Origin of the sequence: Streptococcus sinensis (genome assembly GCF_000767835.1) — a bacterium.
Classification (GTDB): domain Bacteria; phylum Bacillota; class Bacilli; order Lactobacillales; family Streptococcaceae; genus Streptococcus; species Streptococcus sinensis.
In genome coordinates this window covers 1-57,671 of record NZ_JPEN01000068.1, presented here as the reverse complement: position 1 = coordinate 57,671, position 57,671 = coordinate 1, and the positions used below count along the sequence as shown (strand labels likewise).

Below are 57,671 nucleotides of genomic sequence, written 5' to 3'. Positions count from 1 at the left end.
GTAGAGGTCCGATATTTTGGGGAAGATGGAAAGGAAATTCTTCCAGTAAAAGGAAAACCATTCCTTTATTCTGTTGCTTCCATGAACTCTTACGGGGAAGGAACATCACACGTTGAATATGCTCGTATTTATACTGGTGACAGGTTCATCCCAATTAACGGATCTAAGGTTGCTCGTTATGGTGATTTGGTTTATTCTAAGACTAATTTAGAAGATCTGGATGCTTTGGGCTTAGATAAGCCGTGGGACAGAGAGGATAGTCCCTACGCCTATAAAGGCGCAGGGATTGTTTCGACAGATAAACGAATCAAATTCAGCTTCGGTGTTGAAACAAACGGTCAGGAAAGTGGAATTGTTTCACAATGGTTTGCATTTAACACTGACTTTAAGTCTTCTGGCATTCCAGTTCCTGCTCGTTATAAAGAACCTAAATCTCGTAAAACATTTACTCCTGAAAAACTAAAAGAAGTTCCAACTCCTAAAATGGAAGAGTTGAAGAAGTTTACTCCTGAAAAGGAAAAGACTGTACCAACTCCAAAAACTAAATTGACTTTGGTAAAAGTAAATGGTGTTCCAACGCCAACTTATAAGCCAAAAGAAAAAGAACCAACTGCTCCAGTAGTGCCAACGGTACACGTTCATGATTATAAATTATCTACTCGTCCGCAAATTGCGAAAGCTGTAGAAAATGCGGATAAATTGAATATCAATGGCCGGTATGTTGCTAAGAATTCTTTGAATCGCTTTGTTTTGCAGACAGAGGCTTTGCCTGCAGGCCGTAAAGCAGTGACACAATTAGTCTTTAATGATCATTTGCCGCAAGGATTTAAGGCAGATTTGGAAAAGACAAAAGAAGCCAATAAGGGCTATGATGTGTCTTATAATGAAAAAACGAATCTGATGACATTTAAGGCTGTGGCATCAATCCTTTCTTCAGTAAATCAAAACTTGAACAAGGAATATCAATTAGGGGCATTGTCTGTTTGGGGGCGTCCGCAAAATGACGCTGCAGACTATGAAAATGTCTTTGAAATGGTCGTGAACGGTGGCGGATCAAACGGCTATGTTCGTAAATCGAACAAAGTCTTGATTCACACTCCAGGCAAACCACAACCAAACAAGCCAAATGATCCGAAGAATCCGAATCGTGATCCATTGAAACCAGAAAAGCATAATTACAATGCTGCTGGAAAACTGGTGGATGGCAAAGAAATGCTTCCAGAAGGTATCAATTACTATGTTTCTAAATGGACGAATCGTCCAAATAAGGGTGATAAATCTGGTAAAGAAGCGATTGCCAAAGGCTTTGCATACATTGAAGATTATCAGGATGATGCAGTCACACCGCTTGAAAGTCGTTTCAAAGTGAAGGATGCAGAAGGCAAGGAAGTCAATGGCCTGAAGATGTATCATGTTCTTTCTCGTGAAACTCTTTCAAAAGAGTTGAATGACATGATTGATCGTTCAGGTATTTCTCCAAAAGGCAAGTTCTACATGTGGATTGCTGAAAAACCATCGGAATTCTATAAAGCTTATGTTCAAACAGGTATGGACTTATTCTTCCATACTCCAATGCGAAATAAAACGAGCTTTAAAGGTAAATACACGAACCAAACCTTCCAAGTGCAATTTGGTAACGGCTACTACTCAAATGTAGTGGTAAATCATGTGCCAGAGCTGAAAGTTCAAAAACAAGTCTTTAGTAAACTTGGTGATGGACAAAACCTTGATGGCAAGCTTGTTAAATTGGGTGATAAGTTCTATTATTTCTTAGATGGAGCTAAGTTGCCTGCAAATCGCGGCGAAGCACTCAAAGAATATCGTTTCTATGATGACTTTGACGAAAAGGGTGATGAATTTACGGGTCAATATAAGGCAATGGCTGCTGTTGACATCAAATTGAAAGATGGTACAGTGATTAAGTCTGGTACAGACTTATCACAATATGCAGAACTGAAGTATGACAAAGCTAAAGGGGTTGTTGAAATTTCAATGAAGCGAGACTTTTTGGATAAAGTCGATAATGCTTCTGAATTTGATGTAGACGCTGCAATTCAAATGAAACGGATTGCGGCTGGAACATTTGAAAACACCTACAAGAATGTGGTAAATGGTCATGAAGTTGTTTCTAACACAGTTAAGACTAGCACTCCAGAGCCAGAAAAACCACAACCTAAGAAACCAACCCCTGCACCAAAAACACCAGCTCCAGCTTTGCCACAAACAGGTACAGCTTCATCGGTTGGACTTTCAGTTTTGGGAATGATTCTTGCAGGATTCAGCCTTGTTAGTTTCAAAAAACGGAAAGAAAATTAAAAAGAAAATCTGATAAACGCAATAGATAGCTTTGATCAGACAGATGGAGCAAGCTAGGCGTTTTGCCTAGCTTTTCTTTTTGGTATCGGTTGAATTCATTATTTTTGTATCGTATAATAAAGTTATCCATCACAATAGGAGTCATTTTATAAGCATGAAAAAAGAAATTGAAGAATTATTAAAAAGTGGGCGTACTGCCTATAGTATTGCAAAAGAATCTGGTATTGATGTGACTGCGATTCAAAAATTTATGAATGGTCAGCGAAAAATCGGGAATATGACTTTAGATACAGCAGAAAAGTTGATAAAAGTCATCAAAAATTCTGATCAAGACACTTGACATTATAAGACGTATGTCTTATAATGTCATTATAAATCATTTAAAAGGAGTCATAAGATATTATGAATAAAGTTAGTAAAACATTGATGACAACAGTTGCGACTATTGCTGTGGTAGGTGCAGGACGAGTAGTACAGGCAGAAGATGTGCAACCAAAAGAAGTTAAAAGCACGGAAGCTGCTCAAACGAAAGCAGTTGTAACCAAAGAAGAAGTAACTCAATCTCAAACAGCTGTAGATACTGCAACTGTAGCAGTCAAAGCACAAGAACAAGTAGCACAAGCAGCCCAAAAAGATGTGACGACTGCTGAAAATATGGTCAAAACAGAAACAACTAATGTCGCTCAATCTGAGAAAGTCAATCAAGAAGCGACTCCAGAAAATGTGGCTAAAGCAGAAACTTCTGTTACGGAAACGACTAATCAGGTAAGTCAAGCTGAAAATGCTGTATCTGCTAGTCAAACAACCCAAGAAATGGCTCAAAAAGCGGTAATTGAGCAAACAAAATCGGTTACTGAAGCGCAAAAGTCAGTTGAAATAAAAGAGGCAGAAGTAACTCAAGCAGAAAAGAAAGTAGCCGAAAAACAAGCCATCCTAGATGGTACGGGTACAGAAATTATTGCTAAAGCTGAACAAACGCAAGCAAAAGTAAACGCTGATAAAGAAGCAGTTACTAAAGCTCAAACAAATTTGGCTGAAGCGAAACAAGCTGATCAAAAGCGGGCAAGTGAGCTGGCAACTGCTGAAAAGGAAGTGACTCAATCTCAAGCAACTGTAGATGCTTCTAAAGCTGAGTTAGATAAAAAGGTTGCTGCGGCAAGCAAAACGGCAGAAGTTTTGGAAAAAGCAACTGCTGATTTGACAAAAGCTAACCAAGATGCTGAATCTATCAATCAAATTAAGATTTCTCAGGAATATATTGCAGCTTTAAGAGAGTATTCTCAAAAAATCGCGACAGCTTCTCCAGCTGAAGAGAAGACTATGACGGATAAATTGGTAGCTTTGGGTAAAGTCTTAGCTAAGCAGAATCGCTTTAAAGCGAATAAAAATGATGGTCAAGAAAAGCTTGATTTGAATAATCTTTCGGAGGCGACCAGAGAAGAAATCTCTTTGTTTGCAGCTGATTTGTTGAATCAAATTCATACAGCTTTTGGAACTTCTAAAATAGAGGTGGCGAAAGATGCAGCTAAAATTGTCCATAGCCATGTATCTACTTCTAAAACCAATGGTGTGAAAGGTCATGATTCAACCAATCTTAAGAAGGTATTGGATCAATATGGAATTTCTTCTGGCACTGAAGAAAATATTGGTTTGAATGGTGGTGCTGGAGCGGGGCAGTTTGTAACAAAATCTGAGTTAAAACATTTGGTTTATAATACGATTTTAAATTTAATGTTTAATGCTTTTGAAAATGTAGAAGATAACGAAAACAATGAATTTCTTCATGCTTCTAGTTTAGCTGGTCTATTCAGTACGGATGTTAAGACAAGTTATTTGGGGGTTGGTACGTCTTTTAAAGATGATTATTGGCAAGTGGTGAACTTCTTGTTTCTTCATGATAAAGGCTTGTCAGGTAGCACTTTTAACCAAACAGTATTGAGTAATCCGTTTGATAGTCAGAAGTTGTTGAAAGTTCAAAAAGAAGCTCAAAGCACTTATAATGTTGCAAAACAAGATGATGATGGTGCGCAAGAAGATAAGTTGAAAGCTGAAGCTGATCATAAGAAAGCAACTGATCATTTAACAGAAGTAATAGCACAACGTGATGCTATTAAAGCTACAGAAGTTAAAACTCCTGCAGCTCAAACTCAATTGGATCAAACACAGGCAACTTTAAAAGCGGATGAAGCTGAAAATAAAGCAGCCCAAGAAGCCGTTTCTCAATTGAATGCGGACGTGAAAGCTAAACAAGCAGCTTTAGCACAAGCAAAAGCTGAATTAGCTCAACAACAGTCAGAGCTTAACGCACTTAAAAATAGTCTTTCTGCTGAACAAAACAAATTAGCTACTAGGAAAGCTGATTTGACAAAAGCACAAGCATTAGTTAGCCAACGTAACAATGAGTTGGTACAAGCGAAAGAACGTTTGACAGTGGCTCAAGAAAAAGTGCGTCAATTGAAAGATGCACCTGCACGTTTAGCTCAAGCAAAACAAAACTTATTGACAGCTAAACAAACTTTAGTGGAGAAAAAAGATCTGCTTGAGAAAGAAGAAGCAAAATTGCAAGTGTTAAAAGCAACTCAAACAGAAGTAGTTGCTCAATATACTAAGCTTGTAAAAACATATAAGGCTCAATTGGAAGCAGAACGCTTAGCAAAATTAGCAGCGCAAAAAGCAGCGATTGAACAAGCAGGCGGACAAGCAATTCCAGTTGTGGATGAAACAGGTAAAATTACAAATTATGTGGACGGAAAGAAACAAACTGTTACACCAACACTCACTCCAACCAATCATAAGCAAGTGAAAGTTAATTATAATGTATCCGCTAATCGCTTACCGTCTACTGGAGAAACAACTTCTTTGTTGGGATTATTTGGAGGAGTGATACTCTTAGCTCTTAGTTTTGTAGGTCACAAAAGAAAAGAGGTAGAATAATATGCAAGAATTTATTGCGAATGGTCGTGTGTCAGACATTCCAGAAGATGCAGTTGGAAGAACTGCTAATGGAAACGTTAGTTTTAAGTTTGATTTCGCCTGTGATTCCAGTTTACAGGGGAATGATGGAAAACCATTGACTAGCTTCTTTCATGTACAAGTGTATGGCAAACAAGCTGAAATTATGGCACAAAGCCTATCAAAAGGCTCTCCTATCCTGGTAAAAGGAGAAATTATTCAGCGGACTTATACAAACAGTCAGGGACAACGTCGGAGTTATCAATATATTGCTCCAAGCCAACATGATGGCATTACTTTTTTAGAAAGTAAAGAGGCAGCAACGAGACGAAAACAAGGGAACTGGAATCCTTCTCAGCATGCATCTTCTCAAATTTCATCTTATCCAGAACCAGTAGATGCAGATGAGCCATTCTAACTAAAAAATAGCACATGATGTTTATATCACGTGCTATTTTTGTGTGAAGTGAGTAATTTATCTACGGTATGCCAGAAACAGGTGCTGAGAAGACGATTCTGAGACGTTTTCAGCTAATTTTATAATCTCTTATGCATGAAATTATCTTGAATAAGAGATAAAAAGTTATATAACTTTTTGGATACTTGACATAACTTGTCCCCTTAATGCAGAGATTTCCATTATCTCTTACACTAGTAATGTATTATAACAAAATTGGAAAGGAACATTATTTATGACAAGAAAACAAATAGATGATCAGTCTGATGATTTGATGGCTGACTCACTTCAGGTTGAAAATTATTTGAAACAAGGTAGAAGCTGTCATCGATGGACGGTTCACCTGGGAATAGAGCAGGGAGTTTACTCTTATTTGGAGCGCTATCAACTAGCTTCACCTCAACTACAGTTCAAGATCTTTCTTTTTTCCAGTTTCTACGGATCGAAGATCAACCACTTTTTAGAAGATATTCGAGGTGAACAATATGTTTAGTTGGCTAGAAGCTCTGTATTATACGCTGATCCAATTAGCTAAAGTGAATCGTTTCAATGCTTTTTTGTTGCTGAGTTTTGTAGGATACCTTTGTTACCAGGGGATCAAGATCATCAGAAAACCTCTACTGAACGTTTTTCAGCTGATAAAAGGAGTTATAAATGATCGGGATATGATTAAGAGCCATCTTAGAAACAAGAGGAAAGAGCTGGCTCGTTTATGGGAAAATAGACATAAGATTGACTGGAAGTCAACTGGGAAAGACAAAGGTAAGCGGTCGTGGTATCTTATTAAACGACTTGCAACGATTATTCCTTCATTTCTGTTTCTGCTATTAGGAAATATTCTCTTTCGTCTCATTTATAAAATTCCTTTTGTAAAACAAGATAGAAAACGTTTTGATAAGGAAATGAAACCCTTGCTCTACTTCAAAAATTATCGTAGCTTTGTGTTTATGGGAATGGGATTCAGTTTGATAGCGTTTATTCTCACAAACTATCTGGTGACTGTTTTGAGGGCAGCTATTCGATTCCTTTATTTCTCAATTATGACTTTGAGAGATAATAGTCAAACTATTACTTTTAACGTGGATAGCTTGTTAGTTCAGAATCTATTTAACGCTAGAGTGTTTGTAATAGCGCCCATTCTAGCAGTCCCCATTTTTCTGATTGGACTAGTGGTTGCCTGGCGCTCTGCTTGGGTCAATTTTGAGCAATACCGTGATTATAACCACAATGAAGAGGGGGATGACCGTTTTGCGACGGTTAAGGAAATCCACCAGCAGTATAAGAAAGTACCAAATAAGACAGAAACTTATCCAGGTGAAGGGGGCGTTCCTGTTCTTCATGAGACGAGAAAGAATCTAACAGGATTAACGCTTGGCTCTCAGATGCTGTGGCAAAACCGTACCTTTAGCCGTTATATGACGAATGCGGAGAGAATTTTAGGTATCTACTCTAAAGCTTCAGGTGACTATTATATTGATGACAGTACAACGAATATGCTGGGAGTTGGTATGACGCGTTCTGGTAAAGGAGAGGGGCATATCACGACAACGATTGATATTAATAGCCGTGCAGCTATTCAGCCTTCTATGGTTATTGCGGACCCCAAAGGGGAGCACTATCAGTCATCTTATAAGACCATGCGCCAACGTGGCTATGATGTTAACGTCCTCTCTTTCCAAAACATGGACTGGTCAATGTCTTATAACCCTCTAGCTCTTGCCATAGCAGCAGCTAGAAAAGGCTATTACGAAATAACTCAAACAAGGATTAATGCGGTTGCTGAAGCGATTTACCGTAAAACGAAGCCAGGTGTCGGCAATGGCAATGCCAAATATTGGGAAGATACCTCGATTTCTCTCTTTAATGCGATTGCCATGGCTCTCATTGACCGCGCCAATGAAACGGTCAAGAATGGTGAAAAGGATGCCTGGGACACTGTAACGGTTCGTAATATTGCTAAATTCTTAACTGACTTGGGTTCTGAGGAAGTATTTGTCAATGATTTTGGAGAAATCGTTGAGAATCCAGATCGTGATCAACAAGTGAAGAAGAAATCCAAAATCACGGTTTACTTTGACAACTTACGGAAAATTAACCAGGAACAATTTTCTAAATTTAGAGATATGGCTGATCTCAACTTCAGATCATCTGATTTTGCCTCTGAAGAAACAAAAGGGAATGTCTTCTCAAGCATGATGTCAGGCATTAACCTCTTCTTGCAAGATAATATTGCCAAGCTCACCTCTAAAAATTCCATTGACTTAGAGTCAGTTGGTTTTCCACGTCGCCTGTCCATTAAGTTCCGTTCCAGCTCAAACGTTGCCATGCGTAATGAATACGCTCATAAGACAGCTAAAGTGACGATTACTAGTCAATCAGCTTGGGGTAAAACCACTAGACAAGTGACTCACGTCAATGCTGCAACGGCTCTTATCGATGGGGAAGGCTACCTAACTTATGTCATTGAGCCAAAACTTCCTGAGCAGTTTCTGGTGACGATTGACTTTGATCACCAAAATAACGGTAATTCAGCAATTCGTGACCACATCTTCCAATTCTCAGCTGAGAAAGTTTATCAGAAACATGGCAAGGTTATTGCTTTGGATGAATACACGAAGAAACCAGTACTGGACCATATCAAGGTCACGGTTCTGAATAAACAAGAGGATGTCTTTCTTCAGGAAGAAGATATTGACTTGATTTATTCAGATAATCCTAAAGTGATTTACTTAGTGACACCACCAAACAGGACAGAATACAACAGCATTGTGTCACTGTTTTTGGACCAGTTATTTAATGCCAATTATGAGTTAGCTCTCTCAAATGGTCGTAAATGTGTCAATCGGATTCTTCATATCCTTGATGAATTCACCAATATTCCTGCTATTCCTCACATGGATACGAAGATTTCTATTGGTCTTGGTCAAAATATCCTCTATTACCTCTGGATTCAAAATTTAGAGCAGTTAACAGATAAGTATGGAGAGAATACGGCTGAGACGATTAAAGAAAATTGCTCTTTGAAAATTTATGTTAAGTCAACTGAGCCGAAGACAAATGAGTACTTCAGTAAAGAATTAGGAACTCGTACCATCACACGTCGTAGACGCTCCAGCAATATCCTAGACGAAGCTAACCCTAATGTGTCTATTGAGAATCCTAAACAGGAGCTATTGACACCGACACAGTTAGCCAAACTCCAAGAAGGAGAAGCGGTTATTCTACGTGGGGTGAAAGGTCGAGATAATGCGGGACGCAAAATCACGACAGATCCAATTTTCTTACATGAGAAAACCAGTCTTCCTTATCGATACATGTTCCTTCAGGAAGAGTTTGATCAGTCAATGACTTTGGCGGATATACCAGTAGAGAGTGCTCATAGGGAGCTTGATTTGCAGGATATAGCGGTGGGTGCACAAAGTACCTTTGGAAAGATTATTGACTGGCGGATAGCTTTAACTGACCGCATGAGAACAAATGGAGAATCACCTAAATTAGCAACGAGAAAGCAACAATCGAAGCCTCTCGCTCAATCTCAGTTTACTTCTTCAGCTGATCTAACCCAAGCTGTCATCGCAGAAGTTTTTGATGAGGAAGAAGATGACGATATTTTCTTTGTGGATGATGTTATCTAACGAGATGACCAAAAAGTTATATAATAAAGTGTATAATTGCTTAAAAATCAGTTTTCTGATATAATGAAATCAAGAAAATCAAGGAGAAATGGATGATGAACATGAAAAAGTGGTTTAGTTTTCTGACCCTCGGACTGGCCCTTGTTATGCTTGTGGCTTGTGGTCAAAAATCAACGGAAGATATTATCAAAACAGAATTGAAAGATAGTTATACGGGTTATTCTGAAGATTCAGGTGGTGGGTATCCATTTAGAGCCGGTGATGACACACTAACCTTTAATAAAAAAGACAATTCAATTACTAATAGCTATGGAGATATGAAATATTTTTCTGTTATTTCTGAAGATGATATTCCCTCAGGAACCCAGCGTGTTATTAATGAGTTGGAAGGTGAACTCAAAGGAACTGATAACTTTACAATAATTGTTAGTCGTAAAAAGAATCCAACAAAAAAAGATTCTGAGGGAGCCTATCAAATCGCCTTATCGGATGGTGGCAAATCTATTCGTATTTTTTACTTAGGACGAGAACCACGTAGCTTTGGATACTATGATTTCTCTGGCAAAGCTAAATAAAAGAAAAAGTCTCATTTGAGGCTTTTTTTGATGTTTTCCTGTGACTTGTCCGCTTAATGCAGGAAATCTCATTATCCCTTATGATGAAGGTATCATAAACAGAAAGTGGGTACCTTCAGTTGATATACGACACTTATTCAGATCTGGTCAATGCCCTAGAAAAAGGTTTTCTAGATATTAATGGTAAGACCAACGGGAATATCACAGGAGAGAATGCGGAGAAGATGGCTTCTTTTTATAAATATTGGAGCAACTATTTGGATTCGACTCCAGCTTTTCTTTCCTTCCTAGCTTATATCCCAGGTGGCATCGCTAAAGCCTTATATTCAATTACCGTTAGTCTTGAACATGTTTTTAATAATATGTTCAAGCTCTTTGGTCTTTTTGGCTATTTAGGGGATAGTAACACTGTTATTGGGCAGTTCTTTTACTGGTTTCAGGTAATTGGAACAACCTTATTTACCTTGATTCTAGTTGTCAGTGCTATTACAGGTGTTTTCACGAAACCTGTCAAATATAAAGGAGTGATTACCAACTTCCTTTTGGTCACGATGGTGACGGCTGCCTTACCATTGGCGCTAACAACCATTTCTTCTGTTGTTGCTCAAGATGCCATGAACATTCAAACAGTCTCAAGCGAAGCACCTGAAGGGAGTAAGAAATACTCATCTTTAGCCATCCAACCGATGAAGAACAATGTGGTGGACCTCAAGGTCTTGATTGACAACGACTTTTCAACGGAACTGTTTCCGCTGGATAGTTTTGGCTATATCAAACCACCCAAAGAAGGCTCAACGCCTGTTAATAATATTACGGATAGCACGGATAAGCGCGATACCACCGATTTTGCGACACGGATTGATTTTGGGGCAACTTACGGAGCTTCTAATTCAGGTTTGTTAGATGAAATGGAAGATAAACAGGAAGGTCTAAAAGGATTGTTTCTTCATCGACTGAATGCCAATCAGACAGGCGTTGAGACGATTACTGAACATAAGATTGTGGGGCAATTAAACGCTTTTGAACCTGTTTATATGCGGTACAAAGTTAACTGGATCGGGATGTTCATGCAGTATATCATCCTGATTGTCTTGTTGATTGCTATGTCAATCAAATTAGTAAAATCCGTCTTTGATATTATCATCCAAGCCATGATTTCCCCGCTCCAAGGTTATTCTTCACTATCCAACTCTAAGAAGTATAAAGAGCTGTTACGAACCATGGGTGGTGCTATAGCAGGTATTTTCTTTGAAGTGGTAATTATGCGGGTGACTCTTGAGATTTGTCGAGATCTACCAACTCTATCTGTATCGGCAATAACGAAGCTCTCAGGTGGTTTCTTCGATGGCCTTAGCATGTGGGAACAATGTTTGGCAGCTTGCCTTGTTTATATCGGACTTTTCTTTGCGGCCATGCAAGGCGTTTCTATGATTGAACGCTGGCTTGGTGTGTCAACGGGTCACAGTGATACCGCCCAACAACTCATTGGAGCCATGATGGCTGGTCAAGCCTTTGCGACAGGAGCAGGTGCTGTTGGTCATGCGGCTATGGGACTTGGTGGCTTTGGCATGAATGTCGCAAGCAAAGTTCCAGGAGCTGTTGCATCAGGTAGTAAGGTACTCGGAAATAGTCTTGCAACAACGGGTGGTGGTATTCGCGGTGCCTTCAATGCAGTGAAAGACCAAGGAGTGGCAGGCGCAGCCAAAGGAGGTTTAAGTAACATGTATAGTGCTGCCGACCTGATGGGGAAAGAGGCTATTGGGAAAGTCAAAGACTTTGCAGGAGGCGTTTCTGATCATATTGATCAGAAAGAACAAGCTGGCCATGATGCGGTGTATCGTGGATTGAAAGATCATAGTTTTAAGGATTATCCTCAACCTGTTTCGCCATATGATCCAGATGCTTCGGCAGGATTTGATAGTCTTGGAACTATCTCAGATGAGGCTGGACCAACTGGTGGAGGGATTACAGACCCTACGGTATCTTCTACAGAGCCTTCAGGTGAAGCATTCTCTGGTATTAGTGATCCGACAGCACCAGCTAAAGAAATGCCTATCCCAAATGCGACTAAGGATGTTCCTAAAAAACCGAAAATAGACTCTCCAGCAAGACGAAATCTCCAACAATCCATGCACCAAATGAACTATATGAACCAACAAATGCAGCAGTCCGCTCAGCGCATGCAAGGTCAATCACACATCAGAGGGGCCGAAATTGATGAAAGTGATGAGTAAAGCTTATGATTGATGTTGCTGGTAAGATCATTGTGATTACAGGAAGTTTACGTCCGATGACACGACAAGAAGTGACTGTCTTTTTAGAAAATCAAGGAGCTGTTGTCCAAGGGTATGTTTCTAGTCAAACGGAGATTCTACTGGCAGGTCATAAGCAGTTAAATCTCTTTGAACCGGATAAGCGTTCTAAGAAGTATGAAGCAGTTCTCGCTCGAATAGCGGAAGGACAAGAGATCACTATTTTGTCAGAAGATGTATTTTTCAATATGGTAAAAAATCTCAAGTGTGATAGGTAGTTATTGGTGTTTACGTTTTTTTCAAAAAAAGGCAAACTATTAACATTGTATGTTTCATGTTAACAAAAAGGAGTTTCAAGTTCATCTTGAGGCTTCTTTTTTATATACAAAGATATATAACTTCTTATGTAACATCAACATCTTAAACATTAGCTAGAATTGATTTGTCCCCTTAATGCAAAGAATTTCATTATCTCTTATGATGGAAGTACCAATGAAAAGGAGTTGATTAGATGGATGAGAAATATGGTGTCCCACGGGACATTTATGCCAAAGTCAAAATTATAGGGTTAGTGATGGCTGATATTGTTTTTGTAGGCGGATCAGCTGTGGCAGCCGTGTCTATTGGAACGAAGATTTTTCCAACGAGCCAGTGGCCGCAATTACTTGCTTTTGTGATTCTAACACCGTTGATGTGTCTGTATCTAGTTTTACCGACAAATGGTGGAAAGAAGAATTGGAATAGTATGTTCCTCTTTTTTAGAAGACGCCGCAAGCGCTATGTCAGCCTGAATTATCATAGAAAGGAGAACCATTAATGGCTATTAAACAAACGCAAATGAGGCCTAATGCGAAGCGACCATTAGGTCGAAAACAAGAGAATAAGAAAGGCAACCAGGAATATTTTGACCTCCATTCCTGTGTGGAATTGCTGGATGTGAAATCCATTATTGATAATCGTCAAGCATACATCCAGTTAGTCGATTATGGTTATCTTCAGCTGATGGAGATTCCAGGAAAGGACTTAGGGTCGCTCTCTTACAATGAAATCAGACGGACTATTGATAATTTTGAAAAATGGTTAACGGACTTCAATACAGATATTCAGATTGAAACAACGACCCTACCAACCAATACAGATACACAAATGATGGACCTCCGCCATCATTTGAGTTTGGTGCGTCAAGAAAAGGCAAAGCTATTACCTGACTCACGTCGCTACTTGCAGTTGCATGATCGTGAGATGATTCTCATAAATGAGCTTCAGGTGGAAGAGAGTATTCAACAGGAAATCTATAACACAGAATTTATTCTGTGGCTCTTTGCCCCAACGACGAGCGAGTTAGATGACTTGGTTCGCAAAGCTAAGTCTTATGGCAATAATGATTTTGTTCCTCAAGAAATTACCCGAATCAAGAAGGAACAAATCATAAAGCAATTTAACAATATGAACGAAAAAGTGTAAGGAGAAGAGTATGCCAGAATTATCAAAACGCAGACAGCGGCAGCTAAAAGCACAAGGGTATGACCTCGCTTTTCTCAGTCGGATTCAACCACAGGGGAATATTGATTTCAAGAAAGATGACCGCTCTTGGATGAGTGGAGACGGATATCATACTGCCCTTCATTTTTACGAGTATCCATCAGAAGATTTAGATCGTTTTTGGCTATCAGATCTTATGTTAATTCCTGGAACCCGTTCGTTCTTATCGCTTTATCGAGCCAACAACAAAGAGCTGAAGCAAGAGATTAAGGATTCCATAGAAGAAAAATCGACGCGTATTACAAGTAACAGTAAAATCGTTGATAATCAGCAAGAATTAGATGAAATCAAGGATCTTACTCAGTTAGATCGAGATATTAAAAAGAAGAACATCGCCATGTTGGGGATGTATGTGCGCAACTATTCTTCAGCCTCAACGAAAGAAGCGCTTTTCAAGAAGGTGGAGGATATTAAAGATAAGACGTCAAACTTCAAGTCAACCATTCTCTCAGGAGAATTGGACTTTGAGTATCATGCACCCTTTATTCCAGCACAATATCAAATTGATTTACCTAATCATAGACGTGGGATTCCCATTAGAGCGCATGACCTAGCAGGTGGCTATTTCTTTAATCATACCAAGCTAGAAGATCAGCGAGGAGTCTATTTGGGCTGGACCCCGACGAAAGGGGCCGTCAATTTCAACTTCTTAGAACGAGATGAACGCAGGACGCGTTCCTTTATGATTCTCTCAGGCAATCCAAAAATGGGTCAACGCTCCTTTCTTTTAAAACATACAGACGGACTCTATGCAAAAGGGAACTACATTCGTAACTTCGACGCTAACGGGACATTTCTTGATCAAACCAGACAACAGCACGGTCTCATTTTAGACTTATCGGGAGAAGCCAATCGCATTAATATGTTTCAAGTTTTTCCAACTGTAACGAATGAAGAAGGAACGGCTATAGATAAGAAAAAATCTTACAACCTGCATATTCAGAAACTCAAGAGTATCTTCAAACTACTGAACAGTGAAGCGACTGGCGATGACTTAACGACCTTTGGTGATATGCTAAATGAATTCTACATTGAGGAAGGCTTATGGGCACGCAACCCTAAACTCAATCCAGAGAAGTTGAAAGCTACCGATTTAGTCAATGAAGAGTATCCCATTTTATCAGACTTTATTTTGTTTGCGGATGACTATAAACGTAGTCTCATGATGCAAAGTAATCCTGATGAGATTGAGATCAAATCCGTTAACCGTATTTACAAAACATTCAATGAACTTTTAACAACAAACGAAGAAATGTTTGAAGGGACCACAGAGTTCCAGGATATTTCTTCTGAACAAGTGGTGACCTTTGACTTTTCAGGTCTAAAAGGGACACCACATTTGCTTAATGCTCAAATCTTTTCAGTCCTCTCCTTGGTCTCAGCTGATATTGTAAACAACGGCAAACGCTGTAAACAACTACTAAAAGCAACCCCCAATCTAACAGAGATGGATATGGAACATTACATTGTGAACATTAGTGAAGCGCAAACTCTTATCAATCCCAAGTATGAAAGCAGTGTGGAATTACTAGCAGATATGATTGATTCCATGGGAGAGAATTTTGCAGGGGTTGTGTTATCTGTTAACTCCCTTAGAGGAATCCTATTTGAAGCTGGCGCAGGAAATCATAAAGACCCTTACGTCACATCTGTGCAGCGTATCTTTGGACTCATGCAATACCGTGTGTTTGCGCAGACAGACGAAACAAGCATTCCTTTGCTTGCCAATGCCCTAGCAGGTTCGATGAATCAATCTGAACTTGAGACCTTACCACGCTTAATTAAGGGTCAGTTATTTATGAATATTGCAGGAGTTGGAAATTTAGTCTTTAACCAGCAATTATTAACTCCAGAAGTACAACGCTATGGTGGTATCCAGTAGAAGGAAAGGAAAGTTTTATGTCGCAAAAGAACAATCAACTCGGCTATTTTGGTCGGAAAAAACAAGCGTTTGATGAATATGTGTTGGTCACGAAGGCTAAAATGAAAGCAGAACGGGATTATTTTGCTTCTGAAGGAGAATCGGATCCAAAGCGGTTGTCTGCTCAAAAAGCACGCGATCAAGAGTTCCTAAAAAGTCTGAAGAAGGTAGGAATTGGCTTTATTGTTTTCTTAATCTTCTATGCCATTATAAAGACGATTTTAGGCTTATGGTAGAAAGAGGGATGATGTGAAAAAAGTCGTTTTCTTGAAAATACTGCTTCCACTAGTCTCTGTTGTCTTTCTGATTAGTGTGGGAGTTACCATCCTAGCAGGTATTTTAGGAGCCGTTAGTGGCACACAGACAAATTGTACGACAGAGATCTCAACTTCAGCTTCTACTAATTCCTCTATTTCTTCAGGTGATGGTTCTATTGATTCCTTTGTAAAGGAACACAAAGAAGCCTATATTCTTTCCTGGAAAGCAGGTGGCTTCTTGCCATCTGCGTCCATCACGCAGACCATGATTGAAAATGGGTTTAACTTCTCCAATCCTAATGGCACATCGTTTTGGCAAGCACACAACATGGGAGGCGTTAAAACCTCCAGTAAGAGTAACTTTCCAGTCACAATTGCGACCTATGGAGAAAATAGTATCGACTTATCTGGAACCAAACCAGGAGCTAATGTCGGAGATGGGACCGGTGGTGCTTATACCTGGTTTGCTAGTTATGATGCAGGGATTGTGGGGAAAGCTGAGTTCATGGCTCACCAAACCCTCTATACAAAAGCCATCAATAACACTGATGGTATCGCAACTCTTTCTTCCATTGCGGACGGTGGCTGGGCAACTGACAGCAGCTATAAAACCAAGTTGGTTGATATGTACAATACGCTTGGGAAAAAGTATGAGTGGTTGGATAAAGAAGCTATTAGTGCTCATGGAGAAAAGCCCTATCAGGGCGCCACATCTTCACCTGGAGATAGTGGTCCATCTGATACTTTTACCAGTAGTAAGAGTAAGGATTGTAGCGATTCATCTTCAAATGGTGCTACTGATGGAACAGGTCGAGTTCCATCTGATGCGACTGCATGGGGCTATAGTCCTGATAATCTTCCAGACAGCTTGAAGCAATATATTATCGATCCAAAAACGCTTGGTATGGAGTATGCTGGTTCTACAGGTTGGTATGTCACAGGTAATGGACCAGGGTTTGATGGGCAATGTGTAAACCTAACCATTAGTCTTGGAAATCACCTCTGGGGGCATTCAGGATCCGTTAGTGGAAACGGGAAAGATCAAGCAGCTGCTTGGGCTAATATCTTTGGAAATGGCGTTAAAACAACACCTAAGAAAGGCGCTATCTTCTCGACTCAGAATGGCGGCGGTGGCTATGGCCATACAGGGATTGTCTGTCATGTCTTTGAAAATGGCTCAATTTTGATAGTAGAGCAGAACACACCCCTAAGCGGCTGGGATTCCTTTAAAAAACCATATACCTGGAACTATCGTATCTGGAGCCCAGAACAGCAAAGGGCAGAAATCACGACCTTTGCTTATCCAGACGGTAAAGCCCCTAAACTCGGAAAATAAAAAGGATAGATCAATGAAAGAATGGATAAAAGAAAATATGATTTTTGTAATGGTGATTAGCTTATTACTTCTTTTTTCAGGAATAGCTGTTTACAGAAATTTCACCAGCAACAAACCTGAAAATTCTCAGACGGAACACACAAGACCTTCAGAGTCTAAACCTTCTTCAGTAGCTGAGCCAGAGACGGCTGATGAGAAGAACTATCGAACAGCTAAATTAAAGTTAGAACATCCCTATACAGAAAGCAGTGAGGAGCAGAAGCAACAAGTAGCAAAAGCATTTGAGGAGGCCATCAAAGCCATTCATCAAGCTAACCATCTGACAGAGGTCAAAGGGACGTTCGAGAATCATTTATCCATGAGTCAAGACGGGATGATTCAAACATTGGCGATGGCCATTCTAGTGAATCAGTACAGTTATCAATCTTCTAAACTAGAGGTGACAAGATCAGACAATGATGACGTTGTTCAGTTTTTGATTGTCTTGACGAAAGACGGAGAGGATAATTGTTATTTTGTCGGAAACTTCAATACAACAGTCCATCAAATCCAGCTGAAAAATTATGTTGGCGGTAATATCGGTGGCACTTTTGGATAGTTAACAAGAAGAAATGCACAAAAAGTTATATAACAATTTGTGTATTTTTTATTGACAAATATTATTATTTGAGATAGAATAAAGGTATAAAAAGTTATATAACTATTTATCTAATAAATAATGATTGAGGGAGCCTTATGAAGATTCAAACAACAAACTTGGATAAGGGTGGTGGCGGAAAAAGTAGCCAAACCTATAATGAAGCAGATTGGCTGTCTAGAGTTATGGGGAAACGTGTCTTGTTAATTGATGGGGCTAGAGAATGTAATTTAACGCATTCCTTTGATGTGACGAGTGACAAAACTATCTATGATATTTTTACAACAGGTGAGTATGAAATTTGTCGTATCAACGATAATCTTAGTTTAATTCGTGGGGACGAACGGCTAACTGATGAAGAATTAGACCTCAACAGTCGAAATAATAAATATCTTCAGCTCTTTATGTGGTTCAGTGAGCATTATGATGAATTAGCCGAACAGTTCGACATTATCTTGATTGATACGCACAATGATGAAAGTTTAGTGACAGCTAACTTTATAGCCGTTTCAGATATTGTCCTGGGTGTAACGGATGCTTCTACAAATGGTTTTCGTGCCTGGTTAGCTCTTAAAAAGTTTGTGGACTATATTAAGAGTGAAGCAGTTGAGGTTATCACAAAGAAAAGCTATGTGAAAGCTGAAGCTTATCTTATTGGCAATAAAATTGAGTATTACGGTAACAACGTGACAGAAACCTGTAAGCAGTTTTTGGATGTTGTTCAGGAAGATGAAGCCTACCTAGGTTCCATTCAGAAGAAAGAACTGGTGGCTAAGAGTTTGGTGATTAACCAAAGTGTCTTTGAGCAACGTGAATCTATGACAACCAAACAAAAGGAAAATCATCAGAAGTTTTATGATAATATAGAAACTGTCTATCAAAATATCTTAACAGTACTGGAAGGAGAGACAGCCTAATGACAGAGAATCGCTTTGCCCAACTAAAAGAAACCTTTGACAAGGAGTCGCCTAAAAGACGAACCCCAATACGACGTAAAGAAGCAGCTCAAAAGTCACCTGATAGCTACAATAAAAAGGGTCGCTTCCCCTTCTCGCTACATTATGATGTCCGTTATGATAAGTTAGAAGATTTGGTGGCTTATCATAGAGCTAAATCTGCCTCAGATTATTTGGAGAGATTGATCCTTCAGGAATGGGAAAAGATGCAGCGAAAACTGAAGAGTAAAGAAAAATAAGGAGTGCGACCATGGCTTATTTATCAACGTTATCCGATTTAGACCCATCATTGATAGATGCAGATTCTGAACAAATTTATATTCCTAAAGTCCTATTTGAGCATGATGACTTTAAGGGATTGAATTATAAAGAGATTTTGGTCTATTCTTTTTTGTTAGATCGTTTAAGAGAACCGTTAGATTTTATTCAAAAAGGCTATGATGACAATGGGGCTACCTATGTTCACTTTAGGGTTGAAGACTTATGTGAACTGTTCAACCAGGGTAAGACAACCGTTATTTCCCTGAAGAAAAAGTTAGCTCAATATGGATTGATAGAAGAAGTGAAATCAGGTAATAACCAGCCTAATCGTATCTATTTAACCGATAAATTGGTTCCATATATCAAGGAGTAAAGCTATGATTATTTTTGTTTCCATTAAAAAACTGGTTCAGACGTTCTGGTGGTTGATTGTGGCAATAGCGCTGTATATTTTTTATCAATCTATTGGGCTAAGCATGTTTTTCTTGTTAGTCATTGGACTATTGGCTTTGAAATTCGTTCCTGTTTTAGTATTACCGATTTTAATCATTGCACTAGGGGCTCATTTTTCAGGTGGCTTTTCCTTTATCGCAGACCTGATTGTCTGGGGCTTTTGGGGACTTGTTTCATGGCCCATTTGTTTTGCTTTTGCGGAGAGTATCCGTACCTCCATTGAACGAAAAAAGCAGGAAAATAAATAATATGAAAGAACCTGAGACAAAATAGTTCTCAGTCACAAAAAAGCTAGAGATTCCCAATGGCGGAACTCTAGCTTTTTAATTTTGAACCGTTCTCTTATTGTATTTAAGGAGATTATTGGCCATTTTTTTGGTGCCAAAATCAAAAGAAATTTGAAAAGCGATTAATGAATCTTTAAAATAGTTCTCGTTATTCTAATTTAGAGGAGAGAGGCAATGACAATCTTTGAAGAACGAGAGTTAAAAGAACAACTAATTGCACAAAATGCGACAAATTTCTATGAGTTTGTCTCTAAGTATGATGATCAGATGGTTCCGATTATGAAGGCCAGAGGCTATACCTGCATCCATTCTATGGAGCGTACGGTAGCTTTTACATTTGGAGAGTTTACTTTTCGCCGTCGTCGATGGAAAAAAGGAAATCAGTGGGTAGTCCCCGTAGACGAGGAACTAGGGTTAAAAAAGAATGTCCGGTTCTCCTGGGAATTCATGTACCAAATTGCTTATCTTTCTACTATGATGCCTTATGATAAGGTCATTAAAGCTGTTCAGATGGTCTATCACATTGTGATTACAAAGCCTACCGTTGTTAAAGCGGTTAAACTTTGTCATCATTTACTCAAAGAGCGGGAAGCCTATCGTTTTTTTGAGGAAGGGTTTCCTGTTGATAAAAAGCATGTCAATGTGATTTATATTGAAGGAGATGGAGTGATGGTCAAAGCTCGAGGAGAAGAATTAGATAATCGAAACGTTGATTTGTCTCATTTTGTGGTACATACAGGTAGTCAAAAAGTAGGGAGTAATCGTTTTGAGTTACAGGACAAAAAAGAATTTATTTCCTTAGACAATCGTCTGACTCGTGACAAAGTATTGGACTATCTTTATAATCATTTTGAAATAGACGAAGATACATTATTGATTACCAATTCAGATGGTGGCCATGGCTATACCCCTTATGTTTTCAAAGAGATTGCGAAAGCTCTTAAAGTGAAACGACATGAGCACTTTTGGGATAAATATCATGTTGACCAGAAGCTAAAGTCCTTTTTCAAACTTTACTCAGAGGAGCTCCTGGATAGTGCTTTTCAAGCAATTAAGCAGCACGATAAAGGAAAACTACGAACAGTTTTAGATACAACAGAAGCATTGGCTTTGAATGAAGAAGAACTGGCAGTCTTTGAAAGCTTCAAAAGAAAGCTGCTTAACAACTTTCAATACACTAAACCAGCAGAATTGAGAGGATTCAGTCATGCAGGGATTGGTGTGATGGAGTCACAGCATCGTAAGATTACTTACCGTATGAAGAAGCGAGGCATGTATTGGACGATACAGGGGGCTGAGACGATGAGTCAAATGATTGTCATGGCTTATGAAGGCGAGTTAAGAGAACTCTTTTTTGGTTCCTGGCGTGAGTATTATCAGCAGTATATCGATCTAGAGTCTTTTAGTGCTGGAAAAATCAAACAAGAACAGAATAAGAATAATAAGAGCTATGATGTTCAATCAGTTGGTCGCCTCAGATATGGCAAATATCGTAATTTATAGATAAAAAGATAGATATAAAGTTATATAATAATAACCTTTGTGATAAAGGTCTTTTTGTGCTGTTTTTTATATAAAATACTTGCGTTGTGTGTTGGTGTGTGTTATAATTTAACTAACTTAATCGAATAAAAAAAGACGAAAGGTGCGCTAACACCTTCCGCCTTACCGAGTAAGAACTCGCACTTCTTACTCAGTCTCTAATTTATGATACAGGATAAACGTATCTATGTCAAGGGCTGAGCAAGAAATTGTTCAGTCTTTTTGATTACAACTCGGTGACAAGTTCTCCTTTTTCATACAGAATTGCCTATTCTAAAAAATTCTACCACATACGATTTCAAAAAAAGTCTTGACATCCTTTCAGGAAAAATTTACAATATAGGAAATTAGAAAAGTAGTAGATGAATTTGTTTTTAGCGAGCTTGTGGGTGGTGGAAATGAGCAGCAAATCTTTACGAAATTGGGCTAATTGATAAATATGAATTTGAAACAATAAGAATTCGGTGGGCACACCTTACAGTGCAGCTTGTTTGATGACAAGACAGAGATATGGAGAATACTATCTTTTTTCCATAATTGAGGTGGCACCGCGATTTACGCCCTCACACAGAGTACCTGTGTGAGGTTTTTTTGTTGTTTATTATAAAAAATAAGGAGAATTGCCTATGTTTAAACGATGGCGTCCCTAGGGATTGAATATAAAAGAGAGAAATGGAGAAAGAACATGAAAAATAAACGTTTAATGACTATTTTAGGGATTCTGGCTGTTTTGGCAATCGGTGGGATGGTCTATTCCAGCTTGAACAGCAAAAATAACACTTCTAATACTGGTGGTGAGAGTCAAACGGTCAAGGTCGGCGTGCTACAGTATGTCAGTCATCCTTCGCTGGATTTGATTTACAAGGGGATTCAGGATGGTTTGGCCGAGGAAGGCTATAAGGGAGACAAGGTTAAGATTGACTTTATGAATGCTGAGGGCGATCAGAGTAAGGTCTCTACCATGAGCAAGCAGCTAGTGGCCAATGACAACGATGTGCTGATTGGTATTGCGACTCCGTCTGCGCAAGGGCTGGCTGCGGCTACTAAGGATAAGCCAATCGTCATGGGAGCTATAACTGATCCAGTCGGAGCAAATCTAGTGAAAAATCTGGATAAGCCAGGTGGCAATATCACTGGTGTCTCTGACCACAATCCAGCCAAGCAACAGCTAGAGCTGATTAAAAAACTGACTCCAGACGTTAAGACTATCGGTGTGCTCTACTCTAGCAGTGAAGACAACTCTAAAACTCAGGTGGAAGAGTTCAAAAAATTGGCTGAAGAGGCGGGCTACACGGTAGAAGAATATTCTGTTCCTTCAACCAATGAAATTGCTTCAACCATGAATGTCATGACTGGCAAGGTTGATGCTATCTGGATTCCAATCGACAATACTATTGCGTCAGCTTTTGCGACAGTTGTGTCCAGCAATAAAGAAGCTAAGAAACCGATTTATCCAAGTGCGACAGCCATGGTAGAAGAAGGTGGCCTTGCATCTGTCGTTGTAGACCAGTATGACCTAGGTGTTGCGACAGGGAAAATGGCTGCTAAAGTCCTTAAAGGTGCCAAACCTGCTGACACTGCAGTGGATATTTTCGATACAGGTAAATCTGTTATCAATACCAAAAATGCCAAAGAACTTGGCATTACTGTACCAGAAGATGTTCTGAAAGATGCTGGCCAAGTTATTGAATAAGACTCAAAGAAGCTTTATCTAATTTAGATAGGGCTTCTTGTTTTAATAGTTTATTCGATGCTCGAAACCTTAGAGCAAATTCAATTATTTATTTCTGTGAAAGGTTCTGTAATTTTTGATCTCAGAAATCCAGATACATACCTACAGAAGAGTAAGTGTCTAGAGTTTTGAGGTAAATAAAAAATATTGAGTTAACAGGAAAAACTGTTAACTCTTTTTTCGTATTTTTGGGAGGTAAAAATGACTAAAAGAAAAACTAAGGAGAAAATATCCCGAGAGGTGATTATCCAATTTCTGATGAGGGAAACGGGTTTAACACGGCAAGAAACAACGGCAAGCATTAAAGAACTTGAGTCTTTTGGATTGATTGGATTTAATTCAAAAGGTGATTTCAGATTGAAAGAGGTGTAAGTATGGAAAGGATTTCACTTAAACAAGTAAACAATAGTGAGAGATTCTTCCGTGTGCCAAAGCAACTTTTTGAATCCAATTTTTATAAAAGAATGTCTGCATACTCAAAACTTCTATATGCTATTTTGAAAGATAGGTTTGAATTGTCAATTAAAAATAACTGGATTGATGAAGATGGTAATATCTATTTTATTTTCACAGTTGAAGAGATTGGCGATATGTTAGGTTGTGGTAAAGACAAGGTTATAAAGCTTAAAAAAGAACTTAAAAAATATAATCTTTTAGAAGAAGTTCGTCAAGGATTGAACAAGCCAAATTTAATTTATCTTGGTTCATTGAGAGATGAAAACGTAGTTAAACCCTTGGTAATGGCGGAAGTCGGAAAATCAGAATTCCAGAAGTCGGAAAATCAGAATTCCAGAAGTCGGAAAAACCGAACTCAAGAAGTCGGAAAATCAGAATCTAATGATACTGAATCTAGTGATACTAATTCTAATGAAACTGAAAGTGATAATAGTTCTAGAAAGGCTGAGCAAATTTCAGAAGAAATTTCCTCGCCTTCTGGAGCTAATGATTTATCTATTCCAGGTCAATCTGTGAAATATATTAAGCCGGAATATTATTCTCTGCTGCAATTGATTACTGATAGGTATAATGGAAAATTTACGCAATTAGATCTTTTTACAGGTGAGTTTCAAAATTATAAATTAACCCACTATCAAAAAATGATGATTGGACAATATCTTTCAGATGGGTATGTGACGAGTGGTGAAGTGTTAGATATAATCGAGCGGATTCCAATTGATTCGGAAAGTCCTCTAGCTTATTTGTTGAAATGTCTGGAAAATCTTAAAGAGGAACGTAGGTTAGAGGCGAAAATGATTGCTCATAGGAATGCTGACATGAAATATGAGATTTCAGGAAAGACTGCACTAGTTTAAGAGGTAATGAAAAATGAAAACTATTCTTCGTTATCCAGGAAGCAAGTGGAATCTAGCTAAGAAAATTGTTGATTTATTTCCTGAACATAAAAGTTATCTTGAACCGTATTTTGGAAGTGGAGCAGTTTTATTTAATAAACCTTCAAGTTCTATTGAAACAATCAATGATTTGAATGACGATGTTGTCAATTTGTTTCAAGTGATTCGGAGTTATCCAGACGAGCTGGCCGAAAAAGTATTTTTAATTCCTTATAGTCGAGCTATTTATGATAAGGCTTGGGAGACTAATCCTCATAATGAAGTTGATAAAGCGGTCAATTTTATTATCCGTTCTTTAATGTCTCATGGTTTTCGCAATTTTGAAAAGTCTGGGTGGAAGCGTGATGTGAACGGTCGAGAAAGAGCTTATGCAGTGAAGCATTGGAATGAACTTCCTGAAATTATCCAAGAAGCAGCTATCCGCTTAAAACAAGTACAGATTGAGAACCGGCCGGCTTTGGATTTAATTTCAGAATATAATCGTGAGAATGTCTGTATGTATATTGATCCACCTTATGTTTTGAGTACGAGGACAAGAAAGCAGTATACAGTAGAGATGGAAGATCAGGATCATGTAGAACTTTTAGAAGAATTGAATCAGTCTAAAGCAAAAATATTACTTAGCGGTTATGATAGTGAACTTTATAACAAGCAGTTATCTAATTGGGAAAGAATAGAATTTGCGGCAACGGCAGAACAGGGCTTGCAACGTACAGAAATACTTTGGATGAATTTTCAGTCGAAGAAGCAGTTGGAGTTGTTTTAAAGAAGTTTAAGAAGATGAAATCAATTATAGGTAATGAAGAAATTATCGTACATGTTTACGATTCTTTAGTAGGTGAAGATTTGGATTAAGATAGTTCCATATTTCTAAAATACTTGACCTGAGTAAGTCATAAAACTACTTTTGACCTTTGAAAATTGAATACCCCCACTGTCCCGATTAGCGCAGTCTAGGCATAAAAAGAAGAATAGGGGCGGTGTGTAACTAGAAAGTATATCTAGTGCTGACTGCATCATGGAAAGTCACGGTTGACTTGTCCCGTAAGACGAAAGAGTTTGCGATTCCTAAACTATAAATCGTGCGTAAAAAACACAGTAGAGATGCTACGGCATCAACTCGGCATGGCAGTAAATCAGCCTTTGATTCAAATAAAGGAGGACAAGATGAATCAAATAAAATCAACTAGTGAGGTCACACTCACTGACTTAAGACGACTAGGTTTGCAAGGCGATACAACTGCACGGCTTGTAAGTGGTGAAGAAGTTAAATTAACCAGTAAGCATGGTTTAATACCTAAAAAAGGTTATGTGGCAGGAAAACTTCAATCGGTTGAGATGGTTGCGGAATACTCAAAAATTTATAATGAAATCCGGACAATCAAACGTGGTGATGTTTTAGTTGCTAGACGAATCAAACAGGGAAATAAGACAATCTTGCAGCTAACTGGTAAAGGCTATCATCGACCTATCGTTAAAACTTAACAGATAGAGTCCTCATCTATCTGTTTTAGGGAGCAAGGAAATCTTTCTTTGTTGCTGAAAGCAGATAGGTGATGTTATGAAAAGGAGAAGAAATGAGTATTGTCCAACTAATATTTTCAATTATTCTTCTAGTATCGGTTATTCTGGTCTATGTGACTTTTGCATTGATGCGAGTGTCCGGTGATATTTCACGAGAACTAGAAGACTATTCACACAAGCAATATTTTAAGTAATTATCAAAAAGGAGAACAAAATGGAAATCATGAATGAAGTTAAGAAAGTTGTGTTAGCTAGTGCTATTTTAACAGGAGCTGTTGGTGCAACTAATCAAGTTCTTGCAGAAGAGGTGAAACCTTTAGAGCCAATTTTGGGTAGCGAACAGCAGGCAGTTGAAAAACATTCCGCAGTAACTGCTACTGATGTGGCTATCTCACAAGAGCAAGTTGATAAGGCGGACTCAGCTGTTAAATTCCAAGAGGGAATCACAAATGCAGCTCAGGCAGAGGTGACTTCTGCTGAAAAAACAGTCAAGGAAATCAAAGAAGCGGTTACTCAGGCAGAGGAAGCCGTTAAGGAAGCTACTCCTGAAAATATTCAGCAGGCAAAAGCTAGTGTAGCCGCAAAAGAGGGTGCTGAAAAGCAAGCTCAAGATGATTTGAAAACTGCGGAAGCTACACAAATGCAAGCTGAAAAAAGTGTGACTGAGCAGGAAGCGAAAGTTACCGAAGCTACAAGCAAGCTGGCTGACAAAGAGGGAGAAGTGACAGCTGCAGAGCAGGTCGTAGCTGAAAAGCAGGCTATTCTTGACGGAACAGGAGTTGCAGACGTTGTTGCCAAAGCTGAAACTGCCAAAAACAACTTAGAAGCCAGCAAAGAGGCAGTTTCACAGGCTCAAACAGAATTAACGGCTGCCAAACAAGCTGATGCTCGACGTGCTTCCGAATTGAAAGAGGCGGAAAGTGAGGTAAGAGCTACAGAAGCAGATAAGCTGACGAAAGAACAGGCATTAGCTCAAGCAACGGCACAGGCGGATCAAACCGAAGCTCAGTATCAAGTTGCTAAAGAGAAGCTATCCAAGACTCAAAGTCTGCTGGATAGTTTGAAAACCAGCTCTATCACCTATCCTGCTGGATATGCTGAAGCTTTAAAAGCTTATTTCAACAATCCTACGGAAGAAAATTCAAATAAACTGCAAGAAATTGCCAAGAAAGGCATGATTGCTGCTGGATTTAGCTCGCCGGACGGAGGTAAGACTTATTACAGCAATCCAGCTTCTCCATTTAAACCAAGCGAAGCTGATAAGAAGGTGCTGATTTCCGATGTCAATAATTTATCAACTGAGGTTCAAGAAGCATTGGCTGCATTTAATGCACAACTGATCAATGATTTCCGCCGGTTGATGGGAACGGATGATATTCCAGTCTTGGTCAATCGAGATATGCAGAAGGTTGCTCAGAAAGCGACTCAGCTGTCTACTAATCAATATGGACATGATCAGGATGCTTTAAATACAGCCGCTAAAGAAGTCGGACTGGTTCAAGGGAACCAAGGTTTGCTCTCGGAGAATATTGGGTATCAAAGCCCGAGTGATGTAGTGACACTAGCTGATCTGAAACAACAAGCTTACAATAATCTGGTTATGATGATGTTTTACGATAAGCATGCTGATTGGGGTCATGCACTAAACTTTTCAGGGCTGGATCGGGAGTCGGTCATGTTGCAGTATATCGGTGTAGCAACTCGGAAGCTGGATCGTGGGTTAGTAGCTATGCACTACGTTGGAACAGACTCTAAAACAATTGATTTGCTGAAAAATCGACTGCATCAGGATGTTAAGATTGACACGAAGAACAACGTGGCTAGCATCGAGGGTCAAATTAAAGCTGCTCAAAAGTCTCTAGCACAAGCCCAGACAACCTTTACTGCTGCAAAGGGTGCTAATGATGCAACACAAGCGAAAAAGACACAAGCACAGTCAGCCTACGAAGAGGCAAAATCTACCGCTGAAAGAGCAGTGGCTCAGCGTGCTGCTATTCAAAACACAGCCTTAAAAACACCTGCAGCGGAAGCAAAATTAACTCAGGCAGAAACCGAACTGGCAAAAGCTGATTCAGAAAATAAGGACGCTCAAGCAACGTTGGCTCAACTGAATGCGGATGTTCAGACTAAACGGAAAGTACTTGAGGCAGCAAAAGAAAAGCTGGCCGAAAAACAAGCTGAACGCGAAACATTGAATGAAGCTCTAATGGCTGAGAAGGCGGTATTGGCAACGAAACAAGCTGAACTTGGTAGAACGAAAGAAGTCGTTACCAATCACCAAAAAGCACTTAAAGAAGCACAAAATGACTTGAAAGCATCACAAGAACGAGTAGAAATCTTGCAGACTGCTCCTCAGCTTTTAGAAAAAGCAAAAGTTGCTCTTGCGACTGCTCAAAAAGTATTGAAAGAAAAGAAATCAGTGCTTGAAGCAGCCCAAGCCAAACTAGAAGCAGCAAAAGCAGTTCAAAGTAAAGTAGTTGCAGCTCATAAAGAGCTGGTATCTGCTTATCGTGCTTATTTAGCAGCGCAAAAAGAAGCTGAGCATCAAGAAAAGTTAGCAGCTCAAAAAGCAAGTATTGAGCAGGCTGGAGGAAATCCGGTTCCAGTAGTTCAAAATGGTAAGATTGTGGATTATGTACGAGGTCAAGTTCAGAATCAAGCAACGAAAGTTACTAATCCGGTTTATCAAGCTCCTGCTGTGTCCAGATCAACTGGCTTGCCTAAAACAGGTGAAGAACTTTCAAGCCTCGGGCTGTTTGGTGTAGTAACTATTTCACTTTTGAGTTTCTTGCGAATCAAACGAAAATCTGAGGTAAATTAATTCGGCTAAAGTCATCAAGATTTCTTGGTGGCTTTTTAATTGGAGGTGTCAGATTGTTTTTAAAGAATTTGTTGAAAAAGTCTGATGGTGTGTTTGTTAAAGCAGATAAATATCAGGATCAGATAAAGATGGAAAAGCGATTGAAATTTTTAATTGGAAAGAGGAAGAAATGAAAATTGTATGCTTTAGAGCAAGAGCTCCTTCGACTTATATCGAAACAAGATAAAAACCAATACTATATTAAAAACTAAAGGAGAAATCATGAAATCAAATCTTGATACAAAGGCCTACGGGTCTATCAGAAAAACAAAACGTTGGGGAACCTGTGGTGTGATTCTTGGCTTAGCTGCCCTGATGGGAACAGCTCAGATTGCGCAGGCAGATGAGGTGACGGATGCAACACCGGTAGCCGTTGCCAATACCGCTTCTAACTTGAAAGATACCCAGCCAGCGCCAACGGCTGAAAATCAAGCTGCTATCAAGCAAGCAAATCAAGCAGACGGCTCTGTTTCTTTGTCTAACAACACAGAAACTCTTGAGGGGGCAGTAGCTAAAGCTCAAGCAGAAGGTGTCAACGTGGTAAAAGATGCCACGGTGGACAAAGGGGTAACAACGAATCTTGAAGCGACGCAGCAAGCTCAATCTGAAATTGCGGCAGCTCAAAATGAACAACAGAAACAAATTGAGCAAACGACTTCTGATTATGTGGATAAAAAGCATGCTCAAAAAGAGGCAGCTGATACAGCTATTGCTAACAACAAGGTAATTATAGCCGAGAACCAAGCGCTTCAAGGTGCATATGACCAAGCGAAAGATGCAGCTGAAAAGACTCAGGAAGAGTTAAAGAAGAGCAAGGAAGCGGTGAAGAAGGAATTCCCAGATACCAAAATCACCGAAACACCGAAAAACATTACGGTAGACCCAAATTCCAAGATTTCTTATGATCAGTACAAGCAGACTGTGCTCTCTGTCCAAAAATCTAATCAACAAGCTATTTTGGATCATGCTGCTAAGGTGAAGAAGGATGCTCAAGATCTTGCTAAACGCAACTCGGAAGCAAAAGACAAAGTGGATGCGGAAAACAAAGTGATTGCAGCTGAAAATCAAAAAATTATAGATGACCAGAAACGCTATGAAAAAGAATTAACTGAAGCTGAAAAAAATAAGGCGAAGGATGGCTACGCTACTGAAGTTATTAAAAAATTCTTGATTTTTGGTCGTGAAAATACGAAGAATGCCAAACTTGTGAGTGTTAAGGGAGCGGAATTTATCTCTCAGAAGAAATATTGGGAAGAGGTTGATAAAAAGGGCGGTAATGTCTTTAATGTGATTGGTACTAATTGGGATAATTTGGTTACTAATGATGCCAAAGAAGCGACTTCGACATCCAGTGGTAGCATCTTGGGTCGACTTGCAGTCGGTCAGACTGCAGTTGCTCGATATGAGGGATTGGATGCTTCTTATGACGGTAAAAAAATCATAGCCGCCGAATTCCATTATATGGCCAAAAAGGCTAATAGCCAATATGGTAAGATCAATTTGAATTTTGAAGGGAATCCTACTTCAACTATTTTGGCAGGTACTTTGGCAGGCAAGGAAGGCTATGAACTTGATGTAGAGGTTCGATATTTTGGGGAAGATGGAAAGGAAATTCTTCCAGTAAAAGGAAAACCATTCCTTTATTCGGTTGCTTCCATGAACTCTTACGGTGAAGGAACATCACACGTTGAATATGCTCGTATTTCTTCCGATGACAAGTTCATTCCAATTAACGGATCTAAGGTTGCTCGTTATGGTGATTTGGTTTATTCTAAAGCCAATTTGGAAGATTTGGATGCTTTAGGCTTAGACAAACCATGGGACAGAGAAGACAGTCCCTACGCGTATAAAGGTGCTGGGATTGTTTCGACAGATAAACGAATCAGATTTAGTTTCGGTGTTGAAACAAACGGTCAGGAAAGTGGAATTGTTTCGCAATGGTTTGCATTTAATACTGATTTTAAGAGTACATCAGTTACTCCTCCAAGTCCAAATAAGGTTAAACCACTGAAGCCATTTACTCCTGAAAAGCCGCAACCTTCTGAGTTGAATTTGCAGACGGTTGCTTTGCCTCCTAAGCCAAAACCAAAACCGGAAGAAAATGTTCCAAAGAAACCACAGCCGCCAACGGTACATTACAACGACTATAAGCTTTCCGCACAGCCACAGATTAAAAAATCTGTCCAGAATGCGGATGGTGTGGATGTTGATGGGAAATATGTGGCTAAAAATAGTCTGAATAAATGGATTCTCAATGTAGAAGCTCTTCCTGCTGGTCGCCCTAAGACGACTAGTCTGATGGCGGTTGATCCGACACCAGGTGGCTTTAAGCCAGAAGTCGATTTGATCAAGAAGGATAATCCAAATTGGAATATTGGTTTTGATCAAAACAATAAATTAACAATTAAAGCTACAGAATCTTTATTCAAAGCAGTTAACGGTGATCTAAGCAAGGCTTATAAAATTGCTCCATTCGTTTATTGGGGACGGCCGCAAAACGATGCGGCGGACTACGTGAATGGCTTTGAGCTGCTAGTAAATGGTGGCAAGGATAAGGGTGGTTATACTCGCAAGAGTAATATCGTGAAAATCTCAACACCAGGGAAAAAGAATCCGGATCCTAAGAATCCAAACAATCCGAAAGATCCGAATCGTACTGCCATTCAACCTGAAAAGCATAATTATAATGCCGAAGGTAAAATCGTAGACGGAAAGGCAATGGCTCCTGAAGCGACCAATCACTACATTTCTAAAATGACTAATCTTCCGTACAAAGGTGACCAATCTGCCAAGGAAGCGATTCAACGTGGCTTTGGTTTCATTGAGGATTATCCAGACGAGGCGGTAAATCCACTGGAAGGCCAATTCAAGGTTCGGGATGCCGAAGGCAAGGAAGTCAATGGACTCAAGATGTACCGTGTGCTTTCTAAAGATTCTTTGACTGGTTCTCTAAAGAAAATGGTAGAAGATTCTGGGATTTCTCCAACAGGAGCTTTCTATATGTGGGTAGCTGAGAAGCCAGAAGAATTCTATAAGGCATATATCCAGAAAGGGATGGATTTGTACTTCCATACCCCGATGAAAAATAAAGCTGGTTTTACTGGCGAGTACAAAAACCAGGTGCATCAGATCCAGTTCGGAAATGGTTACTATTCGAATATCGTGAAGAACCATGTTTCTATTCCAAAACCAGACAAGGTTAATAAGGATAAGGCTGGTACGGTGATCAATGGCAAGACCTTGACTCCAGATACTGTCAACTACTATGAAGTGAAGCTGGACTATTCTAAATATAAGGGAATTGAGCCGGATAAGTCCTTTATCAAAAAAGGTTTCTTCGGGGTGGATGACTTCCCAGAAGAAGCACTGGACATTGATCAGTCAGGAATTCAGATGCTGGATGAAGACGGAAAAGAAGTTAAAGGACTTTCTTCTAAGATCTACTCCAGCCTGGCAGAAGCACCAGAAGAGGTTCAAAAAGCATTTAAAGCTAAGAACAAATCTCCGAAGGGTGCCATTCAAGTCTTTAGCGCAGATGATCCGGAAGCTTTCTTTGAATCTTATGTTAAGACTGGAAAGGTCATTACCTTACGAGTTCCAATGAAGATCAAGAAAGAGTTTGCGAAAAAAGGTGGCGAGTATCAGAATACAGCTTATCAGATTGATTTTGGTCAGCTGTATGAAACACCAACGATCATTAATCAGGTTCCAAAACCAAATCCAGAACCAAAACCGGAACCAAAACCGGAACCAAAAACTCCTGAAGGTCGTCCTCAACAACCAATTGTTACGACAGAACGGAGCTTGCCAGCAACAGGGGAACACGCTTCTGCAGAATTGCTGCTGGCTGGTTTGGCAATGGCTGGTGCTGCTGGCTTAGTCTATGGCAAACGTAAGAAAAAAGAGGCTTAGAAAGCTTTAAGCTCCTTTAAATTAATCTATTTTTATGGTATAATAACGGTAAATCGTGAAGGAGAAGCATTATGAAATTTGGGAGTGATTTTTCTTGGTTATGGGCTGCTATTTTTAAAATCTTTACGGCTCCCTTCTACTTGGTTCTTTGGTGTATCAATGTTGTGAAATCTGCTATCGGAATGTTTATTTTCTGGATTATCGCAAAGATATGTGTGACACTTGTATTACTTGCGTTATTAGGTGGTATTCACTATCTGTTTAAAGAATCTAGCGAAAATTTTTTAGCAGGAGTTCTTGGTTGGTACTATCCTAATATTATGGGTTGGTCTACTGAGCCATGGATGACTGCTGGACAGATATTTGAAGCTCCCAAAGGGGGAGCTAGTTTCTTTCCATATCCACACATTGAGGTTCCGATTATGATTGTACTCACTCTTATAGTTGCCACTACTCGGACGATTTATCGTGAGGAATTTGATTGACTTTAAAAATAGAAAAGAATTGTGCTAAGCACTGTGGAGTATCTGCAGTGCTTTTTGTTTTAAAAAATTGAAATTAAAGAGGTAAAATCAAAATGGAAATTATTACAAAAATTATTACTGGTCTAGGCGTAGTCGGAACAATTTCAGGTCTTATTTGGATCTGGAATGGTTCAGTTGACTACATTCAAGGGAGAAAGAATAAAGACAAGCAACGTCAAGATGATGGCGCTGATTCTATGACGAATGGTACATTCTTGGCCGTTGTTTCTGTAGGGATTGCGGCCGCAATTGTTGCAGCCTTGTCTCAGTTAAAATTTTAGGAGTGGCCTATGAATTTAAACATCGGAGAGCTAACTAGTTCTCTTGCCAATTACAGTTCTGGTACTAACCAAGCTGTAACGATGATGGCCGATGCTGTCCGACCTATTGGGTATATCCTTCTAGGTCTTTTTTTCTGGTTTGAAATGGCATCTTGGTCACAAATGGTAAAGACAAGAGGCGGTGCTCTGACTCAAAAGATTTGGTTAGAAGCCTTGATGAAGTATCTATTTGCTTTAATCTTGATTGCAGCCTCATCGCAGATATGTGATGCCATTCTGGAGTTGCTTAATATTGTAGTAAAGGTGATTGCTCATGTAACACCTACAGTCAAAACGACTATTGATTCTAATATTTCTGGTGGGAAAGGTTGGTTTGAAAAGCAAATTATAGGATTTGTTGGATTTATTGTCAGCAAAGTGTCTAACATTGTATTAGGTATTATCATTTTCTTACGTTACTTAGATCTCTACCAGCTCAAAGCTCTTGCTCCATTACTGGTCTCCTTCTTTATGATGGATTCTTTACGATCGATAACGATCAACTTCCTGAAATATTTTGCGGCATCAGCCTTTATTGGAGTTATTTTGATCGTTGTTTCAGTCGTGTATGATTCGATTGTGGCAACAGATCTTCTTAAGGTAACAACTGCAGATAGTGGTACTTGGGGAACAGCCTTTGCATCAATTGCTAAAGGAGTTATCTATATCTTTGTCATGGTTGGAACTGGCCGAAAAGCTAAGCAGCTTTTAGGGGTGTAGGACATGTTAGCTATGAAAATGCTACGGCCGTTTGATGGAAAGGAGTAACTATCATTGGAAACAATAAGTGACATAGGAAACAGGCAATTTAAAGCCTTGCAAAAGCAATATGGAACAAGTGAGCTGAAAGAAAAAATCACTTCACTTGAGCAAGAAATCACCCGTCTTTCCTGGTTTGCCTATGAACATGAATTATTATCGGAACCCTTATTAGATTGGGTTCTTTATGGGAGGGTCAAAATATCTGAATTCCCCCGTCCTGTTCGAATGAGTGAGTATGGTGATGAGCTCTACATTTATGCTTGGCGCTATGCAGAGGCGAACCGTGACGCATCTTATGGACTGAATATTCTTACCCTTCTTCAGGAAGATATGACTCATTGTGCTACGGCCGGCAGTATATCTCAAGAAGAGTATGTTCACCGCCTAGAACGGTGGATTAGATACATGGATCGTGGTAAAATAGCTTTCAAAGGAGATGAGAATTTTGAAAGCTATTTTCAGGAACAAAAAGAAGCTCACAGAAGCTTATTCGAGACTTACGGCTTATGAAAAGGAACTCAGGCTACTAAAGAATCAGATAAATGCTCTGGAAAAAGACTTACTAAGAATTGAAGAGTCTAATCATAGAGAAAGCATGATTCTTTTCAGTCAAATTAGTCAGGGACGACGGATCATTATCACGGTGTGGCATAGCCTGAATTACAAAAAGCAGATTGATAGGCTTTATTTTAGTTTAGATGACGGACAGGGAAGCACCAAATACGCTCATTGTCTAGAAATTAAAGTTCATTATAGCTGTCAAGATGGGCTGTTTAAACAGCTAGTAATAAAAGATTTTCTCGTAAAAAAACCGAATAGAGGTTATGGCAGTCTATTATTGAGGGAAGCTCTTCTTTATATCAGCCAGCTATTCGGGGTTAAAACTAGAATTGTTGGAAAGCTATCTTTTGTAGATGAAGAAGATAAGGAAAACCATCAACGACGAGATCATCTGTATCAAAAGTTTGGATTTGCTGTCACAGAAGGGAAAATCTCACTTGATGAAATTCCTGTAGCTATGATTGCGAAGGAATGTGATAAATTGAAAAAATGAGTTTCATAGCACTAACAGTTCTAAAAGGGACTGTTTTTTTGATGGAAAGGAAAATAGTTGAAAAAAATTGGCTCAGAATTTTTAAGAGAATTTGAAACAGAAGATAGACCAATTCTATTCGGTCTAACCGCTAGAATGATAGTCTTCTATTTGTGTTTAGTAATAGCTGTCGCAGGAACAGTTGCTATATATTTTCTTGGTTTACCTGATTGGTACATTTATCTTTGGGATGCTCTATTTGTGGTTCCTGGGGCAATGTACGGTATGGGAATGACCAAGCGAATGCGGATTAAAGAAAAAATCAATTTCTTTTTCCGAATTCAGACTCGAAACTACGAAACTAACTTTGGAAAGGTAGGAAGTTATACAAAAGATGAGTTTATTCAAAAGCAAAAGGGAAAAACTAGAAATCGCAGAAAAGAAAAAAATTGAACGCTTGCGCCGTCAAATGAAACCGACCACGCAAAATACGCTCAATTATACTACGCTGCATGAAGACGGACTGATGCACATTGCCCGTGAGAAGTATTCTCGCAGCTTTAAGCTGGGAGATGCCTCTTACTCGACAGCTCAACAAGATGAAAAAGAAGGCATCATCGACACAACGATGGATGCTCTTAATTCTCTGGATGAAGGCAGTAACTATCAGCTCTTAGTCATTAACCGCCGAGTGTCTGACAATTCCTTACAGAATATCTTGTTTGAAGAAACGAACGATGGATTTGACGATTATCGTGAAGAGCTGAACGAGATGATCAAGGAACGGTTTACGACGCACGCAAATAATTTTGAGGTGCATAAGTATGTGACCATTTCAACGAATGCTGATGACCGTAAGCAAGCTCAGCTTCTCTTGCAGGATATTGGGGTTTCCCTAGCTACTCAGTTCCAGGAAGCAGATATTACATTTAGGGAGATGGGGGGCTTAGATAGACTGAAAGTCTTTTCTGAACTATTAAGGGATAATCCGTATGTCAATTTTGACTACAAAGAAATTGCTCTATCAGGTTTATCTACCAAGTCTTTTATCGCTCCGCATAGAATTGAATTTCAGGAAAAACGGATGCTCATAGATGATCGATGGTGCAAGGTGCTCTATGCACGCCGCTATCCTAACTGGATGTCCGATCGTCTCATTCGTGATTTGACGACACTGGGGTTGGAATTAGCTATTACGATCCATGCAGAGCCGTATGAAAATGTAGAAATCTTAGGGAAGATTGATGATGCGGAAACAGATGCAGAAATCGGGAAACTTCGCTCTAAGCGGAAAGCTGCTCAATCCGGTATCTTTGATGATGCGGTGGTTGCAGGTCGTGACCAAGAAATCTCAGAAGCTACTAAGAAGTGGCGAGATGAGATTACTGAATATGATCAGAAAATCTTTTCTGGCTTGATTGCAGTCTACTTCAAGGCGGATAGCCTAGAAGAGCTGGAACGTAACGAACAGAAAATCAAACGAGCTGGCCGGAAACTTGGTGTGGAGTTTGAAGATCTCTATTATTACCAGGAAGAGGCTTTGAATACGATTTTGCCTATTGGGGAGTGCTTCCTGAACGTGAAGAAAAACTTCATGAGGAAGATGACAACTGCTAACATAGCGACGCAGGTACCCTTTACTAACGTAGACTTGAAGTCTGATAGTCCTCTAGCCCGTTACTATGGGCAAAATCAGTTGTCCAATAATATCATAACATTGGATCGGAAACGGGATCTGAATACAGGTTCTGGTGTTGTATTAGGTTCTTCTGGATCTGGTAAATCCACTACAATCAAGGGGGGAGAAGTCATTCCAACTTTGCTGAAATACCCAGAAGATCGAGTAATCATCGTAGACCCAGAAGATGAATACTCGGATATTGGCCGAGCTTTCGGCGCTCAGATGGTTGATATAGCAGTCGGTTCCAAAACGCATATCAATCTCTTGGATTTGCCAGATCTGGATCGGCTGGCTGAGGAAGATGATGATCCAATCGGGGACAAAGCGAACTTGCTGATGGGCTTGTTTGAATCCATTCTATCTGAGGTGACAGATGCTCAGATTGGGATTATTGACCGGGTAACTGGTCTGACTTATGAGCGGTACATGACAGAGGATTTCACTCCAACTTTAAAAGAGTGGCACCAGGTCTTGAAGGAGCAACCGGAGGAAGAAGCTCAGGATTTGGCTCTGGCAGTAGAAACTTATACAACTGGTTCGCAAGACATTTTTGCTCATCATACTAACGTGGATCTCAATCATCGCTTTGTTATCTTTAACCTGAAGAAATTGTCACATAAACTAAAACCGTTCGCATTGATGGTTATTCAGGATTACATTTGGAATCAGATTGTAGAAAATCAAGGGAAACGTACCACTTGGGTTTACTTTGATGAAATGCAAATCCTATTTAAAAACAAGGCACAAGCAGATTTCTTTACTACATTGTATTCACGGATTCGGAAATATGGAGCTATTCCAACGGGAATTACCCAGAACGTAGAAACGCTAGCTGCTGTTGAAGAAGGTCGAAAGCTCCTCTCTAACAGTGAATTTATGATTCTGCTCAAACAAAAGCCACAGGATTTGGCTGTCTTAAAAGAGATTGTCAATCTGACAGATAAACAGATCCGCTATTTAGCTCGACCAAAAGCTAAAGGTACCGGATTGATTGTAGCTGGACCAGTTGTCGTACCATTCGAAAATCCGATACCTAAGCATACTAAGCTTTATGATTTAGTCGCAACGGACGCTTAGGAGGCTGATTATGGTTCAGGAAAAAGGCAGACCAAAGACAATCGGTCATAGGCTGGATCAGAAGCTGGAAACAGTCCGGAAGAATTATCTAACTGTGACAAAAGAAAGCGAAAAGCAGATGAGCAATCTTCAATCACAGACCCGCTCTAAGCGCCAGTTGGTAAAAAAGAGTCATAGCCAATTCCGAGCTAATAAGGACAAGGTCAACAAAATCCGAAAAGAGTACAGGAATGTCCAGAGACAAGGAAAAGCGCTTGGCAAAGAAGGAAAGGCACTTAGTCCAGAAGAAGTCAAGAAGCAGGCATTTCTCAAACAAGAGTTGGATAAGGCAAAATTAGAGAAGAAAGTCTCTAAGAAAACCTTTAAAGCTGCTCAAGAGGCTAATGGTGGTTCTCGGAAAAAGAAGCTTTTTCGAGCTGCTAAACAGGCCGTGGAGCGAAGTGCCAGCCATCAAGCCAGCTCTGCAGCGCATCAGGATGATACACTCTCAGATATAGCACGAGCTAAGTATCAGTACCAGGATGTCCAGATTCAGGGCAGGCGAGTTAAAACGATTGGGAAGTACAGTGGCAAGCTTGGCGAAGGAGCGATTAAATCTAGCTATAGCCTTGGAAATAGACTTTATAACAAGGCGAGAGGTCGTGGCTTTACCCGTACTCCAAAAGAGTTTTCTTGGGAAGGCAGGCTGGCTCGTCGTATTCAGGCTTACAAGAAACGCTTGGCTGGTTCTAAAACTGGTAAAGCTGCAAGGAAGGCTAGAAAAGCCTATCGTGTAGGCTCTAAACCGATCAGAGCTATTGTCAAAAATCCGTTTAGCTTAAAGGCCTATTTGATTGCTTTTGGTCTGCTTTTGTTTCTGGCCATACTTGGTATTGGAAGCTCAGGGATTACCCGGCAAGATGAGTTTGATATGAATGATACCTGGTTGTATCTTTCAAAATTGGATCGTGAAAAATCTAATGATAAGGTGGATTATTGGACAAAGATTGACGATCCACTCTTGTACCTGAATTATAAGTATGATGAGATTACGGATAAGCTGCAGATAGACGGCAATAAATATTTTTCGAAAAACACTCTAGGAAAAACGTATTTGGATGCCTTATGGAAGGATTTGAATGGAGATAAAGACAATCTTAAAACAATGGAAGAGCTTTATACCAAAAATAATCTTTATAAACTGGATAAGGACGAGCTAGAAGAATACAAACAACTCTTAGAAATTGCTAGAGATAGTGGAAAATATATGTTGCTGCAGGAGCTGGAGAATCCGTTTTATAAGGATGATCAACCAGAAGCACAGAATCCTATTCAGATTATTGAGCGCTTTGGTTACAAAAATAAAACGGAAGTCTTTAATGGATCTGTTTTGCAAGCAACTGGTGGACAAACCTTACTTGCCGTTTTAGATGGGAAAGTGGAAGTCAAAGGCAATGATGTAGAAATCAGCGATCAGGATTCCAAGTTTTTGTATAAGAACGTAGATACGATACGCTATAAAACAGGAGATCAAGTCATGACCGGTGATATTATTGGGAAAGTATCTCCTAAAGGCAATCAAACAGTCTACTATCAAAAACTAGAACCTGATCGAGCCAACCAGAAAGATAAAGACGGAAAGGTGAAGAAGAGCTGGACTTATGTCAATGTCGGATTTTACTTTCAGCAGGTAGAATACACACAGGCGACGTCGGTTGTCAGTGATATTGAAGCATCTGGAGACAAAGGAAAGCGTGCTAGAGCCTTTGCGGATTTGATCAAAAAGAATATACCTGGGGCAACTGATGAAGGTATTGCAGCCGTGATGGGAGGCTTTGATATTGAAAGCTCCATCACTTTTAAACGCTATGAAACGGATTACTTGACGAATAACCAATTTGATAAGGTGGCAAAAGAGCCAACAGCTGAAAACCTAGTTGGCAACTGGGGAGCTTTTCAGGCAATGTACCCGACTTTGCCTCTAAATGAAGGAGGCTACTTGGTCAATGGTTTGCACTATATCGGGATTGGGATTGGTCAATTTACGGGGCCACGTGCTCTTGCACTGTGGAACTTTGCTAAGGCTATGAATGGAGATATTTGGTCTGCAGAGGTTCAAACCAAGTTCTTGCTGGAGGGTGACGATCCAACTAGAAGAGCAGCTTTTAGAAGAGTTGTCACTTCAACTGGATCTGTAGAAGCCCTCACAGAGGACTTTTTGAGCTCCTGGCTAGGAGTTCCAGGAAACAAGCTCTTAGAAAGGCAATCTGCCGCACGGCAATGGCTGAATTTCTTAAAAAATAAGGGAGGTTCTACAGGAGTTTCTAGTAAACAAGTCCCAGCAGAATACAAAGATAAACTTCCTCATGGGCTGCCTTCTGACCAAGCAATTTTACCAGGTCAAGGTTATCCAGGCAATGCGTATGCACTAGGAAACTGCACATGGTACGTATATAATCGCTTCAAACAGATTGGAATTCAACTATATCCGTATCTTGGTAATTCTAACCAATGGGTTGATAGTGGTCGAGCTCAAGGATATGAAATCTCAACGACCCCTAAGCCAGGTTCTGCAGTTGTCTTTATGCCTGGTGTAGCTGGCTCATCACCTATTTATGGTCACGTTGCGTTTTGTGAGTATGTCAATAGTGATGGCAGCTTCCTCGTTTCAGAAATGAACTATGGTGGTTTGTATGTTATGAATTGGCGTACCTTAACACCACAATCAGGTATCTATTTTGTAACCCCTAAATAAGAAAGGAAAAGAATGTATAATCAAAAGTTAATCAAAGTTGTAAAGGGCGTCCTTATAGGAGCCGGTGCTGTTTTCTGTATTTTATTGGGTTATTCTGTTGCACAGGTGCAACAGAATTTCACCCATAATGGCCAGAAGCAGGAACAGGTAAAACAACATAAAAAAGAAAAGGAGCAGAAGCAAGCTTCTCTTTCTGAAAAACAGGTCAAAGATTTTCTAATCGCTTACTATACTAAGAAGGATTTGGAAGAAAACCGACCACGCTATAAGCCTTTTATGACTGAATCAATGTATCAGGAAGCCATTCAAGAAGAACAGAAACCAGTCAACCAAACCTATAAAGGGTATGTGGTTGACCAAGCTTTTGAATCAGGTTCTATATATATTGACAAAGAGCATAAAATTGTTTTAGCTCAGGTTCAATACACTAGTACAACCTTAACGGAAAAAGATAACCGAGATTCTAAGGGGATTACTGGAACAACTAAGGTCACTATCCGGCTGACCTATGTAGAACAAGACGGGAAGCTATTAATCAATAATATTGAGCCAATCGTGTTGGCTGAAGCCAGAGGGCAGGGGATTGGAACCTATACAGATACTAGCAGTTCTAGCTTAGTTCCGGCTACCTCTTCTGATCAAACCTCCTCGTCTAGTAGTCAATAAGGAGAATTAGATGAATAAGAAAATAACTCAGCTAGAAAATAAGCTTGACAAAATCAGAAAAGATAAAGCCAAAGCGCAACAACAAAAAGAAGAAGCGGAAAATAAAATAAAGAGCTGCCTAGCTCAGGAAAAGGATATAGAAGCTCAGTTATTCGTTGCTCTTTCAGAAGAAAGCGGCCTATCTTATCAGGAAATGAAGGAACTAATCCTTCCAGCACAATCAACTAATCAAGGAGTGAACCATGTATAAAATTATCAACCAACTAACGAAACAAGAAGAAAACTTTAAAAATCGAGATGATCTTCTCTCTAAACTTGAAATCATCAATGAGCGGATGAAGAGCAATAACATAAATGGTAGTTATCAGCTCTACTCTTTATCTTCCGACGGTGAAATTTTACAAGAGCTGACTTTGACGATTCCTTTTGTGGGAATTATTGATCAGTTGCTGGAAAATTTTGGTACAAGTGGCCGGAAGAAAAAGAAAGGACTACTTGATTTTTTGGCGAGGCATAAAAAGAAGTCCTCTAAACCTGAGCTGACTGTAGATCCGGAGGAGAAAAATAATGTAACAGCACAAGAAGCGGATCTTGAACGTGATAGGATTGCCAAGTTGGTGACAGGCAATTCGGAACCTGGAAAGTCTGAAACGCAAAATGAAGCTTCAGGAACTTCTTCTGAATGGACTACGGATGATTTTAGTCGATTGGATGCTGAAGAAGAGGGGACAAAGGAAGAACAAGTAGAGGTTTCACAAGATAAACCTGCACAAGAAGTGGTACCTGTCGTTGAAAAATCTGTCCAGGAAGGAATCTCAAAGATTCCTGATAAACACGAAGTTAAGCGCCCTATTGAGCCTTCTTTTCCACTTTCTCATACAACTACAGTGGATATGACCTCAGAGGTTATTGATAGCTTTGAGGTTCAGACAATCACTTATAAGCAATCTATCAAAAATAAAATTCATTCTAACGAAGATTTTATCAGCGAGGCGAATGAAGAGATTGTGGAGTGCCAAAACAGAATCAATGAGCTGCAGCAGAAGATTCTTGCTAAGGAAGCCCAAGCTGCTAAACTGAAGGATCTTTATTTCAAAATTGATGAGGTGAGCTAAAATGGAACAAGAACAAGTGGTAGCCCAGTTAGGACGGGCAACTCTTGTGACAGGAGAGGTACTTTTAAAGGGTCTCTTCCTGGTATGCTCTAAAGCAGTGGAGATCTACCAGTTCCAAGGTGAAAATACCCACTTTACCGGTGAGGCAGACTGGAATAAATTCATGGCAACAGCGGATAGCAAAGAAGTCCAGCAATTACTACAAAATGAAGTCAATCTCGAGGCGGTTCGGAAAGAACTCGGCCAATACGGGATTGGCTTTTCTTTTTATACCCACCCGGACGGTAAGACAACTCTTGCTTTCAACGCAAAAGATAAGGGGGTAGTGGAGCAAGCTTTTAAGGATGTCCTAGAAGGCATCACAAGAGATCCTAAAGGATTCAATGAGCGGAACCTTAAAAATGGGAAAACAAGCTCATTTGAAGAGAAAATGAAGCATTTTAAAGCGGTGGAACAAGAGAAAATTCATTCTCTGCAGGTGAGGATTCATACCAAGGAATTTGTCCTTCCAGAAAACATTGAACCCCATATTGGAGGAAAAGTGAAGTGATTACAGAAAAAAAGAAGCGGCGATTTAGACCGTATTTGTTATTAGGAATTGGCTTATTCTATCTTTTTCATTGGCTCTTTAAGCTTTGGCTATTAGCTCCAGCTACAGATCCAGTAAAGGATATATTTGGATTGGGAAAGATTAACTGGATGAGTGATCATTTAGGAGATAAAGCTTGGTTTGATTTTCAGTTTACCCCGGCATCTTTGCTGGCTGGCTTAGGAGGAGTTTTGATTGCTTTTCTACTGTATTTGAGGGTATCTGATACAGGCACATACAGGTATGGGGAGGAGCATGGGTCGGCACGTTTTGCGACGAAAGACGAACTGATGCGCTTCCGAGACGCAGAGCCTGAAAAGAATATGATCTTTACTCAGAATAGCCAGATGGGACTATTTAATAACCGCTTGAGCTATGAAAATCAGATTAATAAGAATGTCTTGGTATATGGAGGTACGGGGGACTGGAAGACACGGAGTTTTGTAAAGCCAAATATTTTACAAGGCAACTCTAGTTTTGTAACCACAGATACCAAAGGGATTTTGATTCATGAAACGGGAAAATCCCTTGTAGAAAAAGGATATAAGATAAAAATCTTTGATTTGATTACTTTCCTGAATTCAGACGGCTTTAATGTATTCAAATATATCCATAATGAAATGGATATAGACCGAGTATCAGAGGCCATTACAGAGTCGCTAAACAGAAATGGTCATGAAAGTGATCCTTTCTGGCCAGCGGCCAATAAACTCCTGATGCGTTCTCTCATTGGCTATCTATATTTTGATGGCCTGATCGATCACTACATGCCAAACTTAGGGCAGGTTACGGATATGATTCGGGAGTTGAGACGGAATCATCCGGATGCAGAAAGTCCGGTTGAGTTGATGTTTGAAGATCTGGAGCGGAGATGCCCGGGTAATTATGCCTGCAGGCAGTGGAGCTTGTTTAATAAAAACTTTGATGGTCAGACAAGGGCTTCTGTCTATGCTATTTTTGCGACTACCTTCTCAGTATTTGATCATGAGCAACTAAGAAAGATTATTGAAAAAGATACACTGGAAATTGAGAAATGGAATATAGAAAAGACTGCTGTTTTTATTCATATTCCAGAAGTAGATCCAGCCTACCAGTTCTTGTCAGCACTGCTTTTCAGTACACTTTTTGATGTGATGATGAAAACTGCAGATACAATCTTGCTAGGTGACCATCCAACAAAGACCAAGGAAGGCCTGTTGCATGTTCAAATAGAGGCAGATGAGTTTGGACAGATTGGCAAAATTCCTAATCTTCCACCGATTATCTCTGTTATTCGGTCTCGAGAAATCTCTATTAAAATGATGGTTCAATCTCAAAGTCAGATTGAAGTATTATACGGTAAAGAGAACACGAAAACGATTATCAATAACTGTGGGGCTATTCTTTATCTGGGAACAAATGATCCGGATACTTTGAGAGCTTTATCTGAGCGATCTGGTAAGCAGACTTTGAATGATCAGAACTATAGCGAGAGCAGGGGAAGAAATGGTAGCAGTTCCAAGCAGAGTTCCAAAATTGGTCGGGAATTGTTGACACCGCATGAGGTGGCCACAATTGGAACAACGGAAGCCCTACTCTTTTTAGCTAAGCAGAATGTTTTTCGGGATCAAAAATTTAATCTGGATACGCATCCGAGAGCCTATCTGTTAAGCAATGGCCCAGATGATGAAAACTGGTATCGCTACAAGCGCTATCTGAGTGATATTGATGAGTGGAAAGACCAGGTTGGGGAGGAGAACGTGATCCGCCTTGGGATTGAGGAAGTCATGGATGCCCCTCTTAAAGTAAGTTAGGAAAGAAAGGAAAGGAGATAGAATGAATACATTACCACAAAAACAATTTAAACGAATGAAGCGTGAAGTTGAGGAAGAGACGGCACGAGGCGTTGGCTATTTTGAAGGGATTTTAGAACATATTCCTTCTTATCCATTATCAGAAGCAGTAAAAGAACTGGCATTAACTGGCTGGATTACACCTCAGACAGCTATAGTTGATGTTCAAAATATGCTTGTTACTGAATCCATAAAATGGATGAATTACCAGGACTTCAAAGAAGTTGCTCCCTACTTATTTTCCTATCCAAGGGAACAACGGGAGAAGGATTTATTGGTTCGACCAGTAGAGATCTCCAGAGAATACTTTGAGGAATTAAAAGCCAATGCAGAAGAGCTGTTTCACTTGAAGCAAGATCTGGTGCAGGTGCATGATAGGCTGGATGCCAAGATTCAGGAATTGGAAACAGACCGGCTGCCAAATGGTGATCAAGTTATTGGTCTTGACTTGGAAGCTGAAGAGGTATTATTATTACGAACTCCTGAAAATGCTCAGGTTGAGGAATGGGAGGTTCATAAAGACGGTTTGATTACGGATTATCGCTCTGACCTTCCGGAATACGGCCAGATTGTGAAGGCTTTGTTTGAAATGAATAATTCGAATATTGACACCATTCTATATGAAGAAGTGATCAACTATTCTAAACGAACTTGGCCAGAATCTGATCCGATACAATTTTCAGAAGGCATCAAGGAAATGTTGAATCAGGAAGCCCAACTCGATTCATCTTTTTACCACATCGCACAGTTTGAAACGTTGAATCAAGCCTATGTCTATGGATCGACGTCACCTCTTTTTCAGGAACATTTCCCTAGCTATTCAGACTTTGTTATGGACTATATTAATGATCGGGAACAATATGAATTATTCGACTATCGGACAGAAGCTATATCTCTGGCTCAGGATATTCTAGAACCTCGATTAGATGATATTAACCAGGTTTTAGGTGCCAAGAATCAGGAAATAATCATTCAAAAGGTAAATGGCTATTCACAAGGTGGAAGCTGGGATCTGGCCTATTTGCGGGATACAAAGGCTGAAGAGCGAGAAGAGGTTCGGTTCTATCTTGAAAATGAAATCGGGGCTTGGTATAAGGGGAGTTTAACAGAATTAGCTGTTATCCGATTTGAGGATATTGATCTGGAGAAGGGCTTCAACGGGCAGCAGGAAGCTGTTTATCATATTGATGATAACTTGCTACTCCAGGATAAACTCAAACAAGTCCAGCGCCTTATTCCTGATTTAGAGCGTTTCGTAGAAGCAGAAGAAGTTGAGAAACAGCTTAACCAGACTCAGGATTTAGCATCGGAAAAAGAAGCGTCAGAATATTCATTGTAAGGAGGTAACAGATGCCATTAACGAAAGAAGCGGCTAAAAAACTATCTATCCTTTCTGTTGCGGAACAGCTGGGAATGGAGCTAAAGCGCACGGGAGCATATAGCTATACATGGACAGAGCATGATTCGTTTGTAATCGATGCAAGGAAGAATGACTTTCATTGGAATTCTCGATCAGAATTTGGAGATGTGATTCAGCTAGTTCAAACTATCCAGGGGGTTACTTACAAGGAAGCAATGCACTTCTTGGAAACTGGGGAATTTAAGGAAGTAGATTTAGCGGATCAGACGGGCGTAAAAGAGCCCTTTCACTATAGCTTGGAAAGATATGAGCATCCGGACTTCAATGCTTCTATAAGCTATCTGAGGACTCAGAGAGGCCTTTCAGATGATACGATAAATTTCTTTTTGAGTCAGGGAAGCATGGCGGAAGCCACTCGAAAAAAAGGAGATTATTTTGAGCCTGTGATAGTCTTTAAGTATAAGGACAACACAGGCTTTTTAGCTGGAGCAAGCCTTCAGGGAGTGGTCGAAAACCGGGTACACTATCCGGAACGTGGTCGCCTAAAACAAATTATGAAAAACTCAGACGGCCAACTTGGCTTTTCAGTAGATATTGGAAAGCCAAAGCGTTTAGTCTTTGCGGAAGCTCCGATCGATCTAATGAGTTATTATGAACTTCATAAAGATAACCTTCAAGATGTCCGACTAGTTGCTATGGATGGTGTTAAAGAAGGGATCATCAGTCGGCGCTTCATGGAGCTTTATGCGGAGATGAATGGTAAAACCTATAAAGCTGATCAACATACTGGAAAAGCTCTAGAAAATATCGTTAACACAACGGTTTATTTTAAAGATAGTCAGCATCAGGATATGATTACGCTGGCTGTAGATAATGATGCTGCAGGGCAGAATTTTATCACTCGCTTACAAGAAAAGGGCATTCCGGTACAGATTGCCATTCCACCTATTATCCAGATTGACCAGGAAAAGGAAGATTGGAATGATTTTCTGAAGCGAGGGAATGAGGCTCCTAATGGGCTGGTACATGTTTACAGCGCAGACGAAGAGTCCTGGCATTACCAGGGCTATTTTTCAAAAGAAATAGCTCTCGCAAAAGCGCAAGAGCTAACTGAAGATGATGTAAAAGCCTTTGTCTCAGCTAAGCAACTGACAAAGGAAGAAGTTCATCAGGAATATACAAGGATTATCGATCAAGAGAAAGAAAGGGGAAATAGTATGTCGGAAGTACACGAAGCTAGGGCTGAGTATAAATCAGAACGCCTAGAAGCTATTCAAGATAAAGTTGATAGATTAGTGATTCAACCGGAAACACAGGCTCTAATTGATTCTGGAGAGGTCAAGCAGTGGGCTAAGCAGCCAAACATCTACTTCGTAAAAGGGCTACGTCGAGTTGCTTTAGAATTGACGGAGGAAGGGAGATTTGAACTATCTCCTAAATATCTACCTAATACGGATGAAGAAAAAGAGGTAGTAAACAAGTTGTTGTCCAATCAGGAGCAACGTGAGAATGAGACTCAAAAATCATCATTGACTCCAGATACTAGCAATCTATCTCCAGAAGATGCGGAATGGCTAAAGCAGAACTGGAATAATATCAGCTTTTCAGTAGAGCCTAAAAAACAGATGGTTATTGATTCAGATAAAACAGTAACCTTTGAAAAGCCCTCCAATCCTCTTGGAGATTCTAGTAGAGCACTGGAAGAAAATCAGAGCACAGAAAAAGCTCTTGGGAAGTCTCAAGAGCAAAATATGAATTCAGAGTATCAAAAAAATGAGAGGACCAATGGTAGTCAGGGGTCTTTACAGCCCAAGGCTGAAGGCAGTCCCACACCCGTACCAGAAGTTGGTACCTTTGAACGCTCTGTTACCAGTCGCCCTACGTTATCCTCTCATTTATTATATTTTAGCATAAATGAAGAGTTTCAGTCAAGTAATGATGGCCACTATCATTCTATTTCCTCGCATGAATTAGCTAAATTGAATCGTCCAATTCGTAGTCAAACTATACAGAATGCAGCGCAGTATTATTTGGATGAATTGGCTAATTCTAAGGTTTATTATGTCACTCCAGATAAGACTGTTCAAGTGATTTTTGAAGAAAAGCACTTCATGCACTTAACAGGGATTAAGCCCATTGGACCAGGGCAGACACCGGAAAAAACCTTGCGTGACTTTGCAGAAGGAAACGGACGCTTTGATAATATTCTTTTGGCCAACAATGATGCAGCTTTTGACAAGCTCAAAGTGTTATCAGATCTTTCAGTCGCAACAGAAAGCACCTCCTTCTATTTTGATGATTTAACTGATCTTCGGCGTTATAATGGCCGTTTTGACAGCCTTATAAAGTCTGATGATAAAGATATTATTTTGCTGTTTAAAGAGCTGGAAGAGGATAATTATATCCCAGTGTCAGTCTTTCAGTCCAGGACAAAACTGGTCAAAGAACTGGAAACAGTGGATAGAATCCCTATTCTTGGTGTTTACCGAGAACGGGAGGGGCAAATAGAGCAGCTATCAATCAATGAAGCGTTGATTGCTGATGGCGGTAAGGAAATGATGGAAAATTTACAAAGACGAGAATTTGAAGAAACAAATTCTAAAGAGGAAATGATTCAAGATAATCCTGAACGAACTCTTCCAAGCTCTGACGAAAAAATTCGCCAGCACAATCGAAAAGATGAGATGGATCGAGACTTGGACGGAGATGGCATTTCAAATTCTGATGAGATGCTGCAGGGGACAGATCCTTATAATGCTGCTTCTAATCTTCATAAAAAGCAAGAAGAGCGAGAAAGGCGAATAGATGCTGAGGTAGCAGCTGGAGCTATTATTACAGAAGCTGTCGCCACTAAAAATTCGGAACGAAGCATCTCTCAGATGGTTGCGGATAAAGATACAAAGGCTCTAGCTGAACACTTGAAAGAAGGAATGAAGAACTATCTGGATTCAGATCAGTTTAAATCTTTCTTAGATACGATGAGCAAGTTTCACAATTACTCACTAAATAATATCCATTTGCTGAAGATGCAAAATCCAAATGTGACTCAAGTTGCGAGTTTCAATAAATGGAAAACAGATTTTGAAAGAACCGTCAAAAAGGGAGCTAAAGCTCTGAAAATTTGGGTGCCTTATCAAGTGAAAACAAAAATTCCTGAAAATCAAAAAGAGTTAAATTTTTTACCATCTGAAAATGAAATGGATCAGAAGGAGATCACTGTTACTCGCTTTAAGCTAGGAAATGTCTTTGATGTTTCCCAAACAGAAGGAAAAGAATTACCAAAAGCCATTCATGAATTGACCGGAAGCGTTAAAGATTATGAAGATTTGTATCGAGCTGCTAAAGTTGTTTCGATGGATAATCAGGTGCCTATCAGTTTTGAAGAAATTAAAAGAGAGAGCACAAATGGTTATTACTCTCCAGATGAAAATCGAATTGTCATTTCAAAAAAATTGAAGGGGGAAGAACATATTCTAAAAACAATTTTCCATGAAATGGCTCATGCCGATTTACACAAAGGAACCAATGCGCAATATGGAGATGACCAATACCGCAAGCAAGAATTGCAAGCGGAGAGTGTCGCCTATGTTGTAGCTAGTCATTTTGGTTTCGATACTAGCAGCTACAGTTTTGGATATTTGGCCATTTGGGCTAAAGATAAAAATGGATTTGAAGATATGGTGGAGCAACTGCAGGTTGTCCAAAAGGAAGCAAAAAGTTTGATTGATCGAATGGATGCAAAGTTGGAATTGGTGAAAAATAAAACAGTTGTAAAAGATAAATTTGCAGATAAGCTCCAGCAGGCAAAAGAACAATCTGAGAAACTGAGTAATCAAAAGGCCGAGGCTGTAAAGCAGGTGGAGGAAAAAAAGTCCCTGAGCAGCCCTCACTAATGGAGGCGCTGATTCGTCGGAAGAAAAACAAAAAAGGAGAAACGGACGATGATTGAAAATCTAAAACAAGAAACTTTTGATATTTTGATGGATATATTCTTTGAGAATAGCGAGACAGATTCACCAAAAATTGATGAGGTGAACCAGCACATTTCTCGCAAAGAATGTCTCTACATTCTTCGTAGAGATATGCGGATCAAATCAAACTATGAGCTAGAAGAAGCAGAAAGTTATCCAGTTGCACTTCAAGAAATTGAGGGTATGAGTGATGAAGTATTCGAGAAACTAAGGGATGAAATTCTTAAAATGGAGCCAGCAAACGATATAGATTTTCTGCTTCAAGCTTAAAAAGTTTAAATAAACTTTTCCCTCGTGATATAAAAAAATTCCTGCTTGCAGGGATTAGGGGATTGGGGATTTCCCCAAAAGTTTAAAAAGTCAAGAATGGTCAGTTTTAGAAGCTGACCATCTCTGACCTTTTTAAAAACAGCGATTGGGTACCCAAGTGCTAATCTTGCCAGAAGAAAAGGGCCCTGAGGGCCTCAAGCGAAAAATGCCAGAACGGAGGTGGCTATTTTTGAAAAGTGAAGAGAAACGAAAACGGATGATCCAGAAAAAAATCCGATTGACAGAAGAAGAGGCTCGGTTCATTTCGACCAAAGTTTTAGAATCGGGAATGACGAATTTTAATGCCTTTGCCCGAATTATGTTGATTATGGGCGAGGTCAAAATCTTAAATTTTGAAGAATTGAGAGAGCTACGTAAGGAAATAAATCGGATTGGAGTCAATGTCAATCAAATTGCAAAAAAGGTCAATGAAGATGACCAGGTTAGTCTAACTGAGTTGAGTCAGATTCTTGAGTTGCAAAAAGATTTGAAAGAGACAGTCAATCAATTTATTCAAAAACAAGAAAATCAAACAAAGGAACAAGACAGATGGTTGTAACTAAAGTCCTGCAGATAAAAGGAGTGGCTTCTTTGGGGCGCTCTACAAAATACATCGAGGACGAAGCAAAAACAGTCGAGCTGACCGATATAAAAAGTTTGACCAACGCTTTACGCTATATTGAGAATCCCTCAAAAACAAGTTTACTAGAGAAAGATAAACAACTAGAATTTCCAGCAGTGGTCAAAGATGGCCGGGTGGTTAAGCAGCTTGTTTCTACTTATGGTATCACAGATGCCAGTACAGCGACGGAAGAATTTCTTTTGACAAAAAAGAATGCGGCTCAGCGAAGAGGAACAAAAGAATTATCCGATATTCAAAATCCGAATCGAGTTTTGGCTCATCATATCATCCAATCATTTTCTCCGGAAGACGATTTGAGTCCGCAAGAAATTCATGAGATTGGCCGCAAAACGATTTTAGAATTGACTGGTGGTCAACATGAATTTGTCATTGCGACTCACATGGACAAGGGGCATATTCATAATCACATCATTTTCAATTCTACAAACTCGGTTACGCTAAACAAATTTCGCTGGCAGAAAAATACTGCTAGAAGCTTATTCAATATTTCAAACAAGTATGCAGATCTTGCTGGAGCTAAAATTTTAAAAGAGCGATTGTGGACTAATCGAAAATCCTATCATGCTTATCGAAAGAAAAATTCTTTTCGTTATGAGATTAAATCTCGATTGGATTTTCTTTTGCAACAATCAACTTCCCTTGAGGATTTTAAACTCAAAGCCCAGGCTTTAGATCTTATTCTTGATACGATAGGCAAAGAAGTAAAGTACCGGTTGGCTGATCGGGACCAAACTAGAAATGTCCGTGATCGTACTTTGTCAAAAAAAGGAAATTATTCTTTGGATAAAATCTCTGAGAGAGTTCTTACTAACGAAGTGACTTTCTCTGTCGATGAAATTAAATCTGAATATGAAAAAATGGTCGCAGAGCGAGACGATGATTTTGAAATGAAAATCACAGTTGAAGAATGGCAGGTGATGGAAGAAACCAAGAATGGCATTTATCTTGAAATGGAATTTGGGATAAGGAATAAGGGAACTATTCTCATTCCTGCTCATCAGGTCGAGAAAGTGGAAGATGGTTCTTATGAAATTTTTATCCGAAAGAATGATTTCTATTATTTCGTTAATCCGCAACATGCGGATAAGAACAGGTACATGAAAGGAGAAACAGTCGCATCCCAGCTGTCTTACGATAATGGCGAAATGATTATCCGAAAGAATTCTAAAATTTCAACTCTAGATCAACTCGTCCGTGAGTATAACTATTTATCTGCTCATGGTGTAACCGAAGGACAACAATTTGATGACTTGCTAAGTCGTTTTGAAGAAGAGCTGGAGGAGGTCGATAAGATGCTCGATAAATTAGATCGACGCTTGGGTGATCTAAATAAAATTCAGTCGGCCTTCCTTGGTCTGGAGTCAAGAGATTCCCAGGAAGTAAAATTAGCTGAATCTATCTTGAAAGACTTTAAAGTGGATCCTAGCACTCGCAAAGCAGAAATTGATAAACTTGTCAAAGAGGCAACTTTTGAGCGCCAGGCTTTGCACCAAAGAGTAGAAGCTATCACAAAAGATTACAAGCTCCATCAGGACATTGAAAAGAATGTAGAGCAACGCAAGGAGAGAGAAACCTTATTGTAAAATATTTATAAATATCATTATAATTATATTGACAAATATAATTATAATGATATAATGGAGATATAGACAAAGGAGACAGGATATGGTAGATAAAGAAATTCAAGTAATGTCGCTAGAAAAATTTCTCGGTTTGAAAGGATTAAGCTTCCCAATTAGTGATTATCTAGATGACAAGTGGCGAGGGAATAGACATTTTTCGAGTGGGAAGCAAAGAGAAAACTTTTCAAAAGATGCCAGAAGAATCATTGATGAGTACCATGAACAAAGAAATGAAGCTATTAAAGAATATAATGCTTTGGTAGAAAGTGGTAAATTTAGACCACCGACTAATATAGAGAAATCTTTGGAAACAGCTCAAGGGCATCCAGATAATCGGTCAGTACAGGCTGCTAGGAGAATGTTGGCTAAGAGGGGGTATGATTGGAGAACAGGCCTGCCGAACAATAAGACTTGTAGTGCTTGAATATTTACAAAAAAGAACGTAATCAAGAGAATTAAGGAGATTCATCATGAAAATTATTACTTTTGCCGCTATAAAAGGCGGTGTTGGAAAAACTACTTTAACTTTTAATTATGGGGAGTGGTTGGCTAAGAAAGGGCATAAGGTTCTTCTGATAGACTTGGATCATCAGTGTAATTTGACCCAGTGTTATAATATCTATGAGAGCAAGAATACCATTGCTAATGCCTTTAAAGGAGGCAACGTGGATATTAAGCAAGTCAAAGAAAATATCAGTCTGATTCCAGGATCAGTTCAGCTGGACACGGTGGAACGAGATCTGGAGAATAGCGACAAGAAAAATATGTTGCTTTATCTCTGGTTAGAAGATAACTACGATAAGAAGCAGCTGGATCAGTTTGACTACATATTGATCGACTGTAGGCCAGATTTTGCGACAGCTACCAAAAATGCGGTTGCGGTTAGTCACGCTATCATTAGTCCACTGACTCCTTCTGAATTTGGCTATAATGCTAAGTTCAATCTATCTACTCGACTAGAAGCGTTTCGAAAGGATGTGATTGACTATCGCACAAGAGAGTCATATATTACAGCAGAGCTTTATTTCCTAGCTAATATGATCCGACCAAACTATGGATCCTCCTGGGATCTGCTGGAGGCTCTGGGATTGGAAGCAAAAGAAAAGGGGACGGATAACCTTTTAGGCATCGTGCCGGCAAAAGAACTATTCAATCATTCCACGATTGATAAGGTCTCTATTGCAGATATGAGAGAAAATCCAAAGCTTTATCAGAAACACAAAAAGTTTTTTAACGAGCTAGAGCATACTTTTTCAAAAATTTATGATACAATATAATTATATTTATAAACACAATTACAATTATAAATATAATTAGAAGGAGATTATCATGGCATTTACCCCTAAGGAAAAAGAAATATCACAGATCATTGAAGCGAGCAGCCAACCTGATCAGACTCCAAATGGAGTCGCAGTTGAGTTTGAAAGGTTTGAGCGTAAGAAGCAATTTCAATTCACTTTGAAACCTAGTAATCGAGAGAAACTGGATAAAGTAGCTAAAGCAGCTGGTGCAAAGTCGGCCTCGGATTATCTTGATAAGTGGTTGGAGAGTTTATAATCAAAAAATCAGATATAATTATACTTATAAATATAATTATATCTGATTATGATAAGGAGAAATTATGGATTTAATCACGAGACTCTTGGCAGAGAGAGAAGGGAAAGTACATGGTGGTATTTATGATATCACACAGAAACGCTTTGCTTATAATTCTAACCGAATCGAAGGGAGCCGTCTGACAGAAGAACAAACTAGCTTAATTTATGAGACAAAGACGATCGCAAATATTGATGCTAAAGGAATCAAAATTGACGATCTGGTAGAAATGAATAATCATTTTAAGTGCTTTGATTATATCTTAGATACCGTTAACGAGCCGCTGACAGAGGACTATATTAAAACACTGCATCGGATTCTAAAAAGTGGAACAAGTTCGGAGCATAACCCGATAGCTCCAGTTGGTCGTTATAAAGTTTTACAAAATGAGGTGGGAAAAATTGCGACAGCTTCTGTCGAACAAACTGAAGATGAGATGCTTTCTTTGCTGCTTGGTTATGACTTAAAAGAACAGAAAGATTTGAATTACTTAACAAGTTTTCATGCACAGTTTGAAAGAATCCATCCTTTCGCAGATGGCAATGGTCGAATAGGTCGGTTGCTTTTGTATAAACAGTGTTTGAAAGAAGGTCTTACACCACTTATTGTAGATGATCTAAACAAGGCAACTTACTATTCAGCACTTGAAGCGTTTCAGGTTCAAGACAACAGACAGCCCTTGTTTGATTATTTCCGCTCGGAGCAGAAATTCTATGAAAACTATCTCAAAAACAAAGGATTTGAAGGGGCTATCAATGATGAGAAAGCTGGTGACTTTATAAAAAAGTCAGATAAATTCTCAGAGAAATTAGATCAGTTTAAGCAAAATGCAGAAAAAGAGCCTCATCAAAAACCCCATCTCAAAGAAGAGAAAGGTTTATGTTTATAAATATAGTTATAAACATAATTACAAATATAAAAAATTATTATTCTTTTTAGTGCAAAATATGCTATACTAGTTGTGAGGTGATAACCCTAACAACCACCTTGAGTCTGGTTTTATACCAGGCTTTTATTTACTCTGAAATAGAAAATTTGAACTCTTGGGCTAAAATAATTATAATTTCTTAGTATGATTATTTTAGTCCAGGAGTATTTTTAGTTTGGATACGAAGATTATTGATGAAAGAGATTTTGTGGAGAAATTTAAAGAGAAAAACTTAGAAGGCTTTCATAAATTTGTAAGTGATTATGATAAGTTTATGTCTCCTATCATGCGTGCGAGGGGTTATAAATTTGTAAACTATGCTGAAAGAACAGTGACTTTCACCTTTGGTCAAGTCACATTTTCTAGAAAACGCTGGTATAAAAAAAGGAGGTGTCGAATTCCAGTGGATGAGAAGCTGGGATTAGAAAAGCGAGCTGCTTACTCAAAAGAGTTGCTTTACCAAATTACGAGACTGGCTACGATGATGCCCTATCGGAAAGTTGTGGAAGTGATTGAGCTGATGTATCAGATTTATATCACAAAAGACACAGTCTTAAAAGCTATTAAATTTGCGGATGAGCTTTTAGCTGAAAAGGAAGATTATCGATTTTATCAGGAAGGCAAGATGAATAAAAAAATCGAGGTACCAGTCATTTATCTCGAAGGCGATGGTTTATGGATAAAAGTTACTGAACAAGAAAAAGAACGAAGGAACAAAGACATAGCGCATTTTGTGATTCACACAGGTTCAGAGCGACAAGGAAACAGAACCATTCTGAAAAATAAGGTTGAAATCGTATCTCAAAACAATCGAGTTGCTAGGGAGAAGGTTATTGATTATATTTATAACCATTATAAAATCAATCAAAACACTTTGCTGGTGACAAATTCGGATATGGGGCATGGCTATACACCTTATATTTTCCAAGAAATAGCGAAAGGATTGAAAATAAAGAAGCATGAGCATTTTTGGGATCGATTTCATTTGAATATGGAAATAAAAAAGTCAGTCTATTCTTATTCAAGTGAGCTTTATGATCGTTTTTTGGAAGCAATCAAAAACAACAGTAAAAAGATGCTTAGAAGTGCCATTGATACTCTAGAAGCATTAGTATTGAATACTCAGGACGAAAAGAAGTTTGAAAGTTTTATAAGTTTTAAGAAAAGGATCTTACTAAATTTTCAATACACTCAAAGCCCTAAACAAAGAAATCTAGAAATAGACAGCTTAGGGATTATGGAAAGTCAGCATCGTAAAATTAGTTATCGAATGAAAAATAGAGGAATGTATTGGTCCCTTGACCATGCGGATACCATGTCTCATATCATTTTGTTGTCTCATAACCAGATAAGAGACCTATTTTTTGGTAATTGGAGAAAAGAGTATGAAAAATACCGCTCAGAGGGAATGAGCGGTGCTAAGGTAAAGGAAAAAATGAAACGGGTTCCACGTAGTCTAGGTCTGATGGTTGATGCTTCTTGGAAGGGCCATAGGCATAGAGAACGGGATCGATTTCTTAATAAAAAAGTAAGAAAATAATTAGAAAAAACGCTTAAAAACAGCTTAAATTCTTGACTTCTAAGAGGTATTAGTGTATAATAACCTTATAATTAAAAAGAGGCACGCAGCAACGTACCTCTCATAAAGATAAACAATTGGTGCTTGTTTATCAGTAAGATTAATACTATCAGAAATTTTAGTAGATGTCAAGGCTGAACAAGTGAAATTGTTTAGCCTTATTTTTATATTTCCTGTTTTTGATATATTTTTTTGAAACCTCAGAAATCCAGACACATACTACAGAAGAAAAGTTCTTGACAATCAATCAAAGGTATGGTATGATTAAAAAGATTTTGGACTTGAAGGGAGTGAAAAAAATGTCAAAAACAGTAGTACGCAAGAATGAATCTCTTGACGACGCACTTCGTCGTTTCAAACGTGCGGTTACTAAAGCTGGTACTCTTCAAGAAACACGCAAACGTGAATTCTATGAAAAACCTTCTGTAAAACGCAAACGCAAATCAGAAGCAGCTCGTAAACGTAAAAAATTCTAATTAGTAGAATGAGGAAACAGTCAGTTTGGCTGTTTTTTTGGCTCTTTTCTACCATTTGTCAAGTCTGTCAAGGCTTTAAGTGAAAAATGAGATAA

At 39.2% G+C, this 57,671-nt stretch carries 51 protein-coding genes (1 of these 51 running past the window's edge); all 51 read left to right on the top strand.

The genetic code is table 11. From position 1 onward, the window contains the following. On the top strand, positions 1-2,316 hold the 3' portion of the coding sequence (locus SSIN_RS05725) for an SspB-related isopeptide-forming adhesin (RefSeq protein WP_037616747.1). 1,512 nt of this gene lie to the left of the window's left edge; the window shows 2,316 of its 3,828 coding nt (coding positions 1,513-3,828); the start codon falls outside the window, past its left edge; the stop codon is at positions 2,314-2,316. 154 nt (positions 2,317-2,470) lie between these two features. Continuing rightward, positions 2,471-2,656, top strand: coding sequence for a helix-turn-helix domain-containing protein (locus SSIN_RS05720; protein WP_037616745.1), 186 nt, complete (start codon positions 2,471-2,473; stop codon positions 2,654-2,656). Positions 2,657-2,718: 62 nt separating this feature from the next. Next, a complete protein-coding gene (locus SSIN_RS05715) occupies positions 2,719-5,250 on the top strand; it encodes an SEC10/PgrA surface exclusion domain-containing protein (RefSeq protein WP_037616743.1) in 2,532 nt (843 codons plus the stop codon). A 1-nt stretch (position 5,251) separates the two neighbouring features. After that, on the top strand, positions 5,252-5,686 hold the full coding sequence (locus SSIN_RS05710) for a single-stranded DNA-binding protein (RefSeq protein ID WP_037616740.1): 435 nt from the start codon (positions 5,252-5,254) through the stop codon (positions 5,684-5,686). A 274-nt stretch (positions 5,687-5,960) separates the two neighbouring features. Next, positions 5,961-6,218: a hypothetical protein gene (locus SSIN_RS05705; RefSeq protein ID WP_037616738.1), complete on the top strand. Its 258-nt coding sequence runs from the start codon at positions 5,961-5,963 to the stop codon at positions 6,216-6,218. Then, positions 6,211-9,360 (top strand): VirD4-like conjugal transfer protein, CD1115 family, encoded by a 3,150-nt coding sequence (locus tag SSIN_RS05700; RefSeq protein WP_037616735.1) that lies wholly within the window; start codon positions 6,211-6,213, stop codon positions 9,358-9,360. Before SSIN_RS05705 ends, SSIN_RS05700 begins: the two co-directional genes overlap by 8 nt. Before the next feature lie 95 nt (positions 9,361-9,455). Then, positions 9,456-9,935, top strand: coding sequence for an LptM family lipoprotein (locus tag SSIN_RS05695; protein ID WP_037616889.1), 480 nt, complete (start codon positions 9,456-9,458; stop codon positions 9,933-9,935). A gap of 119 nt (positions 9,936-10,054) precedes the next feature. Beyond that, the gene (locus tag SSIN_RS05690; protein ID WP_037616733.1) at positions 10,055-12,169 is read left to right on the top strand and encodes a pLS20_p028 family conjugation system transmembrane protein; all 2,115 of its coding nucleotides are present in this window, start codon (positions 10,055-10,057) and stop codon (positions 12,167-12,169) included. Positions 12,170-12,174: 5 nt separating this feature from the next. After that, positions 12,175-12,465 (top strand): BRCT domain-containing protein, encoded by a 291-nt coding sequence (locus tag SSIN_RS05685; protein ID WP_037616731.1) that lies wholly within the window; start codon positions 12,175-12,177, stop codon positions 12,463-12,465. A 233-nt stretch (positions 12,466-12,698) separates the two neighbouring features. After that, entirely contained in the window at positions 12,699-13,004 is a 306-nt protein-coding gene (locus tag SSIN_RS05680; protein WP_037616729.1) for a DUF5592 family protein, read from the top strand. Further along, positions 13,004-13,651 (top strand): hypothetical protein, encoded by a 648-nt coding sequence (locus tag SSIN_RS05675; RefSeq protein WP_037616727.1) that lies wholly within the window; start codon positions 13,004-13,006, stop codon positions 13,649-13,651. The genes SSIN_RS05680 and SSIN_RS05675 overlap by 1 nt, the downstream gene beginning before the upstream one ends. A gap of 10 nt (positions 13,652-13,661) precedes the next feature. Next, positions 13,662-15,611 carry a virulence factor gene (locus SSIN_RS05670; RefSeq protein ID WP_037616726.1) on the top strand — a complete coding sequence of 650 codons (1,950 nt, stop codon included), beginning with the start codon at positions 13,662-13,664 and terminating at the stop codon, positions 15,609-15,611. A 17-nt stretch (positions 15,612-15,628) separates the two neighbouring features. Next, positions 15,629-15,886, top strand: a complete 258-nt coding sequence (locus tag SSIN_RS05665) for a hypothetical protein (protein ID WP_037616724.1) — start codon at positions 15,629-15,631, stop codon at positions 15,884-15,886. Between the two features lie 13 nt (positions 15,887-15,899). Beyond that, complete coding sequence (locus tag SSIN_RS05660; protein WP_037616721.1) at positions 15,900-17,243, top strand: CHAP domain-containing protein; 1,344 nt, start codon at positions 15,900-15,902, stop codon at positions 17,241-17,243. 13 nt (positions 17,244-17,256) lie between these two features. Continuing rightward, positions 17,257-17,841: a hypothetical protein gene (locus SSIN_RS05655; RefSeq protein WP_037616719.1), complete on the top strand. Its 585-nt coding sequence runs from the start codon at positions 17,257-17,259 to the stop codon at positions 17,839-17,841. A 137-nt stretch (positions 17,842-17,978) separates the two neighbouring features. Beyond that, positions 17,979-18,797 carry a ParA family protein gene (locus tag SSIN_RS05650; protein ID WP_037616717.1) on the top strand — a complete coding sequence of 273 codons (819 nt, stop codon included), beginning with the start codon at positions 17,979-17,981 and terminating at the stop codon, positions 18,795-18,797. Beyond that, on the top strand, positions 18,797-19,075 hold the full coding sequence (locus tag SSIN_RS05645) for a hypothetical protein (protein WP_037616715.1): 279 nt from the start codon (positions 18,797-18,799) through the stop codon (positions 19,073-19,075). The genes SSIN_RS05650 and SSIN_RS05645 overlap by 1 nt, the downstream gene beginning before the upstream one ends. A gap of 11 nt (positions 19,076-19,086) precedes the next feature. After that, positions 19,087-19,470: a replication initiator protein A gene (locus tag SSIN_RS05640; RefSeq protein ID WP_037616713.1), complete on the top strand. Its 384-nt coding sequence runs from the start codon at positions 19,087-19,089 to the stop codon at positions 19,468-19,470. 4 nt (positions 19,471-19,474) lie between these two features. After that, positions 19,475-19,798, top strand: coding sequence for a hypothetical protein (locus tag SSIN_RS05635; protein WP_037616710.1), 324 nt, complete (start codon positions 19,475-19,477; stop codon positions 19,796-19,798). Between the two features lie 213 nt (positions 19,799-20,011). Next, entirely contained in the window at positions 20,012-21,340 is a 1,329-nt protein-coding gene (locus SSIN_RS05630) for an ISLre2 family transposase (RefSeq protein WP_037616707.1), read from the top strand. 724 nt (positions 21,341-22,064) lie between these two features. Further along, the gene (trpX, locus tag SSIN_RS05625; protein WP_037616705.1) at positions 22,065-23,072 is read left to right on the top strand and encodes a tryptophan ABC transporter substrate-binding protein; all 1,008 of its coding nucleotides are present in this window, start codon (positions 22,065-22,067) and stop codon (positions 23,070-23,072) included. Positions 23,073-23,312: 240 nt separating this feature from the next. Then, positions 23,313-23,483, top strand: coding sequence for a hypothetical protein (locus SSIN_RS10700; RefSeq protein WP_037616703.1), 171 nt, complete (start codon positions 23,313-23,315; stop codon positions 23,481-23,483). Between the two features lie 2 nt (positions 23,484-23,485). After that, entirely contained in the window at positions 23,486-24,424 is a 939-nt protein-coding gene (locus SSIN_RS05615; RefSeq protein ID WP_037616701.1) for a replication initiator protein A, read from the top strand. A 13-nt stretch (positions 24,425-24,437) separates the two neighbouring features. Further along, on the top strand, positions 24,438-25,229 hold the full coding sequence (locus tag SSIN_RS05610) for a DNA adenine methylase (protein WP_037616700.1): 792 nt from the start codon (positions 24,438-24,440) through the stop codon (positions 25,227-25,229). A gap of 401 nt (positions 25,230-25,630) precedes the next feature. Beyond that, on the top strand, positions 25,631-25,948 hold the full coding sequence (locus SSIN_RS05605; protein WP_037616698.1) for a hypothetical protein: 318 nt from the start codon (positions 25,631-25,633) through the stop codon (positions 25,946-25,948). Positions 25,949-26,201: 253 nt separating this feature from the next. Then, complete coding sequence (locus tag SSIN_RS05600; protein ID WP_037616696.1) at positions 26,202-28,808, top strand: SEC10/PgrA surface exclusion domain-containing protein; 2,607 nt, start codon at positions 26,202-26,204, stop codon at positions 28,806-28,808. Positions 28,809-29,069: 261 nt separating this feature from the next. Continuing rightward, on the top strand, positions 29,070-32,759 hold the full coding sequence (locus tag SSIN_RS05595) for an SspB-related isopeptide-forming adhesin (protein WP_037616694.1): 3,690 nt from the start codon (positions 29,070-29,072) through the stop codon (positions 32,757-32,759). A 71-nt stretch (positions 32,760-32,830) separates the two neighbouring features. After that, positions 32,831-33,244: a hypothetical protein gene (locus tag SSIN_RS05590; RefSeq protein WP_037616692.1), complete on the top strand. Its 414-nt coding sequence runs from the start codon at positions 32,831-32,833 to the stop codon at positions 33,242-33,244. Positions 33,245-33,336: 92 nt separating this feature from the next. Continuing rightward, on the top strand, positions 33,337-33,564 hold the full coding sequence (locus tag SSIN_RS05585; protein WP_037616690.1) for a hypothetical protein: 228 nt from the start codon (positions 33,337-33,339) through the stop codon (positions 33,562-33,564). A 9-nt stretch (positions 33,565-33,573) separates the two neighbouring features. After that, a complete protein-coding gene (locus tag SSIN_RS05580; protein WP_037616687.1) occupies positions 33,574-34,323 on the top strand; it encodes a conjugal transfer protein TrbL in 750 nt (249 codons plus the stop codon). 54 nt (positions 34,324-34,377) lie between these two features. Further along, a complete protein-coding gene (locus SSIN_RS05575; RefSeq protein ID WP_052076766.1) occupies positions 34,378-34,875 on the top strand; it encodes a hypothetical protein in 498 nt (165 codons plus the stop codon). Beyond that, positions 34,811-35,419: a hypothetical protein gene (locus tag SSIN_RS05570; RefSeq protein ID WP_037616684.1), complete on the top strand. Its 609-nt coding sequence runs from the start codon at positions 34,811-34,813 to the stop codon at positions 35,417-35,419. The genes SSIN_RS05575 and SSIN_RS05570 overlap by 65 nt, the downstream gene beginning before the upstream one ends. A gap of 57 nt (positions 35,420-35,476) precedes the next feature. Beyond that, positions 35,477-35,851 carry a hypothetical protein gene (locus SSIN_RS05565; RefSeq protein ID WP_037616682.1) on the top strand — a complete coding sequence of 125 codons (375 nt, stop codon included), beginning with the start codon at positions 35,477-35,479 and terminating at the stop codon, positions 35,849-35,851. Then, the gene (locus SSIN_RS05560) at positions 35,793-38,156 is read left to right on the top strand and encodes a VirB4-like conjugal transfer ATPase, CD1110 family (protein ID WP_037616680.1); all 2,364 of its coding nucleotides are present in this window, start codon (positions 35,793-35,795) and stop codon (positions 38,154-38,156) included. The genes SSIN_RS05565 and SSIN_RS05560 overlap by 59 nt, the downstream gene beginning before the upstream one ends. A 10-nt stretch (positions 38,157-38,166) precedes the next feature. After that, a complete protein-coding gene (locus tag SSIN_RS05555) occupies positions 38,167-40,890 on the top strand; it encodes a phage tail tip lysozyme (RefSeq protein ID WP_037616678.1) in 2,724 nt (907 codons plus the stop codon). 12 nt (positions 40,891-40,902) lie between these two features. After that, positions 40,903-41,556, top strand: a complete 654-nt coding sequence (locus SSIN_RS05550) for a hypothetical protein (RefSeq protein WP_037616676.1) — start codon at positions 40,903-40,905, stop codon at positions 41,554-41,556. 10 nt (positions 41,557-41,566) lie between these two features. Further along, entirely contained in the window at positions 41,567-41,806 is a 240-nt protein-coding gene (locus SSIN_RS05545; RefSeq protein ID WP_037616674.1) for a hypothetical protein, read from the top strand. Further along, positions 41,799-42,671, top strand: coding sequence for a hypothetical protein (locus tag SSIN_RS05540; RefSeq protein ID WP_037616671.1), 873 nt, complete (start codon positions 41,799-41,801; stop codon positions 42,669-42,671). Before SSIN_RS05545 ends, SSIN_RS05540 begins: the two co-directional genes overlap by 8 nt. A gap of 1 nt (position 42,672) precedes the next feature. Next, positions 42,673-43,221 (top strand): DUF3801 domain-containing protein, encoded by a 549-nt coding sequence (locus SSIN_RS05535; RefSeq protein ID WP_037616668.1) that lies wholly within the window; start codon positions 42,673-42,675, stop codon positions 43,219-43,221. Further along, positions 43,218-45,053: a VirD4-like conjugal transfer protein, CD1115 family gene (locus tag SSIN_RS05530; RefSeq protein ID WP_037616666.1), complete on the top strand. Its 1,836-nt coding sequence runs from the start codon at positions 43,218-43,220 to the stop codon at positions 45,051-45,053. Before SSIN_RS05535 ends, SSIN_RS05530 begins: the two co-directional genes overlap by 4 nt. Positions 45,054-45,075: 22 nt before the next feature. Then, on the top strand, positions 45,076-46,431 hold the full coding sequence (locus tag SSIN_RS05525) for a hypothetical protein (protein WP_037616665.1): 1,356 nt from the start codon (positions 45,076-45,078) through the stop codon (positions 46,429-46,431). Between the two features lie 11 nt (positions 46,432-46,442). Then, complete coding sequence (locus SSIN_RS05520) at positions 46,443-50,345, top strand: PBECR4 domain-containing protein (RefSeq protein ID WP_037616662.1); 3,903 nt, start codon at positions 46,443-46,445, stop codon at positions 50,343-50,345. Positions 50,346-50,393: 48 nt separating this feature from the next. Next, the gene (locus tag SSIN_RS05515) at positions 50,394-50,693 is read left to right on the top strand and encodes a hypothetical protein (protein ID WP_037616661.1); all 300 of its coding nucleotides are present in this window, start codon (positions 50,394-50,396) and stop codon (positions 50,691-50,693) included. A 229-nt stretch (positions 50,694-50,922) separates the two neighbouring features. Beyond that, the gene (locus SSIN_RS05510) at positions 50,923-51,291 is read left to right on the top strand and encodes a plasmid mobilization protein (RefSeq protein ID WP_037616885.1); all 369 of its coding nucleotides are present in this window, start codon (positions 50,923-50,925) and stop codon (positions 51,289-51,291) included. Continuing rightward, the gene (locus tag SSIN_RS05505; protein ID WP_037616658.1) at positions 51,282-52,958 is read left to right on the top strand and encodes a helical hairpin domain-containing protein; all 1,677 of its coding nucleotides are present in this window, start codon (positions 51,282-51,284) and stop codon (positions 52,956-52,958) included. The genes SSIN_RS05510 and SSIN_RS05505 overlap by 10 nt, the downstream gene beginning before the upstream one ends. A gap of 82 nt (positions 52,959-53,040) precedes the next feature. Then, positions 53,041-53,421, top strand: coding sequence for a hypothetical protein (locus SSIN_RS05500; protein ID WP_037616656.1), 381 nt, complete (start codon positions 53,041-53,043; stop codon positions 53,419-53,421). Between the two features lie 46 nt (positions 53,422-53,467). Then, the gene (locus SSIN_RS05495) at positions 53,468-54,274 is read left to right on the top strand and encodes a ParA family protein (RefSeq protein ID WP_037616654.1); all 807 of its coding nucleotides are present in this window, start codon (positions 53,468-53,470) and stop codon (positions 54,272-54,274) included. Between the two features lie 52 nt (positions 54,275-54,326). After that, a complete protein-coding gene (locus tag SSIN_RS05490) occupies positions 54,327-54,554 on the top strand; it encodes a hypothetical protein (protein WP_037616652.1) in 228 nt (75 codons plus the stop codon). Between the two features lie 64 nt (positions 54,555-54,618). Continuing rightward, positions 54,619-55,482, top strand: coding sequence for a Fic family protein (locus SSIN_RS05485; protein ID WP_037616649.1), 864 nt, complete (start codon positions 54,619-54,621; stop codon positions 55,480-55,482). A 214-nt stretch (positions 55,483-55,696) separates the two neighbouring features. Beyond that, on the top strand, positions 55,697-57,061 hold the full coding sequence (locus tag SSIN_RS05480) for an ISLre2 family transposase (RefSeq protein ID WP_037616646.1): 1,365 nt from the start codon (positions 55,697-55,699) through the stop codon (positions 57,059-57,061). Between the two features lie 338 nt (positions 57,062-57,399). Next, positions 57,400-57,576 (top strand): 30S ribosomal protein S21, encoded by a 177-nt coding sequence (rpsU, locus tag SSIN_RS05475; RefSeq protein ID WP_000048054.1) that lies wholly within the window; start codon positions 57,400-57,402, stop codon positions 57,574-57,576. The last annotated feature ends 95 nt before the right edge of the window (positions 57,577-57,671 follow it).

Excerpts from the sequence above, each read along its gene's own strand:
- SSIN_RS05495 (WP_037616654.1), top strand. The coding sequence starts at position 53,468 with ATGAAAATTATTACTTTTGCCGCTATAAAAGGCGGTGTTGGAAAAACT.
- SSIN_RS05635 (WP_037616710.1), top strand. The coding sequence starts at position 19,475 with ATGATTATTTTTGTTTCCATTAAAAAACTGGTTCAGACGTTCTGGTGG.
- SSIN_RS05650 (WP_037616717.1), top strand. The coding sequence starts at position 17,979 with ATGAAGATTCAAACAACAAACTTGGATAAGGGTGGTGGCGGAAAAAGT.
- SSIN_RS05590 (WP_037616692.1), top strand. The coding sequence starts at position 32,831 with ATGAAATTTGGGAGTGATTTTTCTTGGTTATGGGCTGCTATTTTTAAA.
- SSIN_RS05720 (WP_037616745.1), top strand. The coding sequence starts at position 2,471 with ATGAAAAAAGAAATTGAAGAATTATTAAAAAGTGGGCGTACTGCCTAT.
- SSIN_RS05680 (WP_037616729.1), top strand. The coding sequence starts at position 12,699 with ATGGATGAGAAATATGGTGTCCCACGGGACATTTATGCCAAAGTCAAA.
- SSIN_RS05580 (WP_037616687.1), top strand. The coding sequence starts at position 33,574 with ATGAATTTAAACATCGGAGAGCTAACTAGTTCTCTTGCCAATTACAGT.
- SSIN_RS05605 (WP_037616698.1), top strand. The coding sequence starts at position 25,631 with ATGAATCAAATAAAATCAACTAGTGAGGTCACACTCACTGACTTAAGA.
- SSIN_RS05505 (WP_037616658.1), top strand. The coding sequence starts at position 51,282 with ATGGTTGTAACTAAAGTCCTGCAGATAAAAGGAGTGGCTTCTTTGGGG.
- SSIN_RS05715 (WP_037616743.1), top strand. The coding sequence starts at position 2,719 with ATGAATAAAGTTAGTAAAACATTGATGACAACAGTTGCGACTATTGCT.
- SSIN_RS05610 (WP_037616700.1), top strand. The coding sequence starts at position 24,438 with ATGAAAACTATTCTTCGTTATCCAGGAAGCAAGTGGAATCTAGCTAAG.
- SSIN_RS05630 (WP_037616707.1), top strand. The coding sequence starts at position 20,012 with ATGACAATCTTTGAAGAACGAGAGTTAAAAGAACAACTAATTGCACAA.
- SSIN_RS05615 (WP_037616701.1), top strand. The coding sequence starts at position 23,486 with ATGGAAAGGATTTCACTTAAACAAGTAAACAATAGTGAGAGATTCTTC.
- trpX (WP_037616705.1), top strand. The coding sequence starts at position 22,065 with ATGAAAAATAAACGTTTAATGACTATTTTAGGGATTCTGGCTGTTTTG.
- SSIN_RS05670 (WP_037616726.1), top strand. The coding sequence starts at position 13,662 with ATGCCAGAATTATCAAAACGCAGACAGCGGCAGCTAAAAGCACAAGGG.
- SSIN_RS05675 (WP_037616727.1), top strand. The coding sequence starts at position 13,004 with ATGGCTATTAAACAAACGCAAATGAGGCCTAATGCGAAGCGACCATTA.
- SSIN_RS05540 (WP_037616671.1), top strand. The coding sequence starts at position 41,799 with ATGTATAAAATTATCAACCAACTAACGAAACAAGAAGAAAACTTTAAA.
- SSIN_RS05700 (WP_037616735.1), top strand. The coding sequence starts at position 6,211 with ATGTTTAGTTGGCTAGAAGCTCTGTATTATACGCTGATCCAATTAGCT.
- SSIN_RS05525 (WP_037616665.1), top strand. The coding sequence starts at position 45,076 with ATGAATACATTACCACAAAAACAATTTAAACGAATGAAGCGTGAAGTT.
- SSIN_RS05485 (WP_037616649.1), top strand. The coding sequence starts at position 54,619 with ATGGATTTAATCACGAGACTCTTGGCAGAGAGAGAAGGGAAAGTACAT.
- SSIN_RS05545 (WP_037616674.1), top strand. The coding sequence starts at position 41,567 with ATGAATAAGAAAATAACTCAGCTAGAAAATAAGCTTGACAAAATCAGA.
- SSIN_RS05555 (WP_037616678.1), top strand. The coding sequence starts at position 38,167 with ATGGTTCAGGAAAAAGGCAGACCAAAGACAATCGGTCATAGGCTGGAT.
- SSIN_RS05560 (WP_037616680.1), top strand. The coding sequence starts at position 35,793 with ATGAGTTTATTCAAAAGCAAAAGGGAAAAACTAGAAATCGCAGAAAAG.
- SSIN_RS05550 (WP_037616676.1), top strand. The coding sequence starts at position 40,903 with ATGTATAATCAAAAGTTAATCAAAGTTGTAAAGGGCGTCCTTATAGGA.
- SSIN_RS05665 (WP_037616724.1), top strand. The coding sequence starts at position 15,629 with ATGTCGCAAAAGAACAATCAACTCGGCTATTTTGGTCGGAAAAAACAA.
- SSIN_RS10700 (WP_037616703.1), top strand. The coding sequence starts at position 23,313 with ATGACTAAAAGAAAAACTAAGGAGAAAATATCCCGAGAGGTGATTATC.
- SSIN_RS05585 (WP_037616690.1), top strand. The coding sequence starts at position 33,337 with ATGGAAATTATTACAAAAATTATTACTGGTCTAGGCGTAGTCGGAACA.
- SSIN_RS05710 (WP_037616740.1), top strand. The coding sequence starts at position 5,252 with ATGCAAGAATTTATTGCGAATGGTCGTGTGTCAGACATTCCAGAAGAT.
- SSIN_RS05520 (WP_037616662.1), top strand. The coding sequence starts at position 46,443 with ATGCCATTAACGAAAGAAGCGGCTAAAAAACTATCTATCCTTTCTGTT.
- SSIN_RS05645 (WP_037616715.1), top strand. The coding sequence starts at position 18,797 with ATGACAGAGAATCGCTTTGCCCAACTAAAAGAAACCTTTGACAAGGAG.
- SSIN_RS05655 (WP_037616719.1), top strand. The coding sequence starts at position 17,257 with ATGAAAGAATGGATAAAAGAAAATATGATTTTTGTAATGGTGATTAGC.
- SSIN_RS05500 (WP_037616656.1), top strand. The coding sequence starts at position 53,041 with ATGGTAGATAAAGAAATTCAAGTAATGTCGCTAGAAAAATTTCTCGGT.
- SSIN_RS05685 (WP_037616731.1), top strand. The coding sequence starts at position 12,175 with ATGATTGATGTTGCTGGTAAGATCATTGTGATTACAGGAAGTTTACGT.
- SSIN_RS05490 (WP_037616652.1), top strand. The coding sequence starts at position 54,327 with ATGGCATTTACCCCTAAGGAAAAAGAAATATCACAGATCATTGAAGCG.
- SSIN_RS05705 (WP_037616738.1), top strand. The coding sequence starts at position 5,961 with ATGACAAGAAAACAAATAGATGATCAGTCTGATGATTTGATGGCTGAC.
- SSIN_RS05695 (WP_037616889.1), top strand. The coding sequence starts at position 9,456 with ATGAACATGAAAAAGTGGTTTAGTTTTCTGACCCTCGGACTGGCCCTT.
- SSIN_RS05600 (WP_037616696.1), top strand. The coding sequence starts at position 26,202 with ATGGAAATCATGAATGAAGTTAAGAAAGTTGTGTTAGCTAGTGCTATT.
- SSIN_RS05535 (WP_037616668.1), top strand. The coding sequence starts at position 42,673 with ATGGAACAAGAACAAGTGGTAGCCCAGTTAGGACGGGCAACTCTTGTG.
- rpsU (WP_000048054.1), top strand. The coding sequence starts at position 57,400 with ATGTCAAAAACAGTAGTACGCAAGAATGAATCTCTTGACGACGCACTT.
- SSIN_RS05595 (WP_037616694.1), top strand. The coding sequence starts at position 29,070 with ATGAAATCAAATCTTGATACAAAGGCCTACGGGTCTATCAGAAAAACA.
- SSIN_RS05640 (WP_037616713.1), top strand. The coding sequence starts at position 19,087 with ATGGCTTATTTATCAACGTTATCCGATTTAGACCCATCATTGATAGAT.
- SSIN_RS05515 (WP_037616661.1), top strand. The coding sequence starts at position 50,394 with ATGATTGAAAATCTAAAACAAGAAACTTTTGATATTTTGATGGATATA.